47 protein-coding genes are annotated in these 55,687 nt (G+C 74.3%); 16 read left to right on the top strand and 31 right to left on the bottom strand.

The genetic code is table 11. The features are described from left to right. Positions 1–51 precede the first annotated feature (51 nt). Positions 52–1,488: an argininosuccinate lyase gene (gene argH, locus M1O15_RS28615; protein ID WP_248637111.1), complete on the bottom strand. Its 1,437-nt coding sequence runs from the start codon at positions 1,486–1,488 to the stop codon at positions 52–54. Positions 1,489–1,618: 130 nt separating this feature from the next. Further along, entirely contained in the window at positions 1,619–2,812 is a 1,194-nt protein-coding gene (locus tag M1O15_RS28610) for an argininosuccinate synthase (RefSeq protein ID WP_248637110.1), read from the bottom strand. 168 nt (positions 2,813–2,980) lie between these two features. Here M1O15_RS28610 and M1O15_RS28605 point away from each other — a divergent pair, with 168 nt between their 5' ends. Genes M1O15_RS28605 through M1O15_RS28585 form a run of 5 tightly spaced genes read left to right on the top strand, consistent with a single transcriptional unit; the run spans position 2,981 to position 10,986 of the window. After that, positions 2,981–4,288 carry a hypothetical protein gene (locus M1O15_RS28605; protein WP_248637109.1) on the top strand — a complete coding sequence of 436 codons (1,308 nt, stop codon included), beginning with the start codon at positions 2,981–2,983 and terminating at the stop codon, positions 4,286–4,288. 55 nt (positions 4,289–4,343) lie between these two features. Next, positions 4,344–4,946 carry a pyridoxamine 5'-phosphate oxidase family protein gene (locus M1O15_RS28600; RefSeq protein WP_248637108.1) on the top strand — a complete coding sequence of 201 codons (603 nt, stop codon included), beginning with the start codon at positions 4,344–4,346 and terminating at the stop codon, positions 4,944–4,946. A gap of 51 nt (positions 4,947–4,997) precedes the next feature. Continuing rightward, positions 4,998–10,019, top strand: a complete 5,022-nt coding sequence (locus tag M1O15_RS28595) for an HD domain-containing protein (protein WP_248637107.1) — start codon at positions 4,998–5,000, stop codon at positions 10,017–10,019. Then, on the top strand, positions 10,016–10,387 hold the full coding sequence (locus M1O15_RS28590) for a hypothetical protein (RefSeq protein WP_248637106.1): 372 nt from the start codon (positions 10,016–10,018) through the stop codon (positions 10,385–10,387). Before M1O15_RS28595 ends, M1O15_RS28590 begins: the two co-directional genes overlap by 4 nt. Then, entirely contained in the window at positions 10,384–10,986 is a 603-nt protein-coding gene (locus M1O15_RS28585; RefSeq protein WP_248637105.1) for a hypothetical protein, read from the top strand. The genes M1O15_RS28590 and M1O15_RS28585 overlap by 4 nt, the downstream gene beginning before the upstream one ends. 37 nt (positions 10,987–11,023) lie before the next feature. On the opposite strand, the gene M1O15_RS28580 is transcribed toward M1O15_RS28585, so the two are convergent. The 7 genes from M1O15_RS28580 to M1O15_RS28550 all read right to left on the bottom strand — a co-directional run bounded on the left by M1O15_RS28580 (position 11,024) and on the right by M1O15_RS28550 (position 19,330). Continuing rightward, entirely contained in the window at positions 11,024–11,578 is a 555-nt protein-coding gene (locus M1O15_RS28580; protein WP_248637104.1) for an arginine repressor, read from the bottom strand. Positions 11,579–11,585: 7 nt separating this feature from the next. Further along, a complete protein-coding gene (locus tag M1O15_RS28575) occupies positions 11,586–12,782 on the bottom strand; it encodes an acetylornithine transaminase (RefSeq protein ID WP_248637103.1) in 1,197 nt (398 codons plus the stop codon). Continuing rightward, positions 12,779–13,696, bottom strand: coding sequence for an acetylglutamate kinase (gene argB, locus M1O15_RS28570; RefSeq protein WP_248637102.1), 918 nt, complete (start codon positions 13,694–13,696; stop codon positions 12,779–12,781). Before argB ends, M1O15_RS28575 begins: the two co-directional genes overlap by 4 nt. Further along, entirely contained in the window at positions 13,693–14,844 is a 1,152-nt protein-coding gene (argJ, locus tag M1O15_RS28565; protein WP_248637101.1) for a bifunctional glutamate N-acetyltransferase/amino-acid acetyltransferase ArgJ, read from the bottom strand. The genes argB and argJ overlap by 4 nt, the downstream gene beginning before the upstream one ends. Continuing rightward, entirely contained in the window at positions 14,841–15,869 is a 1,029-nt protein-coding gene (gene argC, locus M1O15_RS28560; protein ID WP_248637100.1) for an N-acetyl-gamma-glutamyl-phosphate reductase, read from the bottom strand. Before argC ends, argJ begins: the two co-directional genes overlap by 4 nt. Before the next feature lie 185 nt (positions 15,870–16,054). After that, positions 16,055–16,777 carry an SDR family oxidoreductase gene (locus M1O15_RS28555; RefSeq protein WP_248637099.1) on the bottom strand — a complete coding sequence of 241 codons (723 nt, stop codon included), beginning with the start codon at positions 16,775–16,777 and terminating at the stop codon, positions 16,055–16,057. A 231-nt stretch (positions 16,778–17,008) separates the two neighbouring features. Next, a complete protein-coding gene (locus tag M1O15_RS28550) occupies positions 17,009–19,330 on the bottom strand; it encodes an ATP-binding cassette domain-containing protein (protein ID WP_248637098.1) in 2,322 nt (773 codons plus the stop codon). Positions 19,331–19,864: 534 nt separating this feature from the next. Here M1O15_RS28550 and M1O15_RS28545 point away from each other — a divergent pair. Further along, the gene (locus tag M1O15_RS28545; protein WP_248637097.1) at positions 19,865–20,416 is read left to right on the top strand and encodes a hypothetical protein; all 552 of its coding nucleotides are present in this window, start codon (positions 19,865–19,867) and stop codon (positions 20,414–20,416) included. Here the strand turns inward: M1O15_RS28545 and M1O15_RS28540 are convergent. Both M1O15_RS28540 and M1O15_RS28535 read right to left on the bottom strand, forming a co-directional pair. Next, positions 20,406–21,572, bottom strand: coding sequence for a methyltransferase (locus tag M1O15_RS28540; RefSeq protein ID WP_248637096.1), 1,167 nt, complete (start codon positions 21,570–21,572; stop codon positions 20,406–20,408). The two genes, M1O15_RS28545 and M1O15_RS28540, sit on opposite strands and share 11 nt — an antisense overlap. 138 nt (positions 21,573–21,710) lie before the next feature. Continuing rightward, complete coding sequence (locus tag M1O15_RS28535) at positions 21,711–22,184, bottom strand: GNAT family N-acetyltransferase (protein ID WP_248637095.1); 474 nt, start codon at positions 22,182–22,184, stop codon at positions 21,711–21,713. A 187-nt stretch (positions 22,185–22,371) separates the two neighbouring features. On the opposite strand from M1O15_RS28535, the gene M1O15_RS28530 reads away from it, so the two are divergent. Next, positions 22,372–22,620 carry a DUF1918 domain-containing protein gene (locus M1O15_RS28530; RefSeq protein WP_248637094.1) on the top strand — a complete coding sequence of 83 codons (249 nt, stop codon included), beginning with the start codon at positions 22,372–22,374 and terminating at the stop codon, positions 22,618–22,620. Positions 22,621–22,662: 42 nt separating this feature from the next. On the opposite strand, the gene M1O15_RS28525 is transcribed toward M1O15_RS28530, so the two are convergent. After that, the gene (locus M1O15_RS28525; protein ID WP_248637116.1) at positions 22,663–23,886 is read right to left on the bottom strand and encodes a glycoside hydrolase family 10-like protein; all 1,224 of its coding nucleotides are present in this window, start codon (positions 23,884–23,886) and stop codon (positions 22,663–22,665) included. Between the two features lie 386 nt (positions 23,887–24,272). Between M1O15_RS28525 and M1O15_RS28520 the strand changes: the two genes are divergently transcribed. After that, positions 24,273–25,133 (top strand): 3-hydroxybutyryl-CoA dehydrogenase, encoded by an 861-nt coding sequence (locus M1O15_RS28520; protein WP_248637093.1) that lies wholly within the window; start codon positions 24,273–24,275, stop codon positions 25,131–25,133. Positions 25,134–25,302: 169 nt separating this feature from the next. After that, on the top strand, positions 25,303–25,560 hold the full coding sequence (locus M1O15_RS28515) for a hypothetical protein (RefSeq protein WP_248637092.1): 258 nt from the start codon (positions 25,303–25,305) through the stop codon (positions 25,558–25,560). 59 nt (positions 25,561–25,619) lie between these two features. Here the strand turns inward: M1O15_RS28515 and M1O15_RS28510 are convergent, their stop codons facing one another. The 4 genes from M1O15_RS28510 to M1O15_RS28495 form a co-directional block, all read right to left on the bottom strand. Beyond that, positions 25,620–26,150 carry an NUDIX hydrolase gene (locus M1O15_RS28510; protein WP_248637091.1) on the bottom strand — a complete coding sequence of 177 codons (531 nt, stop codon included), beginning with the start codon at positions 26,148–26,150 and terminating at the stop codon, positions 25,620–25,622. A gap of 78 nt (positions 26,151–26,228) precedes the next feature. Continuing rightward, positions 26,229–27,569 (bottom strand): tetratricopeptide repeat protein, encoded by a 1,341-nt coding sequence (locus M1O15_RS28505; RefSeq protein ID WP_248637090.1) that lies wholly within the window; start codon positions 27,567–27,569, stop codon positions 26,229–26,231. A gap of 356 nt (positions 27,570–27,925) precedes the next feature. Next, on the bottom strand, positions 27,926–29,002 hold the full coding sequence (locus M1O15_RS28500; RefSeq protein ID WP_372499605.1) for a PP2C family protein-serine/threonine phosphatase: 1,077 nt from the start codon (positions 29,000–29,002) through the stop codon (positions 27,926–27,928). A 985-nt stretch (positions 29,003–29,987) separates the two neighbouring features. After that, positions 29,988–30,656, bottom strand: coding sequence for a TetR/AcrR family transcriptional regulator (locus M1O15_RS28495; protein WP_248637088.1), 669 nt, complete (start codon positions 30,654–30,656; stop codon positions 29,988–29,990). A 56-nt stretch (positions 30,657–30,712) separates the two neighbouring features. Here M1O15_RS28495 and M1O15_RS28490 point away from each other — a divergent pair, with 56 nt between their 5' ends. Then, positions 30,713–32,161, top strand: coding sequence for an MFS transporter (locus M1O15_RS28490; RefSeq protein WP_248637087.1), 1,449 nt, complete (start codon positions 30,713–30,715; stop codon positions 32,159–32,161). After that, positions 32,158–32,553 carry a cupin domain-containing protein gene (locus M1O15_RS28485; protein ID WP_248637086.1) on the top strand — a complete coding sequence of 132 codons (396 nt, stop codon included), beginning with the start codon at positions 32,158–32,160 and terminating at the stop codon, positions 32,551–32,553. Before M1O15_RS28490 ends, M1O15_RS28485 begins: the two co-directional genes overlap by 4 nt. A gap of 127 nt (positions 32,554–32,680) precedes the next feature. Here M1O15_RS28485 and pheT read toward each other — a convergent pair whose 3' ends face one another. From pheT to infC, 7 genes are all read right to left on the bottom strand, one after another. Next, positions 32,681–35,209 (bottom strand): phenylalanine--tRNA ligase subunit beta, encoded by a 2,529-nt coding sequence (gene pheT, locus M1O15_RS28480; protein WP_248637085.1) that lies wholly within the window; start codon positions 35,207–35,209, stop codon positions 32,681–32,683. Then, complete coding sequence (pheS, locus tag M1O15_RS28475) at positions 35,209–36,348, bottom strand: phenylalanine--tRNA ligase subunit alpha (protein ID WP_248637084.1); 1,140 nt, start codon at positions 36,346–36,348, stop codon at positions 35,209–35,211. The genes pheT and pheS overlap by 1 nt, the downstream gene beginning before the upstream one ends. Before the next feature lie 229 nt (positions 36,349–36,577). Continuing rightward, entirely contained in the window at positions 36,578–37,699 is a 1,122-nt protein-coding gene (locus M1O15_RS28470; protein WP_248637083.1) for a sensor histidine kinase, read from the bottom strand. A 56-nt stretch (positions 37,700–37,755) separates the two neighbouring features. Continuing rightward, positions 37,756–38,628: a TrmH family RNA methyltransferase gene (locus M1O15_RS28465; protein WP_248637082.1), complete on the bottom strand. Its 873-nt coding sequence runs from the start codon at positions 38,626–38,628 to the stop codon at positions 37,756–37,758. Between the two features lie 199 nt (positions 38,629–38,827). Then, complete coding sequence (gene rplT / locus M1O15_RS28460) at positions 38,828–39,214, bottom strand: 50S ribosomal protein L20 (protein ID WP_248637081.1); 387 nt, start codon at positions 39,212–39,214, stop codon at positions 38,828–38,830. A 164-nt stretch (positions 39,215–39,378) separates the two neighbouring features. Then, entirely contained in the window at positions 39,379–39,573 is a 195-nt protein-coding gene (rpmI, locus tag M1O15_RS28455) for a 50S ribosomal protein L35 (protein WP_019884943.1), read from the bottom strand. A gap of 121 nt (positions 39,574–39,694) precedes the next feature. Further along, positions 39,695–40,426, bottom strand: a complete 732-nt coding sequence (gene infC, locus M1O15_RS28450; protein WP_248637115.1) for a translation initiation factor IF-3 — start codon at positions 40,424–40,426, stop codon at positions 39,695–39,697. 477 nt (positions 40,427–40,903) lie between these two features. On the opposite strand from infC, the gene M1O15_RS28445 reads away from it, so the two are divergent. Continuing rightward, positions 40,904–41,284: a DUF1844 domain-containing protein gene (locus tag M1O15_RS28445; protein ID WP_248637080.1), complete on the top strand. Its 381-nt coding sequence runs from the start codon at positions 40,904–40,906 to the stop codon at positions 41,282–41,284. A gap of 44 nt (positions 41,285–41,328) precedes the next feature. Here the strand turns inward: M1O15_RS28445 and M1O15_RS28440 are convergent, their stop codons facing one another. After that, on the bottom strand, positions 41,329–42,138 hold the full coding sequence (locus tag M1O15_RS28440; RefSeq protein WP_248637079.1) for an AraC family transcriptional regulator: 810 nt from the start codon (positions 42,136–42,138) through the stop codon (positions 41,329–41,331). Between the two features lie 50 nt (positions 42,139–42,188). Here M1O15_RS28440 and M1O15_RS28435 point away from each other — a divergent pair, with 50 nt between their 5' ends. Beyond that, positions 42,189–42,686 (top strand): DUF2000 family protein, encoded by a 498-nt coding sequence (locus M1O15_RS28435; protein WP_282577378.1) that lies wholly within the window; start codon positions 42,189–42,191, stop codon positions 42,684–42,686. Positions 42,687–42,751: 65 nt separating this feature from the next. Here the strand turns inward: M1O15_RS28435 and M1O15_RS28430 are convergent, their stop codons facing one another. The 3 genes from M1O15_RS28430 to M1O15_RS28420 all read right to left on the bottom strand — a co-directional run bounded on the left by M1O15_RS28430 (position 42,752) and on the right by M1O15_RS28420 (position 45,602). Beyond that, a complete protein-coding gene (locus tag M1O15_RS28430; RefSeq protein WP_248637078.1) occupies positions 42,752–43,492 on the bottom strand; it encodes an SseB family protein in 741 nt (246 codons plus the stop codon). After that, positions 43,483–44,724 carry a type VII secretion-associated serine protease mycosin gene (gene mycP, locus M1O15_RS28425; protein WP_372499604.1) on the bottom strand — a complete coding sequence of 414 codons (1,242 nt, stop codon included), beginning with the start codon at positions 44,722–44,724 and terminating at the stop codon, positions 43,483–43,485. Before mycP ends, M1O15_RS28430 begins: the two co-directional genes overlap by 10 nt. Positions 44,725–44,810: 86 nt before the next feature. After that, positions 44,811–45,602 carry a hypothetical protein gene (locus tag M1O15_RS28420; protein WP_248637077.1) on the bottom strand — a complete coding sequence of 264 codons (792 nt, stop codon included), beginning with the start codon at positions 45,600–45,602 and terminating at the stop codon, positions 44,811–44,813. A 1,399-nt stretch (positions 45,603–47,001) separates the two neighbouring features. Between M1O15_RS28420 and M1O15_RS28415 the strand changes: the two genes are divergently transcribed. Then, positions 47,002–48,204 (top strand): amino acid deaminase/aldolase, encoded by a 1,203-nt coding sequence (locus tag M1O15_RS28415; protein WP_248637112.1) that lies wholly within the window; start codon positions 47,002–47,004, stop codon positions 48,202–48,204. A gap of 15 nt (positions 48,205–48,219) precedes the next feature. Here M1O15_RS28415 and M1O15_RS28410 read toward each other — a convergent pair whose 3' ends face one another. From M1O15_RS28410 to M1O15_RS28395, 4 genes are all read right to left on the bottom strand, one after another. Further along, entirely contained in the window at positions 48,220–49,359 is a 1,140-nt protein-coding gene (locus M1O15_RS28410) for a DUF2510 domain-containing protein (RefSeq protein WP_248637076.1), read from the bottom strand. Between the two features lie 198 nt (positions 49,360–49,557). Continuing rightward, a complete protein-coding gene (locus M1O15_RS28405; protein ID WP_248637075.1) occupies positions 49,558–50,400 on the bottom strand; it encodes a 3-oxoacyl-ACP reductase in 843 nt (280 codons plus the stop codon). A gap of 4 nt (positions 50,401–50,404) precedes the next feature. Continuing rightward, positions 50,405–51,784: an aldehyde dehydrogenase family protein gene (locus M1O15_RS28400; RefSeq protein ID WP_248637074.1), complete on the bottom strand. Its 1,380-nt coding sequence runs from the start codon at positions 51,782–51,784 to the stop codon at positions 50,405–50,407. Between the two features lie 96 nt (positions 51,785–51,880). Then, complete coding sequence (locus tag M1O15_RS28395) at positions 51,881–53,260, bottom strand: glutamine synthetase family protein (RefSeq protein WP_248637073.1); 1,380 nt, start codon at positions 53,258–53,260, stop codon at positions 51,881–51,883. Positions 53,261–53,337: 77 nt separating this feature from the next. On the opposite strand from M1O15_RS28395, the gene M1O15_RS28390 reads away from it, so the two are divergent. Both M1O15_RS28390 and eat read left to right on the top strand, forming a co-directional pair. Beyond that, positions 53,338–54,063: a FadR/GntR family transcriptional regulator gene (locus M1O15_RS28390; RefSeq protein WP_248637072.1), complete on the top strand. Its 726-nt coding sequence runs from the start codon at positions 53,338–53,340 to the stop codon at positions 54,061–54,063. A 196-nt stretch (positions 54,064–54,259) separates the two neighbouring features. Further along, positions 54,260–55,687 (top strand): ethanolamine permease (eat, locus tag M1O15_RS28385; RefSeq protein WP_248637071.1); only part of this gene is annotated, 1,428 nt, incomplete at its 3' end.

The following is a 55,687-nucleotide window of genomic DNA, read 5'->3' as shown; positions in this document are numbered from 1 at the left end:
CCTTCGGCGCGGCTTCGGGTGGGGCCTTCGGTGGGGGTGGGGGCCCGGGGCTCAGCCGACGGGCTTCCTGGCGTCCGCCCAGGCGTGCTGGATGACCAGGTCGGCCTTGACCTCGGCGAGCTGGGCGGCCACCGCGGAGGGGGCGGTGCCGCCGCGGCCGTCCCGGGAGGCGAGGGCGCCGGGGACGTCCAGGACGGTGCGGACCTCCGGGGTGAGGTGCTCGGAGATCTTGGCGAACTGCTCGTCGGTCAGCTCGTCCAGCTCGATCCCCGCGGCCTCGCACTCCTTGACGCACTCGCCGGCCACCTCGTGGGCGACCCGGAACGGCACGCCCTGCTTCACCAGCCACTCGGCGATGTCGGTGGCGAGCGAGAAGCCGGCCGGGGCCAGCTCCTCCATCCGCTCCCGGTGGACGGTGAGGGTGGCCATCATGCCGGTGAGGGCCGGCAGCAGGACCTCCAGCTGGTCGCAGGAGTCGAAGACCGGCTCCTTGTCCTCCTGGAGGTCGCGGTTGTAGGCGAGCGGCAGCGCCTTGAGGGTGGCGAGCAGCCCGGTGAGGTTGCCGATGAGGCGGCCGGACTTGCCCCGGGCCAGCTCGGCGATGTCCGGGTTCTTCTTCTGCGGCATGATCGAGGAGCCGGTGGAGAAGGCGTCGTGCAGAGTGACGAAGGAGAACTCCTTCGTGTTCCAGATGATGACCTCCTCCGCGATCCGGGAGAGGTTGACGCCGATCATGGCGGTGATGAAGGCGAACTCGGCGGCGAAGTCGCGCGAGGCGGTGCCGTCGATGGAGTTGGCCGCGCTGCCGTTCTCGAAGCCCAGGTCGCGGGCGACGGCGCCCGGGTCGAGCCCGAGCGAGGACCCGGCCAGGGCGCCGGAGCCGTACGGGGAGACGGCAGTCCGCTTGTCCCACTGGCGCAGCCGCTCGGCGTCCCGGGAGAGCGCCTGGACATGGGCGAGCACATGGTGGGCGAAGAGCACCGGCTGGGCGTGCTGGAGGTGGGTGCGGCCGGGCATCGCGGTGTCCGGGTGCGCCTCGGCCAGACCCACCAGGGCGTCCTGGAGGTCGGCGATCAGCCCGCCGATGATCCGGGCGTGGTCGCGCAGGTACATCCGGAAGAGGGTGGCGACCTGGTCGTTGCGCGAGCGGCCGGCCCGCAGCTTGCCGCCGAGGTCGGGGCCGAGCCGCTCCAGCAGCCCGCGCTCCAGGGCGGTGTGGACGTCCTCGTCGGCGATGGTGCCGGTGAAGGAGCCGTCGGCCACGTCCGCCTCCAGCCGGTCCAGCCCGTCGATCATGCGGGTCAGCTCGTCGGCGGTGAGCAGCCCGGCCCCGTGCAGCACCCGGGCGTGGGCGCGGGAGCCGGCGATGTCGTACGGCGCCAGGCGCCAGTCGAAGTGCACGGACGCCGACAGCTTGGCCAGGGCCTCGGCGGGACCGTCGGCGAAACGGCCGCCCCAGAGCCGGACGTCACCGGTGTTGCTGCTCACTGCTGTTGCTCCTCATCGGTGGTACGCGTGGTGCGGCGGTGGTCGTGGTGGTGATGGCGGTTGTCGAACGAGCGGGGCGGGGGCCGGGTCACGCCCGTGCCCGGCCCGGCCAGGACGGCCGGGACGGCCGTCAGGCCAGGTCGCGCTTGGCGGCGATCTTCGAGGAGAGGGCGAAGATGTCGATGAAGCCCTGTGCCTTGGACTGGTCGAAGGTGTCGCCGGAGTCGTAGGTGGCGAGGTTGAAGTCGTACAGCGACTCCTCGGACCGGCGGCCGGTGACCACCGCGCGGCCGCCGTGCAGGGTCATCCGGATGTCGCCGGAGACGTGCTGGCTGGCTTCGTTGACGAAGCCGTCCAGGGCGCGCTTCAGCGGGGAGAACCAGAGGCCGTCGTAGACCAGCTCGCCCCAGCGCTGCTCGACCTGCCGCTTGTAGCGGGCCAGCTCGCGCTCGACGGTGACGTTCTCCAGCTCCTGGTGGGCGGTGATCAGCGCGAGGGCGCCGGGCGCCTCGTACACCTCCCGGGACTTGATGCCGACGAGCCGGTCCTCGACCATGTCGATCCGCCCGACGCCCTGGGCTCCCGCGCGCTCGTTGAGCTGCTGGATGGCCTGGAGGACGGTGACGGGCGTGCCGTCGATCGCCACCGGGACGCCCGCCCGGAAGGTGATCACGACCTCGTCGGGCTCGCGCGGGGTGGCCGGGTTGGCGGTGTACTCGTAGACGTCCTCGATCGGCGCGTTCCAGATGTCCTCCAGGAAGCCGGTCTCGACGGCCCGGCCGAAGACGTTCTGGTCGATGGAGTACGGGGACTTCTTGCTGGTGGCGATGGGCAGTCCGGCCTTCTCGGCGAAGGCGATGGCCTTGTCCCGGGTCATCGCGTAGTCCCGGACCGGCGCGATGCACCGCAGGTCGGGGCCGAGGGCCTGGATGCCGGCCTCGAACCGCACCTGGTCGTTGCCCTTGCCGGTGCAGCCGTGGGCGACGGTGGTGGCGCCGTGCTTGTGCGCGGCGGCGACCAGGTGCTTGACGATGGCGGGCCGGGAGAGCGCCGAGACCAGCGGATAGCGGTCCATGTAGAGCGCGTTGGCCTTGATCGCCGGGAGGCAGTACTCCTCGGCGAACTCGTCCCGGGCGTCCGCGACCTCGGCCTCCACCGCACCGCAGGCGAGCGCGCGCTTGCGGATGACGTCCAGGTCCTCGCCACCCTGGCCGACGTCCACGGCGACGGCGACGACCTCGGCGCCCGTCTCCTCGGCGATCCAGCCGATGGCGACGGAGGTGTCCAGTCCGCCCGAGTAGGCGAGTACGACGCGCTCGGTCACGGCTTGCTCCTTACGAATTGCATGCGCTGTTGGGTATAACTATGCAGACCTCCGTATGGTTTGTCAAAGGGGATGGGGAGGGGTGTGGATCGGTTGAGCACCGAACAGGCTGGTCAGGGCCGGGAAACCGGGGCGCGGTCGGCGACGCCGCACGGCTGGCCTTCCTGCATGACCGGCCGATTTCTCACCGTGCCTCCTGCCGAACCGCTCATCGACGGCCGTCTGCCGGACGTCGGAGACGCGGAGGGCTGGATCGCGCTCAATGCCGAGGTGCGCTGGCGGCGATGGGAGGAGCCGCCGGCGGACCGGGGCCGGCTCTGGTGGCGCCGGGGCCGGGCCGAGCCCACCACCCCCGCCACCCCGCCCGAGCACCCCGCGCTGTTGCTCTGCCACCACGATGGTCGGGTCCGCGAGGCCGCGCTGCCGCACGCCGTGCGGGACCGCCGGCTGCTGCCGCTACTGGTGATCCGGTGCGCCGACTGGGCACCGCCGGTGCGGGCACGAGCCCGGGAGCTGTTCGCGGGGCTGTTGGAGAACGGATTGGCAGCGGAGGCGGTATCCGCGCTCGGGCCGCTGGCGCTGCGGATGGCGCGGGGCCAGCGGGGGGTGTACGTCCGGGACGCGGTGGTGGAACGGCTGCGCTCCGCCCCCTACGAGGAGCTGGCGCCGCTGCTGGTGAGCGAGGACCGGGTGGTGCGGCGGTTCGGCTGGCGGCTGGTCGCCGAGCGCCGGCTGCTCGGCCCGGCGGAGTTCGCCCGTACCGCCGCCGAGCACCCGGACCAGGTCGTACGGACCCTGTGCGCGGACGCGGCACTGGCGGTGATGGACGAGGGGGCCCCCGGGGAGGTGCTGAGGCCGCTGCTCGCCTGCCGGGTGCCCATGGTGCGGTCGGCCGGGGTGACCGCGCTGTGCCGGGCGGGCCGGGCGGCGGAGGCGGAGCCGTATCTGCCGGACCGCTCCGGGTTGGTGCGCGCCTGCGCACGGTATGTGCTGCGCTCCGGGGGCGCGGAGCCCGTCCTCCGCTACCGGGAGTGGTGCGCCGCCGGAGTCGGGGTACGGCCGATGGCGCCGCTCGGGCTGGCGGAGTGCGGGGAGCGGCGGGACGCGGAGCTGCTGCGGTCGCTGCTCGGCCATCCGCTGGCGGGGGTACGGGCCCGGGCGGTCGCCGGGCTGCGGCTGCTGGACGCGACGGGCGGCGAGGTCGAGCGGCTGCGGGCACCGCTGGACGACCCGGCGGCCGGGGTCGTCCGGGAGGCGGCGCGGGCGCTGCTCCCGTACGCCTCCCGGCTGGACCCGGACTGGCTGCTGGGCCGGGTCGACCCCGCGCTCCCCCGCCAGGTGCGGCAGTCCGCCTTCCGGTTGCTGCTGGCGCAGGGCCGGCCCGACGCCTGCCGGGCCGCCGCCCTGCGGCTGGCGGACGACCCGCTGCCTCGGCTGCGGGAGCGGGCGGCGCGGGTGCTCCGCGAGCACGGGTAGCTGTCGGGTGCGCCGGGCTGGATGGCGGCTGGGCGGAGGGGAGAAAATTGGGCACATGGGAAAGACATATGAACGTATCGACGGCTGGCTGCGGGAGTTCATCGAGGCCCAGCCGGTGTTCTTCACCGCGACCGCGCCGCTCGCCGGCGACGGCACGGTGAACCTCTCCCCCAAGGGCGTCACCGGCTCGTTCGCCGTGCTGGACGAACTGACCGTCGCTTACCTGGACTTCGCCGGCTCCCACTCCGAGACGGTGGCCCATCTGCGGGAGAACGGCCGGATCACCCTGATGTGGTGCGCCTTCCAGGGACCGCCCAACATCGTGCGGGTGCACGGCCGGGGCGAGCCGGTCTTCCGCGACGACCCCCGCTTCCCGGAGTTGCTGGCCCGGTTCGACGGGGTGGATCCCGAGCAGCACGGACTGCGGGCGATCATCGTGGTAACGGCCGAACTGGTGCGGGACAGCTGCGGGTACGCGGTGCCGTTCATGGCGTACGAGCAGGACCGGGACCTGCACGCCAGGCGGTTCGCCCGGGAGGACGACGACTCGCTGAGCCGGTACTTCGAGAAGAAGGAGCACATCGCCAGCAGCATCGACGGGCTGCCGGGGCTGCCGCTGCCCTTGCCGCCTACCCCGGCTGCTCCGCACATTGTCTGATCTTCGCCCTCCGGGATCGCTTTCGGTGGCAGCATGGCCGCGGGAGGCGGTATGGCGGGGGATGTGCGCAGGGCGCTGCTGATCGGGGTGGGCCACGCGCCCGCGGCGGACGGCGTGCTGGAGCCGCTGGACGAGCCGGTGACGGCCGATCTGCACAGCTTCGGAGCCTCGCTGCGGAGTTCGGGGTATGAGGTGGAGATCCTCCGCGACCCCGCGCGTAATGAGATCACCCAGCGGCTGTACGAACTGTCGGAGGCGATGCCGCCCGACGGCACCCTGCTGCTGCACTTCACCGGCCATGGGGTGCGCATCGGTACGGCGGACTATCTGCTGCCCGCCGACGCCCGTGCCCCGCAGGGCGAGGGCGGCGACTGGGGCCTGCCGTACATCAGGGACTCGCTGCTCCCCGCCGACATCAGCCCGTATCTGGCGGCCTGCCAGGCGCGGACGGTGATCTGGCTGATCGACGCCTGTCTTGACGGGGTAGGGGTCGGACCGGGGGCCGACCCGGAGCACGGTTTCGGCAGCCGGGTGGACCACGGCCGGTCGAGCGGCCAGTACGCGGTACTGACCGGCTGCGGCCCGGGTGAGCGTAGCGGTTACGGCCCGGCCGGCAGCCACTTCACCTCGGCGCTCGCGTATGCCTTCGGTGATATGACGCCCGCGCGGACGCTGGACGAGGTGTACGAGGCGGTCCGGGTCCGCACCGGTGCCCTCGCGCGCAGGGCGGGCAACCGCCAGACCCCGGCGGCCCGCTACGGCCGCGACCTGGAGCCGGAGACCCGGGCCACCGTGGTCTGCGAGGGGCGGCGGTTGCTGGAATCATGGCAGGAGGCGGTGGCGGCCAGTCCGGTGTGGGACCGGGTGCGCCCGGAACACGCGGACGCGGCCGACCGGTTGCGGGAGCGGATCGGGCCGGTGGTGGAGGCGGCGGCGCGGACGGTCCACCTGGCCCAGCAGCGGATGCCGGACCCCTGGGCGGATGATGACTTCCCGGTGCGGCTGCTGCGCGACCGGCTGCCGCTGCTGCTGCCGAAGGAGGCACTGCTGACGGCGGTGGAGGCCGCGGCGCTGGTCGTCAGCCCCTTCCTGCACGAGGCGGCGTGGGCGCGGCGGCTGAGCGAGGCGGTGGACATCGATCCGGACGAGACCGGCCCGCTCGGTGGCGACGAGTGGCGCAGGCTCTATGAGCAGGTGCTCCAGCACCACCGCGAGGTCGCGGAGCGGATGTCCGAGCGGCACGGGCGGACCGTGGAGGAGCGGGACGGGGTGCGGCTGTGGCTGGTGCACCGCTGGATCGCCGAGCGGTTCGAGATCGACGACGTGCCCGTCACCCCGTCGGAGGCGGTCGGCCCGGCGACGGCGCTGCTGGGCGGTGCGACCGGCACGTCCGGGCGGGCGGCAGAGCTGGCCGGGGACCTGGCGGCACTCGCCGCGGCCCTCACCCTGGGCGCGCCGCCCGCCGGTGATCAGGAGCCCGAGACACCGGTCCGCTACCCGCTGGACGGCTGCGGCCACCAGGTGCTGCGGCTGCGTCCACTGGCCGAGTTGCTGCGACTGGCCGCTGTACTCGCCCTGGACGTACGGACCCTGCCGGAGGTGGTCGCGGAGCATCTGGCCGTGACCGACCGCGTTCTGCCGCAGGACGTCATCAACCTGGTGCGGGAGGCGGCCTGGGACATCGAGGACGGCGCGCTGCACCTGGACGCGGTCTGCCCGCATATGGCGCTGCACGCCGCGCTGCTGACCGTCGCGGAGGAGGCGGACGAGCGGGCCGCCCGGCTGGGCGCCTACGCGGTGGGGCTGCCGGCCGCTGAGGCGGGGCTGCTGGCCGGGGTGCCCGCCCGGGTCACCGCCCGCCGGCTGCGCCCGGCCGGGTCGGGTGAGGGGAAGGCGTACCAGCTTCCGCTGCTGCGATTCCAGCTGGCCCAGACGGAGGTGCGGCGGCTGCTGATGGGCGAGCAGTTGTACGGCGGGCGGCCTGAGCTAGCGCTGCGGGAGCTGTACCAGAACGCCCTGGACGCCTGCCGCTACCGGGGGATGCGCTGGCGCTATCTGCGTGGATGCGGCGGGCACCCCAGCGAGTGGACGGGGGCCATCGCCTTCACCCAGGGGGAGGACGAGCGCGGGCGGTATGTGGAGTGCGTGGACAACGGCGTCGGCATGGACGTGGAGCTGCTGAAGAGCACCTTCACCCGGGCGGGCCGCCGCTTCGAGGACTCCCGCTCCTTCCGGCACGAGCAGGCGGCCTGGCTGCGCCATGACCGCGAGCTGCGGCTGTACCCGAACAGCCGGTTCGGCATCGGGGTGTTCAGCTACTTCATGCTGGCGGACGAGATGACCGTGGTGACGCGGCCGGTGGCGCCGGACGGCTCGGTGGCCCGGCAGGCCCTGCGGGTGGACATCGCAAGCAGCGGCAGCCTGTTCCGGATCAGGGAGGTCCGGGGAGTGGATGTGGGCCTGCCGGAGGGCGGGACGCGGGTGCGGCTGTATCTGCGGGAGGAGGTGACGGTGTCGTGTGTGGCGGTGCTGAGGGAGCATGTGCTGGTCAGTGAGTACGCGCTGACGGCGCGGGACGGGGTGGGCGGTACGCACGAGTGGGTCGCGGCCGGGTTGCAGGCGCCGGAGGGGGTGGATGCGGATGCCGACTGGTCGGTGGAGGCGGTGCCCGGGGTGCTGTGGTGGGTGGACGGCGAGGGCGCCATCCTGTGCGACGGCATCCGGACGGACCGGAAACCCTTCGGGTACGTGCTCAATCTGACGGGTGCGTACGCGGGGCGGCTGACCGTGGACCGGCAGACGTTGCAGTCGTATGACGAGGGGTGGGTCGAGGAGCGGTGGCAGGAGGGTGCATCGGCTCTGGAGGCGTGGCCGGGGCTGCGGCTGGACTGGTTGTGGGAGCTGGAGGAGAAGGAGCTCGCTGCGGCCGTGCGGATTTGGCCGGAGTTGTATGGCAAGGGGTTGCGGGTCGGGTGGCGGGGGGAACACGTCGTACCGAACTGGCCTGCCGAGCCGGCCGAGGAGCAGTGGGAGCTTGACGTCGTCGGCTGCTTCTGGCTGGACGGGAGGCTTGAGGAGCGGCGCCAGAGCCTCCCGACCACCGAGGACCGTCTGCGCTGGATACGTCCCTGGCGACGGGCGGCGCTGGGGCGGCCGCGCTCCAGGCGCACACCGGGCGGGTCGAGCCAGACCTCGCTGGCCGGCTATCCCGTGCCCACGCCGGCATGGTCGAGCACTCTGCTGGAGACCACGGATGATTGGCGCTCGGTGGTGCAGGCCGCTTTCCACCAGGACCGCACCGTCGGTGCGACGCTGCGGACGGCTCGGGCCCTACGCGTGCAGCATCCGCGACTGGCCCCGCCCGGGCTGCGGGCGGGCGGCGACCTGGAGTGGCGCCCCGACGCGCGGGACGCGGAGATCATGGCGATTCTGTCGGGCCGTCGGTTCGGGTCCCGGCAGTTGCACGGCCGCCGGTACTCCCCCGATGACCTTCGAGGCATCGCCTTTGTGTCACACAGTACGGGCATGCCCCTGGGGCCGTTGCTGGACACGGCGACCCGCTACCAGCCGTTCCTCTCCGCACCTGTGCCCGTACCGCCCGCGCACCATCGGGATCATGTGTGCGACGCGGACGAGGTGGACGCGCTCTTCGCGTTCCGGAACGGGCCGCCGGTGGAACAGTTGTGGGACCTCCTGCGGACCGCCCAGCGGCTGGATACCGAGCCGGAGATCCTCCGGCGGCGGCTCGCCGCCTTCGACTGGCTCGGCTGGACCGCCCCGAGCGCCACCTCGGTTGAGCGGTGGGCACAGCTGCCGGACGACCTCCTGTCCGTGCTGGCGCCGTCGTCCGTATGGTGCAGTGGCGGAAGACCGTCGGGCCTTCGTTGGCGGGTGACGGTCGATCTCGCCCTGCTGCGAGGTATGGACCCGTGCTCCACCGAGGAGGAGGTCATGCACTGGGCGGAGTTACTCAATCTGGAGTACACCAGGGTGTTTGAGGTCGAGGCCGGTCGGCGCATCGGGAACGACCGGCAAGTCCTGATGGTGCTGAGCGGCCTGGCGAAGCAGCAACAACGGCTCGATCGGCACATCGGGCTGCCCGCGCTGGTGGCCACGCAACAGTCGAGCCAAATGGACTGGATCCAGTTGGCGGATGCCGTCGAGCTGCTGCGTTCGGCCGGATTCGACCTGCCGGCCACGGCGGCTCCCTTGCTGCGCGGCTACTCCTCCATGTCGATGGCGGCGAACCGCATTTTCTCGGATGGACCGCCCAACGGCTCCCTTGAGCCGGTGCCCGGGCTTCCCACGACGGCCAGGTTGTTCGGGGCCGCCATTTCGCTGCGTCTGCCGCTGGACGAGGTCTGGGCCACGGCCCTCGCCACAGCGGAGGCCCTCGGCGTCGATGTGCCGTCACTCCCACCGCTCCTCGCCGATCTGCGTCCGGAGGACGCCCAGGGGTCGGCGCTCCTCGCCCAGTGGATGCAGCCTGTTTGGCGGCAGAAGGCGGTCTGGGCCCCCCTCACCGCCGCTCGTCTGACCCGCTACGCGCGATCCCAGAACGTCACCCCGCGCCATGCCCTCGACCGCCTCACCCCCCTCCGCGAACTAGGTGCCCTCGTCCCCGATCTGACCGAAGTGCAACTGGCGGCTCTGCCAGCCACGGAGCCCGACGAACGGGACGAGACCGCCGTCAGCCCGGAGTACCGCGTCTCCGACCCCGGCTCCCCCCTCGTCCCCCTCGACCTGGTCAGCGTCGCCGCCCGACTCGGGGAGCCTGTCTCCACCACCTGGCGGCGCATCGAGCCGTACCTCCCGTTCGAGGCCGCGCCGCCCGCTCTCCCCGCCCCCGAGGCCCCAGCCGCCACCGACGTCCTCCCGCTCTGGCAGGACCTCATCGTGCTGTCCCGGCACGCGGACGGGATGCTGCCCGCGTTGGAAGGGAAGGTGACCGACGCCGAGCTGGCGTTCGCGGCGGTGGCCGTCGGGGAGGGCGAGGCGTGGGTGCGGGGGCGGTTGGAGCTGTACGCGGCCCTGTTCGGGCTGCGGCTGCCGGAGGAGGGGACGGGGACATGAGCCAGGTGCCGCAGCACGCCACCACGTTGGAATACGCGGAGGTGGATGTCGGGGTGGTGGACCGCGCCGGGTTCGTCCAGCAGTCGGCGGCCGGGGGCGGGGTCGTCGTCGCCGGGGTGTGCCCGCGCTGCTTCGGGACCACGGCGACCGAGTACGGCTTCGGGCTGCCGGGGACCGGCACCAAGGGCGGGCTGTTCTCCTGGCGGCGGCAGTCCGCGCCGACCCCGGCGCCGGACGTCATCGGCCGGGAGGTGCACTTCTGCGAGTGCCGCCATCCGCACCCGGGGCTTCCGGCGGACGCGCCGTTCGTCGGGTGCGGGGCGAGCTGGCGGGCCGGTGTGGTGCCGGTCGCGGGCGGTACGCCGTGAGTACGGCGCAGTCGGACCGGCGGTGGGCCGCGTTGGCCCGGGAGCTGGAATTCAGCCAGCTGCCCGAGCTGCGCCGGCAGGCGGAGGGGTGGCGGACCGGGCTCACCGGGCTGAGCACGCTGCTGGCGGTGCTGACCGTGGTGAAGGGGCAGGAGCAGCTGGTCGGGCTGCCGGAGGGGGCGGGGCGCTGGGCGATGGGGCTGGCGGGCGGGGCCTTTGTCGTCCTGGTGGCGGGTGCGCTGCTGGCGGTGCGGGCGGCGCACGGGCGGCCCGGTCAGGACATCCTGCTGGGCGGGCAGGCGCTGAAGGAGTGGACCGGGGAGGAGATCAAGCGGGTGCGGCGGGCGCTGCGGTGGGCGGCGGGGTGCTGTCTGCTGGGGCTGGTGCTGGCGGTGTCGGCTACGGGGGTGGTGTGGACGGCCGTCGAACCGGCCCGCCATCTGGTGCGGGTGTCCACGCCGTCCGCCGAGGTGTGCGGGGAACTGGTGAAGGCGGACGGGAAGGGGGTGGTGGTACGGGCTGGGGAGGGCGCCGAAAGAAGGCTGCGGACGGTGCCGCAGGGGCAGCTGGTGTCGCTGGCCCCGGTGACTGCCTGCTGAACGCCTCCCGGGCCGTAGCCCCGCCCCCGTACCCTCCCTACCGCGCCCCCTGGGCCAGCCGCAGCAGGTGGTCGGCGAGGGCCTGGCCGCCGGTGGGGTCGCGGGAGATGAGGAGCAGGGTGTCGTCGCCGGCGATGGTGCCGAGGATGGCGTTCAGCTCGGCCTGGTCGATGGCGGAGGCGAGGAACTGGGCGGCGCCGGGCGGGGTGCGCAGGACGACGAGGTTGGCGGAGGCCTCGGCGGAGATGAGGAGTTCGCCGGAGAGGCGGCGCATCCGCTCCTCCTTGGCGGACTCGCCGAGGGGGGCCTGCGGGGTGCGGAAGCCGCCCTCGCTGGGCACGGCGTAGATCAGCTCGCCGCCGGTGTTGCGGAGCTTGACCGCGCCCAGCTCGTCGAGGTCCCGGGAGAGCGTCGCCTGGGTGACGCTCAGCCCGTCGTCCATGAGCAGCTTGGCGAGCTGGCTCTGGGAGCGCACCGGCAGCCGGTTGAGGATGTCCACGATCCGGCGGTGGCGGGCGGTGCGGGTCTGCGGGACGGACGGGCCGCCGTGCTCGGTGTCCTGGGTGTCCTGTGTGTCCTGAGCCTGGGTCATGGTCGCTTCACTTCCCCGTGTCGTCCTTTCCGCTCACGCTGTCCAGGACGCCGGGCAGACCGGCGAGGAAGGCGTCCACGATCTCGTCGCCGATGGTCAGCGGCGGCATCAGCCGTACGACATCGGGGGCGGGCGCGTTCACCAGGAGGCCGGCGTCCTGAGCCGCCTGCTGCACCTGGGGGGCGAGGGGCTCGGTGAGCACGATACCCAGCAGCAGGCCGGAGCCCCGGACGTGGGAGACCAGCGGGTGGCCGAGAGCCTCGATTCCGTCGCGCAGCCGCTCGCCGATCCGCTTGACCTGGTCGAGGGTGCCGTCGGTGGCGAGGACGTCGATGACGGCGAGGCCGGCGGCGCAGGCGACCGGGTTGCCGCCGAAGGTGGAGCCGTGCTGGCCGGGGGCGAGCAGGTCGGCGGCGGGGCCGAAGGCGAGAGTGGCGCCGATGGGCAGTCCGCCGCCGAGGCCCTTGGCGAGGGTGACGATGTCCGGTTCGACGCCGTGTGCCTGGTGCTCGAACCAGTGGCCGCAGCGGCCGACGCCGGTCTGCACCTCGTCCAGGACGAGCAGGGTGCCGGTGGCGCGGGTGATCTCACGGGCGGCCTTGAGGTAGCCGGCGGGCGGGACGACCACGCCGTTCTCGCCCTGGATCGGCTCGATGATCACCATGGCGGTGTCCTCGGTGACGGCGGCGGCCAGTGCCTCGGTGTCGCCGAACGGGACATGGGTGACGTCACCGGGGAGGGGGAGGAAGGGGCCCTGCTTGGAGGGCTGGCCGGTGAGGGCGAGGGCGCCCATGGTGCGGCCGTGGAAGCCGCCCTCGGTGGCGACCATATGGGTGCGGCCGGTGAGCCGGCCGATCTTGAGGGCGGCCTCGTTGGCCTCGGCGCCGGAGTTGCAGAAGTAGACGCGGCCGGGGCGGCCGGCGAGCTGGAGGAGCTTCTCGGCGAGGGTGACGGTCGGCTCGGCGGTGAAGAGGTTGGAGACATGGCCGAGGGCGCCGATCTGGGCGGTGACGGCCTGGACGACGGCGGGGTGGGCGTGGCCGAGGGCGTTGACCGCGATCCCGCCGACGAAGTCGAGGTACGCGGTGCCGTCGGCGTCCCAGACGGTGGCGCCCTCGCCGCGCACCAGGGGCAGCCGGGGCGTGCCGTAGTTGTTCATCAGCGAGGCGCCCCAGCGCTGCTGGAGTGTGTCGTTGGCGCTCATGCGGTGCATCCCCCCTGGGTGGGTCGGGCGGCGTCGGGCACCACCATGGTGCCGATGCCCTCGTCGGTGAAGATCTCCAGCAGGATGGAGTGCGGGACCCGGCCGTCGATGACCCGGGCGGTGGTGACGCCGTTGCGCACGGCGTGCAGGCACCCCTCCATTTTGGGGACCATGCCGCTGGAGAGCTCGGGCAGCAGCTTCTCCAGCTGGGTGGCGGTGAGCCTGCTGATCACCTCGTCGCTGTTCGGCCAGTCCTCGTAGAGGCCTTCGACGTCGGTGAGGACCATCAGCGTCTCGGCGCCCAGCGCCGCAGCGAGTGCCGCAGCCGCCGTATCAGCATTGACGTTGTAGACATGGTGGTCGTCCTCGGAGCGGGCGATGGAGGAGACGACCGGGATGCGGCCGTCGGCGAGCAGGGCTTCGATGGCGCCGGTGTCGATGGCGGTGATCTCGCCGACCCGGCCGATGTCCACCAGCTCGCCCTCGATGCGCGGCTGGTGCTTGATCGCGGTGATGGTCCGGGCGTCCTCACCGGTGAGGCCGACGGCGAGCGGGCCGTGCTGGTTGAGCAGGCCGACCAGTTCCCGCTGGACCTGTCCGGCGAGCACCATCCGGACCACGTCCATCGCCTCGGGGGTGGTGACCCGCAGTCCGGCGCGGAACTCGCTGACCAGGCCGTGTCGGTCGAGTGCCGCGTTGATCTGGGGGCCGCCGCCGTGCACCACGACCGGCTTGAGCCCGGCGTGGTGGAGGAAGACGACGTCCTGGGCGAAGGCGGCCTTCAGCTCCTCGTCGACCATGGCGTTGCCGCCGAACTTGACGACGACGGTCTTGCCGCGGTGGCGGGTGAGCCAGGGCAGTGCCTCGATGAGGGTCTGCGCCTTGGGCAGGGCGTTGTGCTTCCGGGCGCTCATGAGCTGTACGCGCTGTTCTCGTGGACGTAGTCGGCGGTGAGGTCGTTGGTCCAGATGACCGCGGAGGCCTCGCCGGCGGCCAGGTCGGCGGTGATCACGATCTCCCGGTAGCGCATGTCGACCAGGCCGCGGTCCTCGCCGACGGAGCCGTTCCTGCAGACCCAGACGCCGTTGATGGCGACGTTCAGCCGGTCGGGCTCGAAGGCGGCGGAGGTGGTGCCGATCGCGGAGAGCACCCGGCCCCAGTTGGGGTCCTCGCCATGCAGGGCGCACTTGAGGAGGTTGTTGCGGGCGATGGAGCGGCCCACCTCGACGGCGTCGTCCTCGGTGGCGGCGTTGACCACCTCGACGCGGATGTCCTTGGAGGCGCCCTCGGCGTCCCCGATGAGCTGGCGGCCGAGGTCGGCGCAGACCTCCCGTACCGCCTCGGCGAACTCCTCGGAGCCGGGGGTGGTGCCGGAGGCGCCGGAGGCGAGCAGCAGCACGGTGTCGTTGGTGGACATGCAGCCGTCGGAGTCGACCCGGTCGAAGGTGGTCCGGGTGGCCTCGCGCAGCGCCCGGTCCAGCTCGTCGGCCGGCAGGTCGGCGTCGGTGGTGAGCACCACCAGCATGGTGGCCAGGCCGGGGGCGAGCATGCCGGCGCCCTTGGCCATCCCGCCGACGGTCCAGCCGTCCCGGGTGGCGACGGAGGTCTTGTGGACGGTGTCGGTGGTCTTGATGGCGATGGCGGCCTTCTCGCCGCCGTGCGCGGACAGCTCGGCGGCGGCCTTCTCGACGCCCGGGAGCAGCCTGTCCATCGGCAGGGTGACGCCGATCAGCCCGGTGGAGGCCACCGCGACCTCGCCGGCGCCGACGCCCAGCACCTCGGCGGCCTTCTCGGCGGTGGCGTGGGTGTCCTGGAAGCCCTGGGGGCCGGTACAGGCGTTGGCTCCGCCGGAGTTGAGGACGACCGCGCGCAGCTCGCCGGCCTTGAGGACCTGCTGGGACCAGAGGACCGGGGCGGCCTTGACGCGGTTGGCGGTGAAGACGCCGGCGGCGGCGCGGCGGGGCCCGGTGTTGACCACGAGGGCCAGGTCCGGGTTGCCGTTCTCCTTGATCCCGGCGGCGATGCCCGCCGCCTGGAACCCCTGTGCTGCCGTGACGCTCACGGTGCCACTCCGTTCTTGGGAAGTCCGGTCTCCTCGGGCCATCCGAGGGCGATGTTCATGCTCTGCACCGCGCCGCCGGCGGTGCCCTTGGTGAGGTTGTCGATGGCGCTGACCACGATGATCCGTCCGGCGGCCGGGTCGAGGGCGACCTGCACCTGGACGGTGTTGGAGCCGTAGACCGCGCCGGTGGCGGGCCACTGGCCCTCGGGCAGCAGATGGACGAACGGCTCGTCGGCGTAGGCCTTGGCGTAGGCGGCCCGCAGCTCGTCGGCGGTGGTGCCGGGGCGGGCCTTGGCGCTGGAGGTGGCGAGGATGCCGCGGGGCATCGGGGCGAGGGTCGGGGTGAAGGAGACGGTGACCGGCTCCCCGGCCGCGGCGGAGAGGTTCTGGGCCATCTCGGGGGTGTGCCGGTGGCCGCCGCCGACGCCGTACGGGCTCATGGAGCCCATGACCTCGGCGCCCAGCAGGTGCGGCTTGAGCGACTTGCCCGCCCCGGAGGTGCCGGAGGCGGCGACGACGACCGCCTCGGGCTCGGCCAGCCCCGCCGCGTACGCGGGGAAGAGGGCGAGCGAGACGGCGGTGGGATAGCAACCGGGCACCGAGATGCGCTTGGACCCCTCCAGCGCGGCGCGGGCACCCGGCAGTTCGGGGAGCCCGTAGGGCCAGGTCCCGGCGTGCGGGGAGCCGTAGAACGCCTCCCAGGCGGCGGCGTCCGCCAGCCGGAAGTCGGCGCCCAGGTCGACCACCAGCACCTCCTCGCCGAGCTGCTCGGCGACGGCGGCGGACTGGCCGTGCGGCAGGGCGAGGAAGACCACCTCGTGGCCGGCCAGCACCTCGGCGGTGGTCGGCTCCAGCGTGCGCTCGGCGAGCGGTGCAAGATGGGGCTGGAGCGCGCCCAGCCGCTGCCCGGCGTTGGAGTGGCCGGTCAGGGCGCCGATCTCGATCCGCGGGTGGGCGAGCAGAAGGCGCAGGAGCTCTCCTCCCGCGTATCCGCTCGCTCCCGCCACTGCTGCTCTCATGGCCATCGGCCCTCCCTCAGTCGTGGCATGACTATACAATTCTCGGTACTTTTATGCAACGAGGATTGGGGGGATATGCGGGCCGGGTGCCGGCATCGCCGCTGGTGAGCGGGTTGGTCGGTGGTTGGTCGGCGGTTGATGGGTGGTTGGTCGGCCTCCGGGAGCGCTGACGGGTGATGACCCGGAGGCCGTCAGTCCGGGACCAGGCCGCCGGTGAGGTCGAGCTCGGTGGCGGTCATGGTGCGGGCCCGGTCGAAGGCGGCGAAGACCGCGGCGTTCGCCACGTCCTCGTAGGCCGGACGCTCGGCGAGGAGCGCCCTCTCGTCGGCGCGGTTCTCCTCGCCGGGTGCGGGCGAGCCGGGTGAGAGCAGCCAGGCGACACGGACGCCGTGCGGACCGAGTTCGGCGGCGAGCTGCCGGCAGACACCGGTGAGGGCGGACCAGGTGAGGTGCGATCCGCCCAGGTCGGGGATGGTCTCGCGGCCGCCGGCCGGCACCAGCAGGACGCCGCCGCCGCGCTGGACCATGTGCCGGGCCGCCGCGGCGGCCGTGGTGAGCGTGGTGGTCACCGCCTTGGTGACCGGGCGGAGCACATCGGCGAGGGCCGGGTCGAGGAGCGGGCTGCCCTGGACGTCCTCGTGGGAGGTGGCGTTGAAGTAGATGTCGATGCCGTGGCCCGCGGCCGCCGCCGCGTCGGCGTGGCGGTCGGCGGCGGCGCGGTCCGTGGCGTCCAGCCGCGCGGCATGGGCGACCCCGCCCGCGTCCCGGATGCGCCGCGCGGTGTCGTCGAGGGGCGGCAGGGTCCGTCCGGTGAGGTGGACGGCGGCGCCCTCGCGCGCGAAGGCGCGGGCCACGGCCGCCCCCACCGCTCCGGAACCGCCGTGGACGATCGCCGTCTTCCCGGCCGGCAGCATGGTGCCCTCCTCGGTACGGGTGCGGACACCCGTACCGACTCGGCGGCGGGCGCGGACTCATCGCCCACCGGCACTCTCCGGCGGGCACGGGGGCCGAGGCGCCGGCGACCACCCACGTCCCGGCAGTCCCGGGGCCGAAGCGCCGACGACCACCCACCTTCCGGCGGTCCCGGGGCCGAAGCACCGGCGACCACCCACCTCCCGGCGGCCCCGGGGCCGAAGCACCGGCACTCAGGCGCCGACGTACTCCGCCAGGTGCTCGCCGGTGAGGGTGGAGCGGGCGGCGACCAGGTCGGCGGGGGTGCCCTCGAAGACGATCCGGCCGCCGTCGTGGCCGGCCCCGGGGCCCAGGTCGATGATCCAGTCGGCGTGCGCCATCACCGCCTGGTGGTGCTCGATGACGATGACCGACTTCCCGGAGTCCACCAGCCGGTCCAGCAGGCCGAGCAGCTGCTCGACGTCGGCCAGGTGGAGGCCGGTGGTCGGCTCGTCCAGCACGTAGACGCCGCCCTTCTCGGCCATGTGGGTGGCCAGCTTGAGCCGCTGCCGCTCGCCGCCGGAGAGGGTGGTGAGCGGCTGCCCCAGGCTCAGATAGCCCAGCCCCACGTCGGCGAGCCGGTGCAGGATGGCGTGCGCGGCCGGCACCCGGGCCTCGCCGGCCCTGAAGAACTCCTCGGCCTCCGCCACCGGCATCGCCAGCACCTCGCTGATGTCCCGGCCGCCGAGGTGGTGGTCGAGCACCGAGGCCTGGAACCGCTTGCCCTCGCACTCCTCGCAGGTGGTGGCCACCCCGGCCATCATCGCCAGGTCGGTGTAGATGACCCCGTTGCCCTTGCAGTGGGGGCAGGCGCCCTCGGAGTTGGCACTGAACAGGGCCGGCTTCACTCCGTTCGCCTTCGCGAACGCCTTGCGGATCGGGTCGAGCAGCCCGGTGTAGGTGGCGGGGTTGCTGCGCCGGGACCCGCGGATCGCGCCCTGGTCGATCGAGACCACGCCCTGTCGGCCCGGGATCGACTGGTGCACCAGCGAGCTCTTGCCGGAGCCGGCGACCCCGGTGACCACGGTGAGCACGCCGAGCGGGATGTCGACGTCCACGTCCCGCAGGTTGTGGGCGTGCGCGCCGCGGATCTCCAGCGCGCCGGTGGGCTTGCGCACGCTGTCCTTGAGGGCGGCGCGGTCGTCCAGATGGCGGCCGGTGAGGGTGCCGGAGGCCCGCAGGCCCTCCACGGTGCCCTCGAAGCAGACCGAGCCGCCGGCCGTACCGGCGCCCGGGCCGAGGTCCACCACATGGTCGGCGATGGCGATCGCCTCCGGCTTGTGCTCCACGACGAGCACGGTGTTCCCCTTGTCCCGCAGCCGCAGCAGCAGCTGGTTCATCCGCTGGATGTCGTGCGGGTGCAGACCCGTGGTGGGCTCGTCGAAGACATAGGTGGTGTCGGTGAGCGAGGAGCCGAGGTGGCGGATCATCTTGGTGCGCTGCGCCTCGCCGCCCGACAGGGTGCCGGAGGGCCGGTCGAGCGAGAGGTAGCCGAGCCCGATCTCCACGAACGAGTCCAGGGTCTGCTGGAGCGTGGCGAGCAGCGGGGCCACCGACGGGTCGCGCAGCCCGCGCACCCATGCGGCCAGGTCGCTGATCTGCATCGCGCAGGCGTCGGCGATGTTGATGCCGCCGACCTGGGACGCGCGGGCCGCCTCGTTCAGCCGGCTGCCGCCGCAGTCGGGGCAGGCGGTGAAGGTGACCGCCCGGTCCACAAAGGCCCGGATGTGCGGCTGCAACGCGTCCCGGTCCTTGGAGAGGAAGGACTTCTGGACCTTCGGGACCAGCCCCTCGTAGGTCAGGCTCATGTTGTCGACCTTCACCTTGGTCTGCTCGTGGTGAAGGAAGTCGTGCAGCTCGGTCTCGGTGTAGTCGCGGATCGGCTTGTCCGGGTCCAGAAAGCCGGAGGAGGCGAAGACCCGCACCAGCCAGCCGTCCGGGGTGTAGCCGGGGATGGTGATGGCGCCCTCGGCGAGCGACTTGGACGCGTCGTAGAGCTGGGTCAGGTCGATGTCGGTGACGCTGCCCATGCCCTCGCAGCGCGGACAGGCCCCGGCGGGCTGGTTGAAGCTGTAGTGGAAGGCCGGTCCGGCGCTGGGCTCACCGAGTCGGCTGAAAACGATCCGCAGCATCGCGTTGGCGTCGGTGGCGGTGCCGACGGTGGAGCGCGAGTTGGCGCCCATCCGCTCCTGGTCGACGATGATCGCCGTGGTCAGCCCCTCCAGCACATCGACCTCGGGCCGCGCCAGCGCCGGCATGAAGCCCTGGACGAAGGCGCTGTAGGTCTCGTTGATCAGCCGCTGCGACTCGGCCGCGACGGTGCCGAACACCAGGGAGCTCTTGCCCGAGCCGGACACGCCGGTGAACACCGTCAGCCGCCGCTTCGGCAGATCCACGCTGACGTCCTTGAGGTTGTTCTCCCGCGCGCCCTGGACGCGGATCAGATCATGGCTGTCGGCGGCGTGCGGCTCGGGCGACCCGGTGTGCGCCGTCGGCTTCCCCGTGGCCTTGCTCATCGTGTCTCCATAGGTGTCTGTACGTGGGTGTGGCGTCCGCGATGTGCGTGTGAGGCGGACGGAAGGGCCCCGCTGCCCAGTGTCGTCGGCGTCGGCTCCACCCGCCCGACCGGCCGGCATTCGGCCATGCGTACCGTACGTCGGAGCCTCCGCCGGGGTGGATCTTTCCGGCCGCCGGGGGCGCCCACGGGGGCTCAGCCCGGGCCCCGCGACCCGGCTGCCGCGCGGGGTGCCGGCCGACGACCGGCGGCGGCGCGGTGGGGGCAACCCGGCACGGGTTCACCGAGGGCGAGGACATCCGCGCGGCCGTCGGCGCGTCCCTCGCCGCGACCGGGGTGGGCGGTGCGGGCGGGCCGCCGGGTGGTTGACCCGGGTGCCACCGGTCACCGGTCACCGGATGGACGCCGGCCGGTGGTGGCACCGGATCCGTATCGCCTTCAGCCCTCAGGCGTACCACGCGCTCGGCCGCCCGAACGAACCGGCCGCGACCGTGAGTTGATGTCCGGGGGTGGGCCGCCCGGCCAGTCTGGGGCCATGCCGAAGACACCGCATCTGCCGCTCGTCCCCCGCTGGGCCCGGATCGCCGCCGCGACCGCGGCGCTGACCACCGTCCCTTCGGGGCTGTGGCGGATCGCCATCGCCGTGGGCCTTCCCGTGGGGCTGGCCCCGTCCGAGTACGACACCATGGGCGCGCCCGGCTGGGGGTCGCTCTGTCTGATCGTCCTCACCGTCCTCGCCGAGCTGCTCTCCTACCTCACCCTGGGACTGGTCCGGCCCTGGGGGGAGGTGTGGCCGTCCTGGCTGCCGTGGCCGGCCGGGCGGCCGGTCCCGGTGCGGGTGGCCGTGGGGATGGCCGGGTTCGGGGCGCTGGCCACCAACACGTACGCCGTGCTGGCGGTCGGCACCTGGTTGAGCGGCGCCCGGATGGACGGCCCCGACTGGGGCAACTGGCTGTTCCAGGCCGCCTACGCGCCCCTGGTGCTGTGGGGGCCGCTGCTCACCGCGGTCACCGTGCACTACTACCGGCGGCGCACCGGCCGGCTGGGGCTCGGCGGCCGGGCGCCCGCCGCGGCGGTCAGGTCCTGACCGAGCGCAGCACGGCGAACTTCGGGTCGCCGGCCACGGTCTCGCAGTTGCCGAACACCCGGCGCAGGGTGACATGGTGGCCGAGGTGGCGGTTGGCGACGACCCGCAGTTCGCCGCCTCGGCGCAGGGCGCGCCGGGCGCCGGTGAACATCCGCCGGGCGGTCAGGTCGCTGGTCGCCTGGTGGCTGTGGAACGGCGGGTTGCAGAGCACCACGTCCACCGACTCGGGGGCGAAGTCCGCCAGTCCGTCGCCGGTGCGGAACTCGGCCTTGGTGGAGGCGGTGCCGGGGTTGGCGCGGAAGGTCTCCTCGGCGGAGGCGACCGCCTGGTACGACTCGTCGGTGAGGACCAGCTCCGCCCCCGGGTCGGTGACCGCGACGGCGAGCCCGACCACCCCGTTCCCGCAGCCCAGGTCGACCACCCGGCGCCCGTCGAGCCCCTGGGGCAGATGGCGGAGGAAGAACCGGGTGCCGAGGTCCAGGCGGTCGGCGCAGAAGACCCCCGCGTGGTTGACCACCGGGCGCCCGGCGACCCGGGCGGCGTCGGCGGGCAGCTCGTACCGGTACGGCCAGGGGCTCGGGGTGCGGGGCAGGCCGGGGTCGGGGGTGGCGAGGATCAGCCGCGCCTTGCGCACCGCCAGCGAGGTGCGGGTCGGGCCGATGATCCGCTCGAAGAGCCGGAGGGTGGAGGTGTGGACCTCCTTGACCATGCCGGTGCCGACCACCAGCGTGCCCTCGTGGACGGCGGGCGCCAGCCGGTGCAGCTGGTCTTCCAGCAGGGCGAGGCTCTTGGGCACCCGTACCAGCAGGATGTCGACCCGCTCGGGCGGCGCGTCCCGGGTGGTCAGCAGCGACGCGGTGGAGGGATCGATCCCGGCGGCGGTGAGGTTGGCGCGGGTCGCCCGCTGCCCGAGGTGGGAGTCGGTGATCTGGACCAGGGGCCGCCCGGGGTGGCGGGCGGCGAGGGCGGTGGTGAGCGCGCCCCAGCGGTCGCCGACCACCGCCACCGTCCCGGACGGCACGGCCGTCTCGGGGTCGGCCAGGTGCCGCAGCAGATACTCGTCGGCGGCGTCCCAGGCGCGCAGCCGCTCGCGCGGGTCTTCGGGGAAGCGGGTGAGCCGGTACTCGCCCCAGGGCGTGGTCAGACGGTCGTTCATCGTGGGCTCAAGGCTAGCCGGTGCCGGGGGCGCGACCGGCGGGCGGTTCAGCACGAGGGGCGCCGGGGGTTCAGCCGAGGACCGGCGGGCGTTCAGCCGAGGACCGGCGGGCGGTTCAGCCGAGGACCGGCGGGTGGTTCAGCCGAGGGGCAGCACCATGAACTCGCCGTCGGGCGGGGCGGTGAAGCCGTGCCGGGCGTAGAGCCCGTGCGCGTCGGCGGTCGCCAGCATGATCCGCCTGAGCCCGAGCGGTGCCAGCCGCGCGCGTACGGCGGTCACCAGGGCGCCGCCGATCCCCCGGCCGCGCGCCGCCCGGTCCACGTAGACGTCGCACAGCCAGGCGAAGGTGGCCTGGTCGGTGACCACCCGGGCGTAGCCGAGGAGTGCGCCCGAACCGTCCTCGTACGCACCGAAGTTGAGCGAGCCGTCGATGGCCCGGTCCTGGTGCGCGCGGCTGCGGCCGAGGGCCCAGTAGGCGTCGGTGGACAGCCAGTGGTGGACACGGGCCCGGTCCAGCCGGGCGGGGTCGGTGGAGATCTCGTACGCCGGGCCGGTGGCCGCGCCCCGCTCCCCCGGCCCCGCCCCGCCCGTCCGCCCGCTCGTCTGGTCCATGATCGGACTCTGGCAGCAGCGGACGGGGTTGTCACGGGGTGCGCGGGATGTTCGCTGAGAGGGTCCGGCGGCGGCCGAGGCGCAAGTCCCCGTACGGGTGAGCGCCCCGGGCCTCCGGACGTACACTCGCGATACGGACGAAGTACGCCACAGGGGGATCAACCACCACCGCCATGAGGAGGTCCCCATGCACGCGACCGTGGGCGACACGCTGCTGGTGCACGGCAGGACCGTGGGGCAGCACGACCGCACCGCCGAGGTCATCGAGGTCCTCGGGTACGACGGCGAGCCGCCGTACCGGGTGCGCTTCCGCGACGACGGCCATGAGGCCCTGATGTCCCCGGGCCCGGACAGCGTTGTACGGCACCATGAGCGGCCCGCCGGACTCGGAGGCGAGCCCGGCACCCTGGGCAGCGGGCCCGGCGCGATGACCTGACCGGGAGGGATTACGGGGCGGGGATGTCCTGACCGGGAGGAGTCACGGGGCTGAGTAGTGGTCGGCGACCACCCGTGCCATCGCCCCGGACTTGTCGGCCACCACCTCCTTGGCCGCGAAGAAGATGTGCCCGCCCACCCCCGGATGGTCGGCGGCCAGGGTGAGGTGGCGGGACAGCTCGGCCGGGTCCTGCCAGGCGGCGGGCTGGGCCGGGTCGCCGCACTTGTAGAGCGCCTCCCCCGCGTACAGGTCCGTGCCGGAGTCCCGTACCACCTCGTCCCACCAGGTCAGCAAGGTGCGGTAGTCGGCGGCGGCGTTGCCGATGTGCCAGTACAGCTGGGGCGCGATGTAGTCGATCCAGCCCTCCCGGGCCCATGTGCGGGTGTCGGCGTGCAGGTCGTCGTAGGTCTGCACCCCGGCCCGGGTGGCGGAGCCGAGCGGGTCGGTGACGGCGTTGCGCCAGACCCCGAAGGGGCTGACGCCGAACCGGGCGTCCGGCCGGACCTCCGCGATCCGCTCCGCGGTCTCCCGGACCAGCTGGTCGATGTTGTTCCGCCGCCAGGCCGCCTTGTCCGGGAAGCCGCCGCCGTACTCCTGGTAGGCGGCGTCGTCGGCGAAGGTCTGCCCGGCGACCGGGTAGGGGTAGAAGTAGTCGTCGAAGTGGACCCCGTCCACCTCGTAGCGGGCGACCGCGTCGAGCATGGCGTCCACCACGAAGCGCCGCACCTCCGGCAGCCCCGGGTTGTAGTAGAGCTTGCCGCCGTAGGGCAGCGCCCAGGAGGGGTTGCGCCGGGCCGGGTGGTCGGCGGTCAGCTTGGTGCGGTCGGTGTGGGTGGCCACCCGGTACGGGTTGAACCAGGCGTGCAGTTCCAGTCCGCGCGCGTGCGCCTCGGCCACGGCGGTGCCCAGCGGGTCCCAGCCGGGGTCCTTGCCCTGGGTGCCGGTCAGGCACTGGGCCCACGGCTCGTACGGGGAGGGCCAGAGCGCGTCGGCGGTGGGCCGCACCTGGAAGACCACCGCGGTCAGCCGGCGCCGTACCGCCGCGTCCAGCAGCGCCAGCAGCTCGCTCCTCTGCTGGGCGGCGGTGAGCCCGGTGCGGGAGGGCCAGTCCCGGTTGGTGACGGTCGCCAGCCACATCCCGCGGAAGTCGGTGGAGGTCCGGCCGGTGCCGCCGCCCCCGCCCTGCCCCTCCGGCGCGGGCGGGCGCTCCTGGTCCCGGCCGCCGCCGCGCCGGGGCGCCGCGCCCGCGCCGCCGGTGGCCATCATGGCCGCCACCAGGCCCGCGGTGGCCGCCGCCAGCCCCCTCCGGCCGATCGCCCCGGCCGCTCCCTGGTGGTTCGCCCCGCCGATCGCCCCGGCCACTCCCTTGTAGTTCGCCTCGGCCGCTCGGCCCGCTGTTTCGCCGGCCGCCCCGCCGGCCGCCGCGTCCGCCGTTCCGCCGGGTGCCGTGGTACCTCTGGTCCGCCGCATCGCCTCGCCCCTCGCTTCCGCTCGCTTCCGGGTCGTCCTGGCCGAGCATGGCCGCCCGACCGGAGCATGCCCGCCCCGGCCCGCCCGTCATCCGCGCGTACGGAGTAACGTCGTGGCGTCGAGGCGGGCGCCGGAAGCACACGGGGGACCTGCCGCCGGAGGACTGAAGCGAAAGGCACGATGTGACCGACATCGAACGCGTCGGAGTGGTGGGCTGCGGCCAGATGGGCGCGGGCATCGCGGAGGTGTGCGCCCGCAGCGGGCTAGAGGTCAAGGTCGCCGAGACCACCGGTGAGGCGCTGGAGTTCGGCCGCACCCGGCTCTACACCTCGCTGAACCGGGCCGCCGAGCGCGGCAAGATCACCGAGGAGGAGCGCGACGCGACCCTCGCCCGGCTGACCTTCACCACCGACCTCGGCGAGTTCGCCGACCGCGATCTGGTCATCGAGGCGGTCGTGGAGAACGAGCAGGTCAAGACCGAGATCTTCCAGGTCCTCGACCAGGTGGTCACCCGCGAGGACGCGATCCTCGCCTCCAACACCTCCTCCATCCCCCTGGTGAAGCTGGCGGTGGCCACCTCCCGCCCCGACCAGGTGATCGGCATCCACTTCTTCAACCCGGCGCCGGTGCAGCAGCTGGTGGAGCTGATCCCGGCGCTCACCACCTCCGAGGGCACCATCAGCCGTGCGCAGGGGGTGGTGGAGAAGGTGCTCGGCAAGCACGCCATCCGCGCCCAGGACCGGTCCGGCTTCGTGGTCAACGCGCTGCTGATCCCGTATCTGCTCTCCGCGATCCGGATGTTCGAGTCGGGCATCGCCAGCCGCGAGGACATCGACAACGGCATGGAGCTGGGCTGCGCCCACCCGATGGGCCCGCTGAAGCTCGCCGACCTGATCGGGCTGGACACGGTCGCCTCGGTGGCGGACTCGATGTACGCCGAGTACAAGGAGCCGCTGTACGCCGCTCCCCCGCTGCTCCAGCGGATGGTGGACGCGGGGCGGCTGGGCCGCAAGACGGGCTCCGGCTTCTACCCGTACAACTGAGTCCGGGTGGGGCGGGAGTGCCGCCCCCGTCACTCCGCGTCACGAAAATTCGCACGGGGTGTGCGGAGCGTGTGCGCAGAGGCGCCGCACACACGCTCCCCCGGCCTCCCTCCGAGGGGGTTGACTCGCTACCGCCCGGTACCCGTCAGCCCCACGAGGAGCGAGAGACATGACCCCCACCGACCCCGACCACTTAGCCGCCGAGGAACTGGCCGAACTGCGCCGCTGCCTGGACGTCGGGTTCGCCCGGATCGACGGACGGCTCGCCCTGCACTCCCACCGCGACGGCCAGGCCGACCGCGAGCTGGCCGAGCTGGCCGCCCGCGTCTCGGCGCTGGAGCACACCCGCTGGCCGCTGCCGGCCGTGGCCGCGTTGAGCGCGGCCGGCGCGCTCGCCGCGACCGTGTGGCAGGCCTTCGGCCGTTGAGCGGACGGCCGTCCGGCCGGCGCCGACCGGCATGGCGGCCCGCGGTGCGGCAGGGCCGTTCAGCCCAGCCGCAGATGGTGCAGCATCAGCAGCCCGGCCGCCATGTTGGCGGCCGGGACCTCGCCCCGGGCGATCATGTCCGGGACCAGCTTCAGCGGCACCCACTCCCGCCGTGCGGACTCGAAGGCGTCCTCGGGTTCGCCGATGTGCTCGGCCTCCTCGGCCCAGTACAGATGGTGCCGGGCGTCGCTCAGGCCGTTGGACGGCTCCACGGTGAGCAGATGGGTGAGCGGGCCGGGGCGCCAGCCGGTCTCCTCCTCCATCTCCCGGGCGGCGGCCGTCTCGATGTCCTCGCCGTCCTCGACGACCCCGGCGGCCAGCTCCCAGCCCCAGCTGCCGGTGATGAAGCGGTGCCGCCAGAGCAGCAGCACCTCGTTCGCCGGGTTGACGACGGTGGCCGCGGCCACCGGGCGCAGCCGGATGAGGTAGTGGTCCAGCCGGCGTCCGCCGGGCACGGCGACATCCGCCAGGTTGACCTTGAACCAGCGGTTCTCATACACAGTTTGTTCGGATCGGTTCGTCCACTGCACGTTTCTGCCACCTTCCGACAAGGGGATGGCAACATCGCAGCAGTCCGCGGCCCGGGGCGGAACGTCGCACGGGGGACGTCACAGCGGCACGCGCAGCGCCCCGTCGATCAGCTCGGCCGCCTCCTCGGCGTTCTGGCAGCCGCTGGCGGCCAGCTTGCCGCGCACCTCGCGCAACCGGTCGCGCAGCCGCTGGGACTCCATCCCCCGGGCCCGTTCGGCCATCTCGCGGGCGGTGCGCGCGGCCAGGTCGGGCTCGCCCTGGCGCAGCTGGATCCGGCTGAGCATGGCGAGCCGGTGCACCCGGCCGCGGTCGTGCGCGGGGGTGGCGACGGCGGCGGTGGCGTGCTCCCGCGCGGCGTGCAGATCGCCCAGGCTCAGCAGCGCCTCGGCGACCTGGACGTTGACCAGTCCCGGCTGGACGTAGCCGGTCTCGTCCGGCTCCCGGCCGGGCCGGATGCGCTCGGCCTCCGCCTCGGCCCGCCGGATACAGGCCAGCGCCTCGGAGCCGTCCCCGAGATGGGCGTACGCCTTGGCCTGCATGGCGTGCAGATCGGCGGCGAGCGCGGGGGTGATCTGCCGGCCCGCGGTGCGCAGCGCGGCCTCGGCGAAGGCCACCGCCTGCCGGAACTCCCCCAGGAACAGCGACTGGTTGACCAGCAGGGCGATCACATAGGCGCCGAGCCCCTGGTCGCCGCTGGCCTTGGCCAGCCGCAGCGCCTGGTGGAAGTAGCGCTGGGCCAGGCCGTGCGCGTCGGAGTCGTAGGCGCAGATCCCGGCCACCGCGACCAGTCCGCCGGTGGCGCGGTGCAGTTGGCGGCCCAGGGCGTCGCTGTAGCCGCCGCGCAGCAGCGGGGCGGTCTCGGTGTTGAGGAACCGGACGATCCGGGCCCGGGTCGCGACCCCGCCGGATCTTCGGTACATCAGCTCGTAGTGGGCGCGGGCGGCGCGCAGCAGCGCGACGTCGGAGGGCCCGACCCGGTCCTGCCCGGCGCGGGAGACGTCGGTGTCCTCCGGTGGGTTCTCCCACTCCCAGACCGGCATCACCGCGGGGGTGCCGGTGACGGCGGAGGCGCCCAGTATGTGCGGGCGCTGCTGCTCGTCGGAGCGCCACAGGGCGGTGGCCCGCTCCACGAAGCCGGACAGCGGGGAGCCGTGCGCGGCGGGCGCCTGGCCCGGTACGCCGAGGCCGATGTCGTCCAGGCCGACCGGGCGGCGCAGCCGGGCGCCGAGCACCTCGCAGATCAGGTCGGGGACCTGGCCGCGCGGGCGCTGCCCCTTCAGCCAGCGGGCGACGGCGGTGTGCTCGTAGCGCAGGGCCAGTCCCCGGGCGCGGCCGGCCTGGTTGACATGGGCGGCGAGGCCGGCGTGCGAGATGCCCGCCTCGTCCAGCAGGGCGTCGAGCAGGGTGTTGGGCTGCATGGTGGCCCCTCGTGGTCGCGTGCCCTGGGCGGGGCCTGACGACGGATCGGGTGCCCTACCGGGCGGGGGAGGGCGCCGCGGGGCGGCCCTTGGGCGGGCCGCCCGATGGCGACAGCGTAGTGCGGCGGCGTTCGCACGGGGTGTGAACGGAGTACCCGCCTCCGGGCGGCGCGCGCACTGCCGCCGCGGCGGGCGGGGCGGTTGACTGGTCGTCTCGCACAGAGCGGCCGGGTCGCCGGCTCCCCCTCGTAGAACGCGGCGGCCCTCGTGCACCGTCCGTCCGCCTGACCCGCCCACACTCCGCGGCGGGCGGACGGGGCCGGCCGCTCCTCACCCGGCCGGGGTGCGAGACGACCTCAGGGGTACGGGAGTTCCCGCGCCGAGCCGGTCTGGCAGGGCTGCGGGAGGGTGCCGGGGCGGCCCTGCGGCGGGCGGCCGTCGTCCCGTACCACCAGCAGCGCCACGTCGTCGGCGAGCCGCCCGCCGGTGTGGCGGAGCAGCGCCGTGTGCACCCGCCGGATCAGGGCCGCCGGGGGCACCGGCGCCGCCTGGGCGCTCTCGTCGAGGAGCTGGCGCAGCCCGAAGAAGCGTCCGGCGGCGTCCCGGGCGTCCTCCGCCCCGTCGGTGTGCAGGACCAGCGCCTCCCCGGGCGCCAGGACACCGGCCCGGTGCACCGGCGGCTCGGCCGGCAGCGGGAACACCCCGAGCGGCGGCAGCGGTTCACCGGCGGTCAGCCGCTCGGCGCCGCGGGGACCGAGGCGGTACGGGAGGGGGTGGCCGCAACTGACCACCAGCACCGTGCCGTCGGGGCGGATCTCCAGGAGCAGCAGGGTGACGAACTCCTCGGCGGCCGGGCCGCCCGCACCGTCCCGTTCCCTCAGGTGACGGGCGTGCGCCCGGTTCAACCGCCGCAGTACGCCGCCGAGTTCCGCCTCGTCATGTGCGGCCTCCCGGAAGCTCCCCAGCACGGCGGCGACCGCGCCGAGCGCGCCGATGCCGTGACCGCGCACATCCCCGATGACGCAGCGCACCCCGTGCGGGGTGGCGACCGCCTCGTAGAGGTCGCCGCCGACCGAGGCTTCCCGGGAGACCGAGAGCTGGCCCGCGGCCACCGCGAGCCCGTCCAGCCGGGGCGGCAGCGGGCGCAGCAGCACCTGCTGGGCGGCCCGGGCCACCTCCCGTACCTGGTGCAGCTCGCGCAGCAGCCCGCGCCGGGCACCCAGGACCAGGCAGACCCCGACCGCGCAGAACACCCCGCCGGTGACCAACCGGGCGGCGGCCCCGTCGAGCCGGGCCAGCGGGCAGAGCACCTGCCAGAGCACCGCGGCGCCGCCCCACAGCAGGGGCGCCGGCAACGGCCCGAACCGGCGCCACCGCGACCATGGGCAGTTCGGGTGCACCCCATGGGGGCTGAGAGGTCTGGAACGGAGCATACGGACCGCCCTTCTCCGGGCCGTCACCCGTGGTCGGGGCGACTGCCCCGATCGTCCACGCCCCCCGGGCACGTCCACCAGCCCTCCCACTCGAACGAGTGAGGGATGGGGTCCGGTGGTGTGATCGGGGGGGGCGGGGCGCTGCCGTGCGGGGAGAGGTGGGGGGATGCGGACCCCCGGCCGCGGAGGTGCGCGCCACGGGCCGGGCCACAGGCCGCGGGCGGGGCGTGGGCGCGCGAGGCCCGGTGGGCGGAGTGGGGGCGCGCAGGGCCCCGGAAAGTGGGCGGCTGATGCTACGCGGGGCCCGGCGCCCGGAGCCCCGCGGGGTCGACGAGCGGCGCGCTACGGGGCGAGCCGGGGGATGGAGGGCGCCGGTCGTGGCGGGGCGGCCCACGGCCCGGCGCTCAGCGCCCGGCGGCCCGGCGGCCCGGCGGCCCGCATAACGACGAGCGGGCGCCACGGGGTGCGCCGCAGGATGGAGGTTGCCGGTCGTGGAGATGCGGCCCACCCGGCGACCCGGCGGTCCGCACGGCGATGAGCGGGCGGCATGGGCCGCACCGGGGCGGCAGTGCGCCGCGGGTCGCGCCGGGGGTGGGGGCTTCGGACCGCGCCGGGGGCGGGCGGCGCCGACGGGGGCCGGCGGCCGTGGTGGGGGTGGCCCACGGGCCGGGCCACCGGCCGTGGGGAACCCCTCGGGCGCAGGGGCACCGGCGGGCGGCGGGTGGGCGCCCAGCCCCCGGAACGCGCCCACGCCGAGGGCGTACCTCGGAACGCCGGCGTGGACAGGCGCACCCCGCCACACCAGCGCGGGCAGGCGCACCCCGCCAAACCGGCACGGCAGGCGCACTCCGGGGCGTCGGCGCGAACGGCGGGCTCGTGCGCGCCCCGGCGCGGAGGGGCGTGCTCCGACGCGCCGGTGGTGGCGGACGCGGCGGTCTTCTGCCGGCGGACGGTCGTCTGTCGGCACCTGAGGGCGGCCGCGGTGTCAGCGGCGGGCGAGAAGGCCGTCCACCAGGGCCTGGAGCCCGTCCCGGTAGGTGTCCTCGGCGGTCAGCGGAGCCCAACGGTCCGCGGCCTGCGTCAGGCGCGGTAGCTCGCTCGGGTCGAGATCGGCGAAGACCTGCTCCCGGTAGGTCGCACGGTCGTCGTCCGCGCGGCGTCGGGCCGCTGTCGTCCTGACCACGATCTCCCCGGCGGTGTAGTACCAGATCGCGCGGTAGCCGTGCACGGCCCGGTCGAGGGGGAGGCCGCATCCGACCAGGCCGTCGACGATCTGCTCGACGAACCACAGCGCGCTCGTGGACAGCAGGTCGTCGGCGGTCAGGACCTCCACGATCCAGGGGCAGGCGGCGAGCGCCTCGTGGATCGCGGTGGCGGCCACGACGATCCGCTCGCGGGGGTGGTCGGGCAGCCGCGGGCGGCGCAGGGTCCGGGCGGCGTAGTCGTCCAGCAGGAGGACGAGCAGTTCCTCCTTGTCGCGGACGTGGTGGTAGAGCGCCATCGGCGTACTGCCGACCTCCGCGGCCAGCCGCCGCATGGTCAGCCGGCCCACACCTCCCTCATCCACGATCCGGCGGGCTGTCGCGATGATCTCCTCGCGGGAGATACGGGGAGGTCGGCCCAGGGTCTTACGCGGTGCGGACGGTTGCGGCATGCCCCCATCCTCCCCGGCTGTCGACAACGGCGAACCCTGGCGCTAACTTTTCTTACATGTACAGAAACTCTTACGGGAGACCCGGAGTGGTGCTGGCGGCGGCCGCCGTCGCCCAGTTCGTCGTCGCTCTGGACATGTCCGTCGTCAACGTCGCCTTACCCGCGATCCGGGCGGCGTTGGGATTCGCGCCGCTCGACCTGTCGTGGGTCGTGCACGTCTACGCGCTCGCCTTCGGCGGGTTCCTGCTGCTGGGAGGACGCGCCTGCGATCTGTACGGGCGACGGCGGATGTTCGTGCTGGGGCTGACCGCCTTCGGACTGTGTTCGCTGGTGGGCGGGCTGTCCCAGGACCCCTGGCAACTGATCGCCGCACGCGCCGGTCAGGGCGTGGGCGCCGCCGCGGCCGCGCCGGCCGCGCTGGCGATGCTCACCACCACCTTCGCCGAAGGCCCCCGGCGTGTCCGGGCACTGGGGGTGTGGAGCGCGGTGAACGCCGCGGGCGGCGCACTCGGTGTGCTGGCGGGTGGACTGCTGACCGAGTACGCGGGCTGGCGCTGGGTCATGCTGGTCAACCTGCCCATCGTCGCGGCGGCTCTGGCCCTCATCCCCGCGGGGGTACCCGCCGGAGCCCCGGCTGTCCGGCGTGAGAGGCTGGACGCGCTGGGTGCCGTCCTGGCGACGGGCGGAGTGGGGCTGCTGGTGCTCGGTGTCGTCCGCACCGACACCCTGGGCTGGGGCTCCCCGGCCACCTGGGCGGCCCTCGCCGCCGCGGCCGTGACGCTGGCCGTCTTCGCCTTCGCCGAGGCGAGGGTCGCCGCACCGCTGCTGCGTCTCGGACTGCTGCGCAGCCGCTGGGTCGCCGGCGCGAACATGCTGGTGTTCCTGGCCGCGGCCGGCCAGTTCACGGCCTTCTACTTCGTGTCCCTGTACCTGCAGCAGGTCCTGGGCATGGGTGCCGCGGCGACCGGCGCCGCGTTCCTGCCCTTCTCCCTGGGCCTGGTCGCGGGAACCGTCATCGCCACCCGGGTCACCGCGTCCCGCACCCCCCGCGCCTGCCTGGTGCCCGGCGCCCTGCTGGCCGCCGCGGGCCTGGCCTGGTTCGCCCTGATCAGCCCCGACGGCGGCTTCCTCACCGACGTGCTCGGCCCGTCCCTCGTCACCAGCGTCGGCGCCGGGCTGGTCCTGGCCCCGGTCGCCGCCGCCGCGACCACCGGCGTCGCCCCGCACGAGGCCGGCATGGCCGGCGGCCTCATGAACAGCTCCCGCCAACTCGGCGGCTGCATCGGCCTGGCCGCCCTGGCCACCATCGCCGCGCACCGTACCGGCACGACCACCGACCCCACCGCCCTCAACGAGGGCTACGCCCTGGGCCTGGCCATCACCGCCGCCGTCTTCGTGCTCGCGGCGGTCGTGGCCCTCGGTGTACTGCCCCGCCGCCGAACCGTCACCCCTGTTCCGCGCTCCACCCACCACGCGGAGAACCACTGGGAAGGAACACCGTCATGACGAACACCACCATCGACCTGTTCGCCTCGGCCCTGCACTTCCGCCCCGACGGCGATGTCCGAGCCGTCGAACGGCAGATGGCGGGCAGCGGCTCCGGCGCCTGGCAGATCGCCGCGTTCCACGTGGCGAGCGACGCCGACGTCCACGCCGACCACTGGGAGATGCACCCGCAGGCCGAGGAAGCGGTGTGCTGCCTCACCGGCGGCGTCCGCCTCTACTTCCGCCCCGAGGCGCCGGGCGGGGCCGAGGACATGGTGCGGTTGCGGGCAGGCGCCGCCGTGATCGTCCCCCGTGGCCGCTGGCATCGCCTGGAACTGGACGCCCCCAGCGATCTGATGTCGATCACCCTTCGCGACGGCACCCGCCTCGAACGGCGCACCGGCACCTCCTGACCGGTGGGTGGCCCGAAGACATGGCGACCCCAGGGACCGGGCCGCCCCCTGCCGAAACGCCCCGCCCCCGGCGCCGTAGCAACCGGGGGCGGGGCGTTCTTCGTGTCCGGGACGGGACGGGTGCCGGTCAGGCGCCCCGGAGGACCGCGCCGGTGCGTTCGGCGGCCAGGGCGACCGCGGTGTCGCGGGCGGCGGAGGCCTCCTCGACGGTGAGGGTGCGGTCGGCGGCGCGGAAGCGGAGCGCGTAGGCGAGGGACTTGCGGCCCGCGCCGATCTGCTCGCCGGTGAACACGTCGAACAGGCGGAGGGATTCGAGGAGTTCACCCGCGCCCTCGCGCAGGGCCCGCTCCACCTCGGCGGCGGGCACCGCGGTGTCGACCACCAGGGCGACGTCCTGGGTGGCCACCGGGAAGGTGGAGATCCGGGGGGCCGGGACGGGGCCGGTGGTGGCGGCCTCGACCAGGTCCAGGTCCAGCTCCATGGCGCTGGTCCGGGCCGGCAGGTGCAGGGCCTTCACGACCCGGGGGTGCAGCTCTCCGGCGTGGCCGGCCACCCGCTCCTCGCCGTCCACGACCACCACCAGCTCGGCGCAGCGGCCCGGGTGCCAGGGGCCGTACTGGCCCTGGCGGACCAGGAGTTCGGCACCGGCCTCGCGGGCCACCGTACGGGCGGCCTCGACCGCGTCGGCCCAGTCGGCCGGGCGGCCCTGGCCCCACCAGCCGGCCTGCTCGCGCGCCCCGGCGAGGACCACCGCGGCGTGCCGGGGCTGCCGCGGCAGCACGGCGTTGACGCGGGCGATCTCCTCGTCGGTGGGGCGGCGGTCGACCGGGAGGCGGGCGGCGATGCCCGACTCATCGGCCGCGGTGAAGACCAGGCCGGTCTCGAAGAGAGCCAGGTCATGGCTGCCGCGCCCGTCGTTGCGGCGCAGCGCGGCGAGGAGGCCCGGCAGCAGCGTGGTGCGCAGCGCCGGCTCCTCGTCGGAGAGCGGGTTGACCAGCTTCACCGTGCGGCGGGCGGGGTCGCCGGCCGGGAGGTCCAGCTGGTCGAGCACCTGCTCGCCGATGAACGGGTAGTTCAGCGCCTCGACGTACCCGGCGCCGGCCAGCGCGCGGCCGACCCGGCGGTGCACCCGCTGGCGCGCGGTGAGCCCGCGGCCGGCCGGGGGCCTGGGCAGGGTGGAGGGCAGGCTCTCGTACCCCTCCAGCCGGATGACCTCCTCGGCGAGGTCGTTGGGCTCGCGCAGGTCGGGGCGCCAGGACGGCACCGTGACGACCAGCTCGTCCTGCCCGTAGACGTCGCAGCCGATCTCCTGGAGGCGGCGGACCACCGTCTCGCGGCCGTAGACCATCCCGGCCACCCGGTCGGGGTGGTCGGCGGGCATGGCGACGGTGTGCGGCGCGGAGGGCGCCAGCACCTCGGTCACCCCGGCCTCGGCGGTGCCGCCGGCGAGCAGCACCAGCAGGTCCACGGTGCGCTGCGCCGCGGCCGCGGCCGCCGCCGGGTCCACGCCGCGCTCGAAGCGCCGGGACGCCTCGGAGGACAGCTTGTGGCGGCGGGCGGTGCGGGCGATGGCGATGGCGTCGAAGTGGGCGGCCTCGATCACCACGTCGGTGGTGCCGCTGACCTGGCCGGTCTCCGGGTCGGTGACCGGGTCGGCGATCTCGGTGTTGGCGCCGCCCATGACACCGGCGATCCCGATCGGGCCGCGGTTGTCGGTGATCAGCAGGTCCTCGGCATCCAGCACCCGGACGGTGCCGTCGAGGGTGGTGATCTTCTCGCCGGGCTCGGCGCGGCGCACCGCGATGGGCCCGTCCAGCCGGCTCCGGTCGTAGGCGTGCAGCGGCTGGCCGAGCTCCAGCATCACGTAGTTGGTGACGTCCACGGCGAGCGAGATCGGCCGCATGCCGGCCTTCTGGAGGCGGCGCCGGAGCCAGATCGGGGAGCGGGCCTCGGGGTCGAGGCCGACCACGGTGCGCGCGGTGAAGCGGGAGCAGCCGACCGGGTCGGTGACCAAGACCGGGTAGCCGTACGCGTTGGGGCCGGGCACGTCCAGGAGTGCCGGGTCGCGCAGCGGCAGCCCGTAGGCGATGGCGGTCTCCCGGGCGATCCCGCGCAGCGAGAGGCAGTAGCCGCGGTCCGGGGTGACGGCGATGTCCAGGACCTCGTCGTACAGCTCAAGGAGCACGGTGGCGTCGGTGCCGACCTCGTGCTCCGGCGGCAGCACGATGATGCCGTGGCTGCCGTCGTCGCCCATGCCGAGCTCGTCGCCGGAGCAGATCATGCCGCGGGACATCCGGCCGTACGTCTTGCGCTCGGCGATCCGGAAGTCCCCGGGCAGCACCGCGCCGGGCAGCGCGACGACGACCTTGTCGCCCTCGGCGAAGTTCCGGGCGCCGCAGATGATCTCCTGCGGCTCCCCGGTGCCGTTGGCGGAGCCGACGTCGACCGTGCAGAAGCGGATCGGCTTCTTGAACTCGGTCAGCTCCTCGACGGTGAGCACCCTGCCGACCACCAGGGGGCCGGTCAGCCCGGCGCCGAGGCGCTCGACGGTCTCGACCTCCAGGCCGGCCGGCACCAGCTTGGCCTGTACGTCGCGGCCGGTCTCGCCCGCCGGCAGGTCGACGTACTCCCGCAGCCACGAAAGCGGGACCCGCATCAGATCTCCATCCCGAACGGCCGGGTGAACCGGACGTCACCCTCGACCATGTCTCGCATGTCCTCGACGTTGTGGCGGAACATCAGCATCCGCTCGATGCCGAACCCGAAGGCGAACCCGCTGTACCTCGCCGGGTCGACCCCGCAGGCGATCAGCACGTTGGGGTTGACCATGCCGCAGCCGCCCAGCTCGATCCAGCCCTCGCTGCCGCAGGTGCGGCAGGGCCGCTCCGGGTCGCCGACGGAGGCGCCGCGGCAGACGTAGCAGAGCATGTCCATCTCGGCGGACGGCTCGGTGAAGGGGAAGTAGTTGGGCCGCAGCCGGGTCTTCATGTCCGGCCCGAACAGGGCGCGGACCATGTGGTCCAGGGTGCCCTTGAGGTCGGCCATGGTCAGGCCCTCGTCCACGGCGAGCAGCTCGATCTGGTGGAAGACCGGGGTGTGCGTGGCGTCCAGCTCGTCGGTCCGGTAGACCCGGCCGGGGCAGACCACGTAGACCGGCGGCTCGCGGTCGATCAGGGTGCGGGCCTGCACCGGTGAGGTGTGGGTGCGCAGCACGACGCCGGACTCGTCGCCGGTGGTGGCCTTCCCTTCCGGAGAGGCGCCCTGGACGAAGAAGGTGTCCTGCATCTGCCGGGCCGGGTGGTCCGGTACGAAGTTCAGGGCGTCGAAGTTGAACCACTCGGCCTCGGCCTCGGGGCCCTCGGCGATCTCGTACCCCATGGAGACGAAGACGTCGGCGACGCGCTCCATGAAGGTGGTGAGCGGGTGGCGGGCGCCGGCCGGGACGCGGTCGTGGGGCAGCGTGACGTCCACGGCCTCCTCGACCAGCACGCGGGCGTCCCGCTCGGCCTCCAGCTCCACCTGGCGGGCGGCGAGCGCCTTGCTGACCTGGCCGCGGGCCTGGCCGACGCGCTTGCCGGCCTCCGCCTTGGCCTGGGGCGGCAGGGCGCCGATCTCCCGGTTGGCGAGGGCGAGCGGCGAGGTGCCGCCGGTGTGGGCGGTCTTCGCGGAGGCGAGCTCGTCCAGGTCGGCGGCGGCGGCGAAGGCGGCGAGCGCCTCGTCCTTCATGCGCTCGATCTGTTCCGGTTTCAGTGCCTCGACCTCGACTGGGTCGTACGACTTGTTGGGTGCCGACATCTCTTCCCGTGCTTCCGATGGGGTGGCTGGGGCCCCCGCTCGACGACCGAGGACGTGAATGTGCCAAAGGTCGAGTCTAGCGGGGGTACGGGGCGGGCCCGGCGGGCGCCCGTGAGCGGGGTCCGCCGGGTGGCATCCCCGGTGGCGGTACGGAGGTGGGGCGGCCGTGCCCGGTGGCGTCCGGCCCGCGCCGGGGTGGAGGCGCCCGCGGGCCGGGCGGCCGGGGCCGCTAGAGCAGGCCGGCCGGGGTGCCCACGGGCAGGGTGAATCGGAACTGGGCGCCGCCGGAGGGGGCCCGGCCGACGGTGATGGTGCCGCCGTGCGCCTCCACGATGCCCTTGACGATATAGAGGCCGAGCCCGGTGCCGCCGCGCTTGCTGCCGCGCCAGAAGCGGGTGAAGACCCGGGCCATCGACTCCTCGGGGATGCCGGGTCCCTCGTCGCTCACGGTCACCGCCGTCCCCTTCTCCTGGTCGCCCTCGCCGCCGGCGCCCGCGTCCGCGGGCGCCACCTCGATGGTGACGGTTCCCTCGCCGTGGCGCACCGCGTTTTCCAGCAGGTTGCCGAGTACCTGGTCGATCTTGTCGGGGTCGGCCCACAGCTCGGGCAGCGGGCGGCGCACCCGGGCGACGAAACGGTCCGGCGGCTCCCCGCAGGAGAGATGCGCCTGGATGTGGCGGCCGACCGCGGCGGCGAGGTCCACCGGCTGGCGCCGCACCTCCAGGCGCCCGGAGTCGATCCGGGAGATGTCCAGCAGCTCGGCGATCAGCCGGGTGATCCGTCCGGCGTCGGCGTCCACGGTCTGGAGCATCAGCCGCTTCTGGTCGTCGGTGAACCGCTCCCACTTGGCCAGCAGGGTGGCGGTGAAGCCCTTGACCGAGGTGAGCGGGGAGCGCAGCTCATGGGCGACGGTGGCGATCAGCTCGGCGTGGCTGCGCTCGGTACGGCGCCGGGCCTCGGTGCCGCGCAGGGTGACCACGACCCGTTCGACCGGGCCGAGCGGCCGGTCGCGGACGTAGCGGGCGGCGACCAGCACCTCCCGGCTGCCGGGCAGCAGCAGGTTCCGCTCGGGCTGCCCGCCGCGGATGGCGAGCCCGCCGTAGGGGTCGGTCAGCGCCCACCAGCGGCGCCCCTTGAGGTCCTGGAGCGGCAGCGCCCGCTCCAGCGGGGCGCCGATCGCCTGGGCGCGGGGGGTCCGGGTGATCCGGGCGGCGGCGGTGTTGAAGCAGACCACCCGGCCGTCCCCGTCGGCGATGACCAGTCCGTCCGGCAGGTCGTCCGGGTCGCAGCCGCCCAGTAAGGCCGCCGGAGTACCCGCGGCGATCTCGGGCCTGCTCGTGGCGCGCGTCATCGCCGAATCCCTACCCCTCCGTCGTGTGACGCTTGGCCCCCGAGCCCGTCACCCTACTAGCTGGAGGTCACGGAGCGGCACCCTCCGGCAGCACGCTGCGCACGGGCGGAGCCGTAGAGGCACACGGCGGCGGCGGTGGCGAGGTTCAGACTCTCGGCGCGGCCGTGGATGGGGACGCGGACCACGGCGTCGGCGAGCGCCCGGGTCTCCTCGGGCAGGCCCCAGGCCTCGTTGCCGAAGACCCAGGCGGTGGGGGTGCCCATGGTGCCGGCGTCCAGCTCGGCGTCCAGGTCCCGCTCGCCGGCCCCGTCGGCGGCCAGCACCCGCACCCCGGCCTCCCGCAGCCCGGCGACGGCCTGCTCCACGGGGACGCCCACGGCGACCGGGAGGTGGAAGACGGAGCCCACCGAGGCCCGTACCGCCTTGGGGTTGTACAGGTCCACCGAGGCGTCGGTGAGCACCACCGCGTCCGCTCCGGCCGCGTCGGCGCAGCGCAGCACGGTGCCGGCGTTGCCGGGATCGCGGACGTTGGCGAGCACGGCGACCAGCCGGGGGCGGGCGGCCAGCACCTCGGCGAACGGCGAGTCCAGGAACCGGCACACCCCGAGCAGCCCCTGCGGGGTGACGGTCTGCGAGACGTCGGCCAGCACGTCGGCGGAGGCGTGGTGCACCCGGGCCCCGGCGGCCCGGGCGGCGGCGACGATGTCCGCGTACCGCTCGGCGGCCTCGACGGTGGTGAACAGCTCCACCAGGGTCGGCTCCCCGGTGCCGGCCGCGGTCCCGGGCCCCCGGTGGGCGACCGCCTCGCGGACGGCCTGCGGGCCCTCGGCGATGAACAGGCGCTCCTTGCTCCGGAAGGTCCGCTTGGCGAGCCGCCGGGCGGCGGTGACGCGCGGGGAGCGGGGGGAGATCAGCTCGGGGGTGGCCATGGCGGGCGGCGGCTTCCTTCGTGGGTCGGCGGCGGGGCGGCGGGCGGCCGGAGCGGGGCCCTTCCCGAGGGGGCGGAGGCCTCCGGGCAAAGACCGGACCCGCAGGCGCGGGGCCTGCGGGTCCGGGCGGGATACGCGGAAGGTGCGCGCCTGGCGGATCAGGCGGCCGGCGCGGGGCCGGCCGGCGGATGCCGGTGGATCAGGCGGCGGCCTTCGGGGCGTTGACGTCGCTCGGCAGCGCCTTCTGGGCCACCTCGACGAGCGCGGCGAACGCGCCGGCGTCGTTGACCGCGAGCTCGGCCAGGATCTTGCGGTCCACCTCGATGTTGGCGGCCTTCAGACCCTGGATGAAGCGGTTGTAGGTGATGCCGTTGGCGCGGGCCGCGGCGTTGATCCGCTGGATCCACAGCTGACGGAAGTCGCCCTTGCGCTTCTTCCGGTCGTTGTAGTTGTAGACCAGCGAGTGGGTGACCTGCTCCTTGGCCTTGCGGTAGAGGCGGGAGCGCTGGCCGCGGTAGCCGCTGGCCTGCTCCAGGATCGCCCGGCGCTTCTTGTGGGCGTTGACTGCCCGCTTGACGCGTGCCACGTGTTAACTCCTTGTAGCGGGGCCGTGGTGGTGCCCATACGGCCCGGAAACGATTGGGTCCCGGCGGGTGCCGCCGGCGGCCCTCGTCGCCGAGGGCGTGACGCCGATCAGCCGGCGGCGGCCCGCGCCTGCGGGCGGCGGCTGATCCGGCGTGCGAGCGTCGCTCAGATGCCGAGCATCTTCTTGATCTTGGCGGCGTCGCCCGGGGCCATCTCGGCGTTGCCGGTGAGGCGGCGGGTCAGCTTGGAGGACTTGTGCTCCAGCAGGTGGCGCTTGCCGGCGCGCTCGCGGAGCACCTTGCCGGAGCCGGTGATCTTGAAGCGCTTCTTGGCACCGCTGTGCGTCTTGTTCTTCGGCATCGCGCCGTTCTCTCCTCGTCAGTGGCGCTCCCCGCCGGCCCGGTCGGGACCGGCGGTGGGGGCGTCAGATGTATCGGTTGAATCCGGGGCGGGTGCCTCGGGTCCAGGTCCCTGGCGGGACCTACTCGGCGGGCTGCTCCGCCGGGGCCGGCTGCTCCGCCTCGACCGACTGCTCCGCATCGGCGGACTCGTCGGCCTGGGCCGGCTGGCCCTGGCGCTCGGCCTTGCGGGCGGCCTGCGCCTCGCGGGCTTCGGCCATCGCCTCGGTCTTCTTCTTGTGCGGACCGAGAACCATGATCATGTTCCGGCCGTCCTGCTTGGGGTTCGACTCGACGAAGCCCAGGTCCTGGACGTCCTCCGCGAGGCGCTGCAGCAGCCGGTAGCCGAGCTCCGGCCGGGACTGCTCACGTCCGCGGAACATGATCGTGATCTTGACCTTGTCGCCCTGCTTGAGGAACCGGACGACGTGACCCTTCTTGGTGTCGTAGTCGTGCGGGTCGATCTTCGGCCGGAGCTTCATCTCCTTGATGACCGTGTGCGCCTGGTTCTTGCGCGCCTCACGGGCCTTCATGGCCGACTCGTACTTGAACTTGCCGTAGTCCATGAGCTTGCAGACCGGCGGACGGGCGTTGGCCGCCACCTCGACGAGGTCGAGGTCGTACTCCTGCGCAAGCTCCAGGGCCTTGGCAAGCGGAACAATCCCGACCTGCTCGCCGCTGGGACCGACAAGTCGCACCTCGGGAACGCGAATCCGGTCGTTGATGCGGGGCTCGGCGCTGATGGATCCTCCTCGGTAGCACCACGCGAACGCCTGGCGGACGGACGCGTAACGTCTTGTGACAGTTGAGACCAACCGCGCCGGCACATGAAAAATGCCCCGGACGGGACGCAGGCGGGGCTCCAAGGCAAACCGGAGCACCGCCGCGGTCAACCGCGGGGCGCACATCGGGCGGATCCATCGTCCGTACGGAACGATGGGGACCGCCTGACCGGTGACCCGCCTCCCCGAGGGGTGGCCAGGTGGGAGATCGGAGCCTCCACTTGCGGGCCGGAGCGCACAGGCGTCCGGCCGGTCGTCACACAAGGTTAGCACCTCGCCGTCGGCGGTGCGACCAGGCGCGCCGCCGGCGGCCACGGACGGGAAGGCGGCCTGGCTACGGCTCTGGGGCGGGACTCGCCGGTGGGGCGGTACGGGGCGGTACGCGCCGGCCCGGTCGCCGGCGGGACGGTACGGGAGGGTAGAGGGCGGTACGCGCCGGCCCGGCCGCCTCTCGGGCGCCCGCCGGGCCCGATCCCGTACCCCTCCTCCCGTACGCCTAAGGTGTGACGCATGAACGACGACGCCACCCCGGCGGGCTCCGGCCCGGGCAACGACACCCCCGACTTCGACGCCATGACCCGCGACATCGCCGAGGTGCCCGCGGTCGAGGTGATCGTCACGGTCGCCGTCAACCTGATGAGCGCCGCCGCGGTGAAGCTGGGCCTCACCGAGGACGGCGACGCCCACAAGGACCTGGACGAGGCCCGCAAGCTGGTGCACGCGCTGGCCGGGCTGCTGGACGCGGGCGTCACGGAGATCAGCTCCTTCCACGCCGCCCCGCTCCGGGACGGCCTGAAGTCGCTCCAGCTCGCCTTCCGCGAGGCGTCCCTCGTCCCCGACGAGCCGGGCCAGGGCCCGGGCGAGAAGTACACCGGCCCGGTCTTCGGCTGAGGCGGCTGCCCGGCTGCCCGGTCCCGGTCCCGGCACCCTGAGGACTAACGGGACCGGGAGCGCGCGTACCGCCCCGGGGGCACGCCCACCAGCCGGCCGAAGTGGCGTCCCAGATGCGCCTGGTCGTGGAAGCCCACCGCGGTGGCCACCTCGGCCGGCGGCAGCCCGTCCAGCAGCAGCCCGCGGGCCCGCTCCACCCGCCGCGCGGTCAGATAGCGGTGCGGGGCGATCCCGAAGGCGGCGCTGAACGCCCGTACCAGATGGGCGGGGTGCGCGTGCAGCAGCGCCGCCGCCTCGGCCAGCGTCATCCCCCGTTCCACCCGGGCGTCCAGCAGGTCCCGCAGCTCGGCGGCCACCCCGCGGCGGCCGGGGTCGAAGGGCTCCTCGGCGAGCCGGGGCCGCAGATGGCCCCGGAGCCGTTCGGCGATCAGGGCGAGCCTGCTCTCCGCCTCCCACTGCTCGGCCCCCGTCCCGGCCGCCAGCGCGGTGTGCAGCCGCGCCACCCGCCGCCGTAGCAGCGGATCGACCAGGTCGGGGGTGTCCGCGGCCGGGCCGACGAAGCTCTCGTCCAGCCGGCTCAGGTCCAGATAGAGCACCCGCTTGCGGAAGCCGTGCGCGGTGGCGGGCGAGCCGTTGTGCGGGACGTGCGGCGGCAGCAGCGACACGGTGTCCCGCGGGGTGCCCCGCTCCCGGCGGTTGAGGTCGTAGCGGACCGCGCCGTCGTCCACGATCAGCAGCGTCCAGACGTCATGGACGTGCATCGGATAGGCGTGCGCGGTGAAGTGCGCGTGGAAGACCTCGACGACACCCGGGACGCCGGGCCGCCACGCGGTGACCTCCTGACGGGCAGCCATGCAAACAACGTACAAGACGCCGTTCCGGCCCGGTCGGCAGCCTGGTGGGCATGACGAACGAGACCGAGACCGAGACCGCGAACGAGAACGAGAACGAGAACGACGAGAGCAGCGCGGTGTCGGTGGCGGCCGCCCCGATCCGCTTCGACACCAGGATCGCCGTGCTGCTGCGGGACGACCTGGCGCCCTGGCAGCGGCTGAACGTGACCGCCTTCCTGGTGAGCGGACTGGGCACCGAGCTGCCGGAGGTGGTCGGCGAGCGCTACGAGGACGCCGACGGCACCCCGTATCTGCCGATGTTCCGCCAGCCGGTACTGGTCTTCGAGGCGGCGAAGGAGACGATGACCGCCGCGCACGGCCGGGCCCTGAGGCGGGGTCTGGCCCGGGCGGTGTTCACCTCGGACCTCTTCGCCACCGGCAACGACCGCGACAACCGGGCGGCGGTCCGGGCCGTCCCGGGCGACGCGCTGGATCTGGTGGGCCTGGCCGTGTACGGGCCGCGCAACGCGGTGGACAAGGTCGTCAAGGGGGCGCGGATGCACCCCTGACCCGCGCCCGGGGCGCCACGGGGCCGTGCATTGCGCCGGCCCTACGGCCGTACGTGGTGCCGAACCTACGGCCGTACGTGGAGGGGCTCGCCCGGGGGCGTGGCGGTGGGGGGCAGCAGGGCCAGGTCCAGGCCGCGCACCAGGCGGGCGCGGAGGGTCTCGTCGGCGGCCAGCGCGCGGGCGATCCGGCCGGCCGCCTCGGCGGGCACCGCGTCCTCGGCCAGCACCAAGGCGAGGGTGCCGTCGGCGGTGCCCGGGCCGAGGTGGGCGCGGAGCACGGCGGGCTCGGCGGCCACCACCCGGCGCACCGCCTCGGTGACGGCCGGGTCGGTGAGCGGGTCGGTGCTGGTGCGGCCCTCGGCGAGGGCGAGCAGCGCGGGCCCGGTCAGCTCGTACGGGACGGGACCGGCCAGGTCGAGCACCAGGGTGTCGGCCTTCTCGTGGGCGGTCGCCTGGAGCGCCTGACGCAGCGGTACGGCCACCGGGCGGGCGGCCGGGTCCCAGCGGGCCAGCGTCTCCAGCGAGGTGAAGGCGGGCAGGGCCCGGCGGTCGCCCGCGGTGAGTGTGGGCACCGCCATGTCGCTGGTCTTCTCCCGGCGCAGCCCGGTGGCCTGGTCCTCCTCGACCTCGCCGAGCACCGCGACCACCGGCACCAGGAGGCGGGCCTCCTTCAGGGCGGCGAGCACCCCGGCCCGGGTCTCGGCGGACCGGTCCGCGGACCAGGCGGCCAGGGCCTCGGCGAGCCGCGGGTCGGCCGTACCGTCGTCGTCGGAGAAACCGGGATTGGGGATGTTCTTCAGCGCCACCCGGTGAGCCTATCGGCCGCCCGGACGGACCGTGACGGCGGAGTGGCGCGGGCCCGTCCGCCGCGCCAGAGCACCGCCGCGGCGGCCAGCAGCAGCACCCCGGCGGCGCCCGCCATGGGGGCGAGCAGCCCGGGGCCGTCCTCCTTCTCGGCGGGCGGTACGGGGGCGGGGCCGAAGCGGGTCGGGCCTCCGCCGGCGGTCCTCGGCGCGGCGGGGCGCAGGGCGGCGGCCGCGCGGAGGGCGGCGGCCGGGTCCACCGTCCCGTACCCCTTGGCGTCGTCGTGCGCGCCGCCGGCCGGGCGGTCCCGGGCGGTGTCCGCGAGCAGCCGCTTCACCTCGACCGGGGTGAGGTCCGGGTGGGCCGACTTGAGCAGTGCGGCGGCCCCGGAGACGAAGGCGGCGGCGGCGCTGGTGCCCCAGCCCTGGTAGTAGCCGCGGTCCGGGTCGGCGATCACGATGTCCACGCCGGGCGCGGCGATCGTGGCGTACCAGCGGCGGGTGGAGAAGGCGGCCCGGGTGCCGTACCGGTCCACCGCCGTGACGGCGATCACCCCGGGGTAGGCGGCCGGGTAGGAGATGTGGTCGCCCTTCTCGCCGCCGTTGCCGGCCGAGGCGACCACCACGGCGCCCTTGGCCAGGGCGTACTGCACGGCCGCGTCCTCGCCCGCGTCGGGATGGGCGGCCGCGCTGTCGTCGCCGAGCGAGAGGTTGATGACGTCGGCGCCTTGGTCGGCGGCCCAGCGGATTCCCCGGGCGAGTGCGGTGCCCTTGGTCTTGCGGGCCTGTGTGCGCTCCGGGTCGGTGCCTTCGAGGATGACCCGCACCGGCAGGATCCTCGCCTCGGGCGCGATGCCGATCACCCCGTCCTCCCCGTCGGGCCCGTGCCCGTGGGCGGCGATGATCCCGGCCATGGCGGTGCCGTGCCGGGCCCAGGCCCGCTCACCGCGCTCGGCGCCGAAGCCGATGAGGTCCTTGCCGGGCAGGACGCTGCCGGCGAGGTCGGGGTGGCCGGCGTCGACCCCGGTGTCCAGCACCGCGACGGTGGCCCCGGCGCCCTGGGTGGTGCGCCAGGCCTGCTCGGTGCGGAGCGCCTCCAGCCCCCACTGCTGGGGCCGGATGCCGTCGGCGGCGTGCGCGGGCGCCGCGGGCAGCACCGCGAACGCGGCGGCCAGTCCGGCCGCGGCGACCCGCGCGCGGGCCCGCCGGGAGACCCGGAGGCGGACGCTCGTCACCGCCCGGGCTCCCCTCCGGCCGCGGGCGGCTGCCGATCCGGCCGCGGCGATGCCCCGGGCCCGGCGGGGGCCCCGGATGCGGGCGGTCACTGCTGGGGCTCCCGTCCGGCCGCGGCGGCGGCCTTGCGCAGGCCGCGCTCGACCCGGTCGGCGACGCCCTTGGCCTCGTGGCCGAGCCCGGACTGGGCGGGGGCGGTGGTCTGGCCCGGGGCCATCGCCTCGGCGGCGGGCTGCGGGGTGGTGACGGTACGGCCGTCGGCGAAGCCGGACACCGCGTACACCACCACGGGCGCGTCGGTGAGCACGCTCACCCGCCAGCTGGCCCGCTGCGGGTCGCGGAAGCTCGCGGCGGCGGTGCCGGGGGCGGGCAGCGCCTTCGGCATCAGATCGGCGCGCCGGTCGAGCCGTTCGTCGGTGAACCGGTCGCGCAGCGCCGTCATCCGGGTGCGGTCGCCCTTGGTGAACACCATGCCGACGGTGGTGACCAGGGAGGAGGTGGCGTCCCGGTAGGTGGCCCGCACCACCCGGGCGCAGCCGACCGGCCGCAGCGTCCGGGTGAGCAGCGGGTCGAGCGCGTCGGCGCAGGTCCCGGCGGGGGCGACGGCGATCCGGGTCCAGTTGCGGTCGGCGCGGCCGGGTCCGGCGCCGGACCCCTTGAGGGTGGCCGGGAAGAGGGTGTCGACCGGGGCGCGGTGCCACAGTTCGCGGGCCTGCTCCCAGCGGTCGGCCGCCGGTGCGCCGTCCGGCCGGGTGGCGATCAGCGCCCCGGCGGCGGCCCCGCCGGTGAGCCCGAGGCCGAGGACCAGGCAGACCAGCGCGACGGCAGTACGGACCGGGCGGCGCGCCCGGACCGGCCGCAGCCGCACGGTGGTCTCCACCGGCGCCTCGGGCGGCGGGCCGATGAGGCCGATGCGGCCGGTGGGGCCGGTGGGGGTGCTGTGGCCGGTGGGCCGGTTGTGGCCAGTGGATCCGTTGTGGCCGGTAGGGGCGCTCAGGCCGGTGGGCCCACTTTGGTCGGTGGGGGTGCTCAGGCCGGTGGGCCGGTGCGGCCCGGTGCTGAAGTGCGGCGGGGGGCTCCCGGGAGCCGCCGGACGACCGGGCACGGCGCCGGACCGAGGGGTGCTTCCGGGCCCGGGGGCGGTCGCGGGCCGGGGGGTGCTGCCAGGCCCGGGGGTGGTTCCGGGGCGGGGGGTGGTCGCGGGCCGAGGAGCGGTCGAAGGCCGCCGGGCGGCCGGAACCGCGGGCGGTGCGGGGGGCGTTGAGGGAGGCGACCCGGCCGCGTGGTCGGGCGGCGCCGACCGCTGCACGGGGGCGGATCGGCGTACGGGGGCTGCTTGCCGTACGGGAGCTGCCTGCCGTACCGGGGCGGATTGCCGTACGGGAGCGGATTGTCGAACGGGAGCGGGCGGCGGCTCGGCCGGGGCGGACGCGGCCGGGGGCAGCGGCCCGGCGGAGGCGGGTGCGGCCGGGGGCAGGGGCCCAGCCAGGGTCGGCGCAGCCGACGGTAGCGGCCCAGGCGGCGCGGCCCCGACCCCGGACGGCGCGGCCCCGACCCCGGACGGCGCGGCCCCGGCTCCAAGCGGCGCGGCCCCGGGCGGCACGGTTACGGCTCCCGGCGGCACCGCCCCGGTCCTGGGCGGCACGGCCGGTCGGGGCGGCACCACCGGCGCGGGCGGCACCACCGGCAACGGCGGCCGGGACCCGGACGGGTCAGGCACGGGCGGCCGGGGCCCGGAGGGATCAAGCGCAGACAGCCGGGGCCCGGAGGGATCAAGCGCGGACGGCCGAGGCGCGGACCGATCAGGGGTCAGCCAGGGCCCGGACGGGCCGGGCGCGGGCGGCCGAGGCGCGGACGAAGGCAACACCGGACAGGCAGCGGGCGCGGACGAAGGCAACACCGGACGGGAAGCGGGCGCGGCGGCGGGGCCAGCAGCGGGGGCGGGAGGCCCGGCCGGGCGGGGGGCGGAGGTGCCGGCGGGGGGCCGGGTGGGACCGGGTGGGGCGGCGGGGGCCGGGGGCGGGTCGACGGGCGGTGGCGCGCCGTTGGTGCGGACCGGCGGGCGTCGCGCCTCGGTGCTCATCCGCCCCCCTGGCGGTCGTCCGGATCGCCGCGCGGGGCAGGCCCGTTCGTCAGCGTGTCCGGCTCACTCTACGGGCTGGCCAGACCCGTCGGAGAACACGACCGGGGCCCCGTCCGGGGGCGGGGCCGGATCTGACCGGAACATCCCCCTACCCACCGGTAGTGGCTTCTGGCAGGCTCGCCGCATGACTCCGCCCATGACTCCGCGCGCCGCCGACCGTGCCCGCTACGACCGGGCCACCGCCTCCTTCGACGCCCCGCTCGCGGTGGTCGACCTCGACGCGTTCGACGCCAACGCGGCCGATCTGGTGCGCCGGGCGGGCGGCAAGCCGGTGCGGGTGGCGAGCAAGTCCGTACGCTGCCGGGCGCTGCTGGAGCGGGTGCTGGCCAGGGACGGGTTCGCCGGGGTGATGTCGTACACGCTGGCGGAGTCGCTCTGGCTGGCCCGGGCCGGGTTCGAGGACGTGCTCCTCGCCTATCCGTCGGTGGACCAGGCGGGCTTCGCCGAGCTGACCGGGGACGCCAAACTGGCCGGCGCGGTGACGGTGGTGGTGGACGACCCGGCCCAGCTGGACCTGATCGACTGCGCCCGGGACGGCGGCCGGGAGGAGGTCCGGGTCTGCCTGGAGCTGGACACCTCGCTGCGGCTGCTCGGCGGGCGGATACGGGTCGGGGCGCGCCGCTCGCCGCTGCGGGAGCCGGGGCAACTCGCCGAGCTGGCCCGCTCGGTGGCCCGGCGCCCGGGTTTCCGGGTGGTCGGGCTGATGGCGTACGAGGGGCATGTGGCCGGGGTCGGCGACGCGGTGGCCGGGCAGCCGCTGCGCTCGCGCGGCATCCGGCTGATGCAGTCGGCGGCCCGCCGGGAGCTGGCGGTGCGGCGGGCGGCCGCGGTGGCAGCCGTACGGGCGGTGGCACCGGAGCTGGAGTTCGTCAACGGCGGCGGCACCGGCAGCGTCCAGCACACGGCGGCGGAGGCGGCGGTGACCGAGGTGGCGGCCGGGTCGGGGCTGTACCAGCCGCGGCTGTTCGACCACTACTCGTCGTTCTCCGGGCGCCCGGCGGCGCTGTTCGCCCAGCCGGTGGTGCGCCGCCCGGGGATGGGCTGTGTGACCGTGCTCGGCGGCGGCTACCCGGCGTCGGGGCCGGTCGGCGAGGACCGGCTGCCCGTCCCGTACCTCCCGGAGGGGCTGCGCTACGACCCGCTGGAGGCGGCCGGGGAGGTGCAGACCCCGCTGCTCGGCGCGGCCGCGGACGATCTGCTGATCGGCGACAAGGTGTGGTTCCGGCACGCCAAGGCGGGCGAGCTGTGCGAGCGGTTCGACACCCTGCACCTGGTGGAGGGCGACCAGGTGACGGCCTCGGTGCCCACCTACCGAGGCGAGGGCCGCACCTTCCTCTGACCCCTCCCCCGGTCCCTACGGGCCGATGGAGCTGCCGACCCCGCCGCCGGTGGCGTCGCCGACAGGGCGGATGCCGTCGGTGATCCGGTCCATGGTGGTGAGCGGCGGGGAGCCGGGGGCGGCCGAGAGGGCGATCCGTACGGCGACCGGCGCCTCGCTGCCGACCGGCGAGGGGAACACCACGGACTGGACATGCCCGCCGGGCCCCTGCTCGGTGGTCACCCGCCAGCGGACCAGGTACCCGGTGCGGCCGGCCACCGAGACGGAGCGCTCGGCGACGACCTGGTGGGAGCGGATGCCGCCGTAGGGGCGGTTGCGCAGGGAGTCCTCCCCGAAGGCCTCCTCGGCGGCCTCGGCGATGTCGGCGAGGGCGATGGCCCTCGGGCTGCCGTCGCCCGCCGCGGCGGCGGTACGGGAGTTGACGCTGCCGCGCGGACAGGAGCGCCAGGAGGAGGCGGGGCAGTCGTCGGTGGCGGTGGTGGTGGCGAGGGGCACCTCGGAGCTGGAGAACTCCGGCTTCTCCCAGCCGTCCGGGATGGGCACGGTGATGCCGTTCAACTGGTCGGTGAGCGCGGTGGGTTCACCCCCGGAGCCGTCGTCCGCGCCGTCGGCGTCCGGGCTGGGCGCGGAGGTGGTCCCGGTGGCCGTCGGGCCAGCCGACCCGGTCGGCGCGGGCGCCGCGGTGCCGCCCGGCCCGTCGCCGGGCCCGCCCCCGGGGCGGAGCAGCACCACCGCCAGGGTGACCGCCACCGCGGCGAGCAGCACGGGCCCGACCCGGCGCCGGCCACGGCCGGGGGCGGCGGCCGGGGCAGGGGCGACCGGGTGCCCCTGGGCCGTACCCCCGTACGGGCCGGCCACCGGGAGGTCCCGGTACGGGTTCCCCGGATACGGCCCCGGAGCCGCCGGGCCGAAGCCGCCGGGGTACGGGTTGGGGGTGGCCGCCCCGCCGGGCGCCGGGTACGGGCCGCCAGGTGTAGCCGTCCCACCGACCCCCGCCGCGTACGGGCCGGGGGCAACCTCGTCCGCCCCCGGAGCACCCGCGCCACCAGCCCCCGGCCGACGCGTGCTCCCGCTCCACGCGCTGCCGTCCCACCAGCGTTCCAGGGCGGGGGCGGCGGGGTCCGGGTACCAGCCGGGCGGGGTCGTCATGGCCATGGCGCCACTGTAGGGGGCCGGGAGCGGAGGGCTCGGCTCCACCCCCGGCCGGGGCGACGGCCGTACACCGAGGTGGCGGCCCCACACCGGGGCGATGGCCCGCCACCGAGGTGGCCGCCCCACACCGAGGTGACCGCCCCACACCGGGGCGAGGACCCCACACCGGGGCGACGGCCCCACACCCGGGTGACGGCCCTACTACATCGGGGTGACGTAGGCGCCCGAGATACCGCCGTCCACCAGGAAGTCCGTGGCGTTGATGAACGAGGAGTCGTCGCTCGCCAGGAAGGCGACCGCGGCGGCGATCTCCTCGGCCTCGGCGAACCGGCCGACCGGGATGTGCACCAGCCGCCGGGCCGCCCGCTCCGGGTCCTTGGCGAACAGCTCCTGGAGCAGCGGGGTGTTGACCGGCCCGGGGCAGAGCGCGTTGACCCGGATGCCCTCCCGGGCGAACTGCACGCCCAGTTCCCGGGACATGGCCAGCACCCCGCCCTTGGAGGCGGTGTAGGAGATCTGGCTGGTGGCGGCGCCCATGATGGCGACGAAGGAGGCCGTGTTGATGATGGAGCCGCGGCCCTGGCGCCGCATATAGGGCAGCGCGGCCTTGCAGCAGAGGTAGACAGAAGTGAGGTTGACCTCCTGGACCCGCTTCCAGGCCTCCAGTCCGGTCTCCAGGATGGAGTCGTCGTCGGGCGGCGAGATGCCCGCGTTGTTGAAGGCGACGTCCACGCTGCCGTAGGTGTCGTACGCGGTCCTGAACAGCGCCTCGACCTGCTCGGGGTCGGTCACGTCGACCCGTACGAAGAGCCCGTCGACCTCGTCGGCGGCGGCCTTGCCGGCCCGCTCGTCGATGTCCGCGCAGACCACCTTGGCGCCCTCGGCGGCGAACCGGCGGGCGGTGGCGAGCCCGATGCCGCTGCCGGCGCCGGTGATCACGGCGGTGCGGCCGACCAGCCGGCGGCACACCGGGGCCGCGCTCGCGGCGGCGGCGCCGGGGACCACGGGGGTGGTGTCAGGGGTGGTGCCGGGGGTGTCGGTCATGGGGTCAGACCTCCGTGCTCAGGAAGACGTTCTTGGTCTCGGTGAAGGCGGTGAGGGCGTCGGGGCCCAGTTCGCGGCCGATGCCGGACTGCTTGAAGCCGCCGAACGGGGTCCAGTAGCGGACGGACGAGTGGGAGTTGACGGAGAGGTTGCCGGCCCGGACCGCGGCGGAGACCCGCAGCGCGCGGCCGACGTCCCGGGTCCACAGCGAGCCGGCCAGGCCGTAGTCGGTGGCGTTGGCCAGCCGTACCGCGTCGGCCTCGTCCGCGAAGGGCAGGACCACGGCCACGGGCCCGAAGACCTCCTCCACGGCGACCGGGTCGTCCGCCCCGGCCGCGGTGAGGACGGTGGGCGGGAACCAGAAGCCGGGGCCCTCGGGCGCCTTGCCGCGGATCGCGGCGGCGCCGCCCGGGACGTAGCCGCGGACCCGGTCCAGCTGGGCGCGCGAGATCAGCGGTCCCATCTGGGTGTTCCCGTCGGCGGGGTCCCCGACCCGTACCGCCTCGATCGCCGGGGCCAGCAGCGCCAGGAAGCGGTCGTACACATCCCGCTGGACCAGGATCCGGGTGCGGGCGCAGCAGTCCTGCCCGGCGTTGTCCAGGAAGGACATCGGGGTGGCGGCCGCGGCGGCCTCCACATCGGCGTCGGCGAAGACGATGTTGGGGCTCTTGCCGCCGAGTTCCAGGGTGACCGGCTTCAGCCGGCCCGCCGCCTTGGCCATGATCGACTTGCCGACCGGGGTGGAGCCGGTGAACACGATCTTGGCCACGTCCGGGTGCTCCACCAGCGCGTTTCCCGCGACCGGCCCGGTCCCGGGCAACACCTGGAACAGCCCCTCCGGCAGCCCGGCGGCCAGGGCCAGCTCGGCGAGCCGCAGCGCGGTCAGCGGGGTGGTCTCGGCGGGCTTGAGGATCACCGCGTTGCCCGCGGCGAGGGCGGGCGCGGTGCCCCAGGCGGCGATCGGCATGGGGAAGTTCCACGGCGCGATGACGCCGATGACGCCGAGCGGTTCCAGGATGGTGACGTCCAGTCCGCCGGGGACCGGGATCTGCCGGCCGTTCAGCCGCTCCGCTCCCCCGGCGGCGTAGTCCAGCAGGTCGCGGACGTTTCCCGCCTCCCAGCGGGCGTTGCCCAGGGTGTGCCCGGCCTCGGTCACCTCAAGGCGGGCCAGTTCCTCGATGTGCTCGTCCACGACGGTGGCGAAGCGGCGCAGCAGCCGGGCCCGGTCGGCCGGGGCGGCCGCCGCCCACCCCCGTTGGGCGGCGACGGCCCGGGCGACCGCGGCGTCCACCTCGGCGGCACCGGCGGCCGGGACGGTGGCGACGGTCTCCTCGGTGGCGGGGTTCAGTACGGTGAGCTCGGTGGTTTCCCGAAGGTCGGTCACGGGTTTCCTCACGTGCGGACGTGCCTGTGGGACGGGGTTGCGGATGTACGGGGTGACTCAGAGCCGTTCCTCGGAGCCGTTTCTCAGAGCCGTGTCTCAGAGCCGTTCGAAGGAGCGGCGCAGCTCCCAGTCGGTCACCGCGGCGTCGAAGGCGGCGAGTTCGACCCGGGCCATGTTGAGGTAGTGGGCCACCACCTCGTCGCCGAAGGCGGCCTTGGCGATGGGGCTGGACTCCCACAGCTCGGCGGCCTCGCGCAGGGTGGCGGGCACGGTGGGGAAACCGGCCGTGTAGGCGTTGCCCTCGCACGCCTCGGGGAGTTCGAGCTTGTTCTCCACCCCGTACAGTCCGGCGGCGACCAGTCCGGCGACGGCCAGGTAGGGGTTGACGTCCCCGCCGGGCAGCCGGTTCTCGAAGCGCAGCGAGCGGCCGTGGCCGACCACCCGCAGCGAGCAGGTGCGGTTGTCCGGCCCCCAGGCGACGGCCGTCGGCGCGAAGGAACCGGGCTGGAAGCGCTTGTACGAGTTGATGTTCGGCGCGTACAGCAGGGTGAAGTCCCGCAGCGCGGCGAGCTGCCCGGCCAGGAAGTGCCGCATCAGCGGGGACATCCCGTACGGGTCGTCCGGGTCCCCGTCCCCCGCCGCCATCACGTTCCGTCCCTCACCGTCCTGCAAGGACAGGTGAATATGACAGGAGTTGCCCTCGCGCTGGTCGTACTTGGCCATGAAGGTGAGCGACAGGCCCTCCTGGGCGGCGATCTCCTTGGCGCCGGTCTTGTAGACGGAGTGCTGGTCGCAGGTGGTCAGCGCCTCGTCGTAGCGGAAGGCGATCTCGTGCTGGCCGGGGTTGCACTCGCCCTTGGCGGACTCCACGATCAGCCCGGCGGCGGCCATCTCGTTGCGGATGCGGCGCAGCAGCGGCTCGACCCGTCCGGTGCCGAGCACCGAGTAGTCGACGTTGTACTGGTTGACCGGGGTGAGGCCCCGGTAGTTGGCGTCCCAGGCCTGCTCGTAGCTGTCCTTGAAGACGATGAACTCCAGCTCGGTGCCGGCGTGCGCGCTGTAGCCGAGCTCGGCGAGCCGGTCGAGCTGGCGGCGCAGGATCTGCCGGGGCGCGGCGGTGACCGGGGAGCCGTCCTGCCAGACCAGGTCGGCCATCAGCAGGGCGGTGCCCTCGTTCCAGGGGACCCGGCGCAGGGTGGCCAGGTCGGGGCGCATGGCGAAGTCGCCGTAGCCGCTGTCCCAGGAGGACATGGCGTAGCCGTCCACGGTGTTCAGCTCGACGTCGACGGCGAGCAGATAGGCGCAGCCCTCGGCGCCGTGCTCCAGCACCTCGTCGAGGAAGAACGGGGCGGCGAACCGCTTGCCCGCCAGCCGCCCCTGCATGTCGGGGAAGGCCAGGACGACGGTGTCGATCTCGCCGCTCTCGACGAGGGCGCGAAGCTCCTCGACGGTGAGCGGGGGTGTGCGGTCTGCCACGGGAATGCTCCTCCTTCGGCCAGCCGGGAGCCATAAGGTATGACGGAAGACCTTTGCTTGGGAAGGGGAGACCCACAGTGGCGACGAACGAGTCCGGCGACCGCCTGGCACCCGTACTGCGTCCGGTGCGGGCGGGCAGCGGTTTCGAGGAGGCGCTGGAGCAGATCCTCCAGCTGGTGCGGCTCGGTCTGGTGCCGGACGGCGGGCGGCTGCCGGCCGAGCGGGAGCTGGCCGAGCGGATGGGCATCAGCCGGGTGACCCTGCGCGAGGTGCTGAAGGTGCTGGCCGACCAGGGACTGGTGGAGAGCCGGCGCGGCCGCTACGGCGGCACCTTCGTGCTGCGCCCAGGCCGCTCGGCGGACGAGGAGGAGCTGCGGCGCCGGGTGGCGGCGGTGGACCTGGAGGACACCCTGCGCTTCCGGGAGGTGCTGGAGGTGGGGGCGGCCGGGCTCTGCGCGGCGCACGGCCTCTCCGGCCAGGGCGCCGAGCGGCTGCGCACGGCCCTGCGCGCGACCCGGGACGCCCCCCTGGAGGAGTACCGCCGGGCCGACACCCTCTTCCACCTCACCCTGGCCGAACTGGCCGGCTCCCCTTCCCTCACCGGCAGCTACGCGGCGGTGAGGGCCACCGTCAACGACCTGCTGGACTGCATCCCGCTGCTGGTGCGCAACCTGGAGCACTCCCAGGCCCAGCACACCGCCCTGGTGGAGGCCGTACTGGAGGGCGACGCGGACGGCGCGCGCGAGGTGATGCGCGAGCACTGCCTCGGCACGGCGGCACTGCTCCGCGGCTTCCTGGCATGACCCGCCCCCCGGCCGGGCACGAGCCCCCGGCGGGCGGCCGGGAAACAGGCACTCCCCCGTTTCTCGACCCGCCCGCGTAACTCTCAACCCGCCCACGTAACCCGAAAGTAACGCAGGGGTCTTGCCAGACCGCTCCCTCACCGCAATGGTATGTAGCCATTCCATTGGGCCCCGAACGCACCACGGGAGCACTGCCATGACACTGGACGACACCAAGGATGCCGCGGCCCCGGCGGACGACTACCTCACCCGCCGGACGCTGCGCCGGGGCAGCGCGGGCTGGCTGCTGCTGACCGGTCTCGGCGTCGGGTACGTCGTCTCCGGGGACTTCTCCGGCTGGAACATCGGCCTCTCCCAGGGCGGCTTCGGCGGACTGGCGATCGCCACCGTCCTCATGGGCGCGATGTACGCCTGCCTGGTGTACGCGCTGGCCGAGCTGTCCGCCATCCTGCCCGCGGCCGGCGGCGGCTACGGCTTCGCCCGCCGGGCGCTCGGCACCTGGGGCGGCTTCCTCACCGGCACGGCCATCCTCATCGAGTACGTCCTCGCGCCCGCCGCGATCTCCATCTTCATCGGCGACTACGTCGAGTCCCTCGGCCTCTTCGGCCTGGAGTCCGGCTGGCCCGTCTATCTGGCCTGCTTCGCGCTCTTCATCGGCATCCACCTCTGGGGCGTCGGCGAGGCGCTGCGCTTCAGCCTGGTCGTCACCGCCATCGCCGTGGCCGCCCTCCTCATCTTCGCGGTCGGCGCCCTCACCGAGTTCCACGCCGACGGCCTCAACGACATCCCGGTGGACGCCTCCGCCCTCGGCTCCAACTCCTGGCTCCCCTACGGCCTGCTCGGCATCTGGGCCGCCTTCCCCTTCGGCATGTGGTTCTTCCTGGGCGTGGAGGGCGTGCCGCTCGCCGCCGAGGAGGCCAAGGACCCGGTCCGCTCCATGCCCAAGGCGCTCTCCCTCTCCCTGCTCATCCTGGTGGCCCTGGCCGTCCTGACCTTCTTCGCCGCCACCGGCGCCCGCGGCTCCGCCGCCATCCAGGAAGCCGGAAACCCCCTGGTGGTCGCGCTCCAGGGCGACGGCGAACCGACCCCCCTCAGCCGCTTCGTCAACTACGCCGGGCTGGCCGGACTGGTCGCCTCCTTCTTCTCCCTCATCTACGCCGGTTCCCGCCAGCTGTTCGCCCTCTCCCGGGCCGGGTATCTGCCCCGCTTCCTCTCCCTCACCTCCCGCCGCAAGTCCCCCTACCTCGGACTGCTGATCCCCGGCGCCATCGGCTTCGCCCTCGCCGCCGCCAGCGGCAACGGGGCGCGGATGCTGAACATCGCGGTGTTCGGCGCCACCATCTCGTACGCCCTGATGGCGCTCTCCCACATCGTGCTGCGCCGCCGCGAGCCGGACCTGCCCCGCCCCTACCGCACCCCCGGCGGGATCGCCACCTCCACCACCGCGTTCGTCCTGGCCCTGTCCGCTCTGGTGGCGACCTTCCTGGTGGACGTGACGGCGGCGCTCATCGCCCTCGCCGTCTACGCGGTCGCCCTCGCCTACTTCGCCTTCTACAGCCGCCACCACCTGGTCGCCGCCGCCCCCGAGGAGGAGTTCGCCGCCCTGGCCGCCGCCGAAGCCGAA

The organism is Streptomyces lichenis (genome assembly GCF_023218175.1).
GTDB classification, from domain to species: domain Bacteria; phylum Actinomycetota; class Actinomycetes; order Streptomycetales; family Streptomycetaceae; genus Streptomyces; species Streptomyces lichenis.
The sequence above is the reverse complement of the archived record's forward strand: the minus strand, read 5'-3'. Positions and strand labels throughout refer to the sequence as shown.

Bases quoted from the DNA above. Each gene is read 5' to 3' on its own strand.
- M1O15_RS28605 (WP_248637109.1), top strand. From the start codon at position 2,981: ATGACCGGCCGATTTCTCACCGTGCCTCCTGCCGAACCGCTCATCGAC.
- M1O15_RS28600 (WP_248637108.1), top strand. From the start codon at position 4,344: ATGGGAAAGACATATGAACGTATCGACGGCTGGCTGCGGGAGTTCATC.
- M1O15_RS28595 (WP_248637107.1), top strand. From the start codon at position 4,998: ATGGCGGGGGATGTGCGCAGGGCGCTGCTGATCGGGGTGGGCCACGCG.
- M1O15_RS28590 (WP_248637106.1), top strand. From the start codon at position 10,016: ATGAGCCAGGTGCCGCAGCACGCCACCACGTTGGAATACGCGGAGGTG.
- M1O15_RS28580 (WP_248637104.1), bottom strand. From the start codon at position 11,578: ATGACCCAGGCTCAGGACACACAGGACACCCAGGACACCGAGCACGGC.
- M1O15_RS28575 (WP_248637103.1), bottom strand. From the start codon at position 12,782: ATGAGCGCCAACGACACACTCCAGCAGCGCTGGGGCGCCTCGCTGATG.
- argB (WP_248637102.1), bottom strand. From the start codon at position 13,696: ATGAGCGCCCGGAAGCACAACGCCCTGCCCAAGGCGCAGACCCTCATC.
- argC (WP_248637100.1), bottom strand. From the start codon at position 15,869: ATGGCCATGAGAGCAGCAGTGGCGGGAGCGAGCGGATACGCGGGAGGA.
- M1O15_RS28555 (WP_248637099.1), bottom strand. From the start codon at position 16,777: ATGCTGCCGGCCGGGAAGACGGCGATCGTCCACGGCGGTTCCGGAGCG.
- M1O15_RS28550 (WP_248637098.1), bottom strand. From the start codon at position 19,330: ATGAGCAAGGCCACGGGGAAGCCGACGGCGCACACCGGGTCGCCCGAG.
- M1O15_RS28545 (WP_248637097.1), top strand. From the start codon at position 19,865: ATGCCGAAGACACCGCATCTGCCGCTCGTCCCCCGCTGGGCCCGGATC.
- M1O15_RS28540 (WP_248637096.1), bottom strand. From the start codon at position 21,572: ATGAACGACCGTCTGACCACGCCCTGGGGCGAGTACCGGCTCACCCGC.
- M1O15_RS28535 (WP_248637095.1), bottom strand. From the start codon at position 22,184: ATGGACCAGACGAGCGGGCGGACGGGCGGGGCGGGGCCGGGGGAGCGG.
- M1O15_RS28530 (WP_248637094.1), top strand. From the start codon at position 22,372: ATGCACGCGACCGTGGGCGACACGCTGCTGGTGCACGGCAGGACCGTG.
- M1O15_RS28525 (WP_248637116.1), bottom strand. From the start codon at position 23,886: ATGATGGCCACCGGCGGCGCGGGCGCGGCGCCCCGGCGCGGCGGCGGC.
- M1O15_RS28515 (WP_248637092.1), top strand. From the start codon at position 25,303: ATGACCCCCACCGACCCCGACCACTTAGCCGCCGAGGAACTGGCCGAA.
- M1O15_RS28505 (WP_248637090.1), bottom strand. From the start codon at position 27,569: ATGCAGCCCAACACCCTGCTCGACGCCCTGCTGGACGAGGCGGGCATC.
- M1O15_RS28500 (WP_372499605.1), bottom strand. From the start codon at position 29,002: ATGCTCCGTTCCAGACCTCTCAGCCCCCATGGGGTGCACCCGAACTGC.
- M1O15_RS28495 (WP_248637088.1), bottom strand. From the start codon at position 30,656: ATGCCGCAACCGTCCGCACCGCGTAAGACCCTGGGCCGACCTCCCCGT.
- M1O15_RS28490 (WP_248637087.1), top strand. From the start codon at position 30,713: ATGTACAGAAACTCTTACGGGAGACCCGGAGTGGTGCTGGCGGCGGCC.
- M1O15_RS28485 (WP_248637086.1), top strand. From the start codon at position 32,158: ATGACGAACACCACCATCGACCTGTTCGCCTCGGCCCTGCACTTCCGC.
- pheT (WP_248637085.1), bottom strand. From the start codon at position 35,209: ATGCGGGTCCCGCTTTCGTGGCTGCGGGAGTACGTCGACCTGCCGGCG.
- pheS (WP_248637084.1), bottom strand. From the start codon at position 36,348: ATGTCGGCACCCAACAAGTCGTACGACCCAGTCGAGGTCGAGGCACTG.
- M1O15_RS28470 (WP_248637083.1), bottom strand. From the start codon at position 37,699: ATGACGCGCGCCACGAGCAGGCCCGAGATCGCCGCGGGTACTCCGGCG.
- M1O15_RS28465 (WP_248637082.1), bottom strand. From the start codon at position 38,628: ATGGCCACCCCCGAGCTGATCTCCCCCCGCTCCCCGCGCGTCACCGCC.
- rpmI (WP_019884943.1), bottom strand. From the start codon at position 39,573: ATGCCGAAGAACAAGACGCACAGCGGTGCCAAGAAGCGCTTCAAGATC.
- M1O15_RS28445 (WP_248637080.1), top strand. From the start codon at position 40,904: ATGAACGACGACGCCACCCCGGCGGGCTCCGGCCCGGGCAACGACACC.
- M1O15_RS28440 (WP_248637079.1), bottom strand. From the start codon at position 42,138: ATGGCTGCCCGTCAGGAGGTCACCGCGTGGCGGCCCGGCGTCCCGGGT.
- M1O15_RS28435 (WP_282577378.1), top strand. From the start codon at position 42,189: ATGACGAACGAGACCGAGACCGAGACCGCGAACGAGAACGAGAACGAG.
- M1O15_RS28415 (WP_248637112.1), top strand. From the start codon at position 47,002: ATGACTCCGCGCGCCGCCGACCGTGCCCGCTACGACCGGGCCACCGCC.
- M1O15_RS28410 (WP_248637076.1), bottom strand. From the start codon at position 49,359: ATGGCCATGACGACCCCGCCCGGCTGGTACCCGGACCCCGCCGCCCCC.
- M1O15_RS28405 (WP_248637075.1), bottom strand. From the start codon at position 50,400: ATGACCGACACCCCCGGCACCACCCCTGACACCACCCCCGTGGTCCCC.